Below are 57,517 nucleotides of genomic sequence, written 5' to 3'. Positions count from 1 at the left end.
TCGGCGCCACTCGGCTCCGACGGGGTCGCGGGCATGCTCGGTTGGGCCACCGGTCCTCCACAGCTTGAGACAAGCTAACGATCGCTCCAAGCGTCGCATGAACCGCCTGCCGTGCGCGCCCGGGCACCCGTACCGGTCTACGCGGGTGTGCGGTAGGGCACCGCCGGCCGCCGACGGCGGAAAGTGAAGGAGAGCCCGTTTCTCGATACGGGATCAGGTGAAAACCATCGATCGCCCGATGGGAACCGTCCATCGGGCAGATGACACGGGTAGACACCTGGGGGGCATTCGAGGGTACGATTCACCCGTCGCCGGGCGGCTTCCCCCGTGGTCGCCCGGCGCCCAATCTCTCCGAGGTGGCTCCCGGAGCCCTCTCCGAGGCTGGCAGACTTCGCATCGTGCCACCGGAGACAGCCCCCTCGAACCCGACCGAACCCTTGATCTGCTCGGCCAAGGGGTGTCGCGAGCCGGCCCGCTGGGCGCTGCGGTGGAACAACCCGAAGATCCACCCAGACGAGCGACGCAAGACGTGGCTCGCCTGCGGCGAGCACCGGCCCCGGCTCACGGAGTTCCTGTCGGTCAGAGGGTTTCTTCGCGAGGTTGAGCCCCTGCCGTGAGCAACCGGCCGTCGACGGTGTCGCTCCGGACGCCGCTGCCGGCGGCGTCGGCGTCGCTCCCCGCGGCGAGGGCTCGATCGGCGGCGGCACGCTCGGCCCGGGCCCGGGACAACGGCCCCCACCGGCGCTCGAAGAGCCTGGCTGCGACGCAGACCAGCCCGACGTAGAGCCACCCCATGAAGACGTCGATCATGTAGTGCTCACCGCTGTACACCAGCGTGAACGTCATCGCCAGCGGGTACGCCAGCAGCAGCGGCCACCAGCGGTGGCGCACCCGCGGCAGGAAGAACACGACGACGAGCAGCGCGAACGCGGTGTGCAGCGAGGGCATCGCGGCGACCGGGTTGGACGAGTACTGACCGGCGTTGATCAGGTTGCCCGCGCCGTGCAGCCCGATCGCGTCCCAGGCCCGCGTGGAGCCCCGCTCGACCGGGTCGAGGAGCCCGTACCTGGCCGCCCACCACGGCGGTGCCGCCGGGTACAGGAAGTAGGTCACCAGGCCGGCGGCGGACAGCATGATCCACCGGAGGACGAAGGCGAGCCACCGCGCCCGGTCCCGCAGCCACAGCACCACGGCCACCGCCGGGGTCACCACGAAGTGCGAGAAGTACACCCAACTGGCGAACACGTCCCACCAGTGGATGCCGTCCGGGTCGAACAGGTGCTCCTGCAACCACAGCGTCGGCACCCGACCGTCGGTGAGCCACCCGAACATGCCCCGGTCGGCCACGATCATCTCCAGCGCGTGCGGCACCACGCCCTGGTCGGCCAGGCCGCGCGACAGGTTGTACACCTGGAGCAGCACCACCACCGCGATCCAGTCCCGGGCGAACCGCAGATGTACCCGCCGGGGGCGGTCGATGCGCCAGGCGATCGTCGCCGCCCACAGCCACCCGAACGTCAGGATCGGGTCGGTGAGCGGCAGCCCGAGAAACAGCCACCAGGCGGCGAACGCGACCGTCCAGATGGACATCGCTCTCAGCCGCCGCCGGGCGGCGGACAGGGACGGGTCGTCGACGGGACCGTCCGGTGGCCGGGCTTCGGAGCGGATCGTGAGCGTCATCGCCCATCAGGCTAGCGGCGCTCCCGACGGCGTTTCCGGGGGCTCCGGAATGAACTCCGCCGGACGCCGAAATCCGCGCCCAGCGTTGCAGAGGGTGATCAGGTGGCTGCTAGGAGCGCCGGCAGTGCCTCACCGATGGGCTCGCGTACGACGGCGTCGGCGATCTCGTCGTACGGCGTGGGGCCGGCGTTCACGATCACGACGCGCGTGCCGAGCCCGTGGGCCACGTCGACCAGTCCGGCGGCCGGGTGCACGGTCAGCGAGGTACCGACGGCCAGCAGCAGGTCGCAGTCGGCGGCCGCGGAGTAGGCGGCGCGCAGGCTGTGCTCGTCCATCGCCTGCCCGAACGAGATCGTCGCGGACTTGAGGACGCCGCCACACGCGCGGCACGCCGGGTCGGCCTCCCCCGCCGCGACCCGTCGCAGGGTCTCCTCCATCGGGCCGCGCGCGCCACAGCCCAGGCACTCCGTCTCGAAGATGGTCCCGTGGATCTCGATGACCCGCTCCGGGCTGGAGCCGGCCCGCTGGTGCAGGCCGTCGATGTTCTGCGTGACGATCGCCCGCAGGCGTCCGGTGCGCTCCAGATCCACCAGGGCCCGGTGGCCGGCGTTCGGCTCGGCCGTCCACGCCGCGTGCCCGAGCCGCTCCCGCCAGGCCCGTTCGCGTACGGCCGGGTCGGCAACGTACGTCTGCAGGGTCACCATCGCCTCCGCGCCCGGGTCGCGGGTCCAGACGCCGTTGGGCCCGCGGAAGTCGGGGATGCCGGAGTCGGTGGAGATCCCCGCCCCGGTCAGCGCCGTGACCTGCCGGGCCGCGTCGATCCACCCCCGCACGCGGGTCAGGTCCGACGGAGAGATCGAGCCGCTCATGGCATCGACCGTATCCGACCGCTTACGCTGCCCGTATGCGGCCAGACGGTGAAGCACTCGACACGACGTCCATGGATGGTCAGGCCGGACCCGCGGTCGGCCGCGCGCACGTCGGCGGCCGCCTGGAGGCCACGGCGAGCTGGGTCGGCGCCGCCGCCCGGGTACAGCTCACGGTCACCGACGCCGACACGGCGCAGGCGGTCGGCTCCGGCGACGTACCCGTCCTGGGCACCCCCCGCGTCCTCGCGCTGGTCGAGGCGGCGACGGTCGGGGCGACGGCCAACCGGCTGCCGCCCGGCGCCACCACCGTGGGTACCAGGGTCGAGCTGGAACACCGGGCCCCGACCCCGGTCGGGCGTACCGTCGTGGCCGAGGCGCAGCTGGCGAAGGCGGACGGCCGACGGCTCACCTTCGAGGTCAGCCTGCGCGACGGCGACGCCGTCGTGGCGGAGGGCCGGGTGGAGCGGATCGTCGTCGACCGCCACCGCTTCGTCGAGAAGGCGTTCGGCGACTCATGACCGGGTTCACGGAGGTCGCGCGCGACGTGTACGTCCTGCGCTACCCGGTCCTCGACGTCAACGCCACCCTGGTCGTCGGGGACGGCGCCGCGCTGCTGGTGGACACGCTCTCCACCGACGCCCAGGCGCGGGAACTGCGCGACGCGGTCCGGGCGGTCACCCCGTACCCACTCACCGTCGTCAACACCCACCACCACTTCGACCACTGCTTCGGCAACGCCGTCGTGGTGGACGCCGACCGGCCGATCTGGGCCCACGAGGAGGCCGCGCGCATCCTGTGCGAGGAGGCGGCCGCGCTCCAGCGCGAGCTGTACCCGAAGTGGGCGCCGATCGACCCTGAGCTGGCCGCGGGGCTGGCCGCGGTCAGGGTGCGTCCGCCCGACCACACGGTGCACCTGGAGGCGACGCTCGACATCGGCGGCCGGCCGGTGGTTCTGCGCCACCTCGGCCGCGGGCACAGCGTGGCCGACCTCGTCGTGCACGTCGCCGACGTGGACGTGCTGATCGCCGGGGACCTGGTCGAGGAGGGCGCGCCACCGAACTTCGACGACGGATACCCCCTCGAATGGCCGGCGACCGTCTTCGCGCTGCTGGAGCTCGCCTCGCCGGCGACGGTGGTGGTACCGGGCCACGGCGCCGTCGTCGACTCCGGGTTCGTCCGGGCCCAGCACGCCGACCTGACCACGCTGGAGTGGCTCATCCGCGACGGGCACACCGACGCCGCCACGGTCGACGAGGTGGCGACGCTCGCGCCGTTCGGGCCGGACGCCGCGCGGGTCGCGGTGCGGCGCGGGTACGCCGAACTCGCCGGCCGGGCCACCTGAATGGCGGACCCGTCGCCGTACCGCCCGTTGCCCGGGCGTGTCATGGTCAGAATGTGCAGCACACGTCGACGGGCGAGGCGATGACGGTCACCCTGCGCGCGCCGCGCAACCGGGTCAGTCGCAGGGCCATCGGGTACTGGACCCTGCGCGCCCTGGGCGGCTGGCTGGTGCTGGGGGCGATCCAGCTCGTCTGGCTGATGAGCGCCGGGCCGACCGGACTCCGCCTGCTCGCGCTGGTGGCGACCGCGGTGCTCGGCACGGTCCACCTGATCGTGATGCCGCGGTGGCGGTACCGGGTCCACCTGTGGGAGGCGACGCCGGAGGCGGTGTACACCCAGTCGGGCTGGCTCAACCAGGAGCGCCGGATCGCCCCGGTGTCCCGCATCCAGACCGTCGACAGCGAGCGCGGCCCGCTGGAACAGCTCTTCGGCCTGGCCAACGTCACCGTGACCACCGCCTCGGCGGCCGGCCCGCTCAAGATCGACGGGCTCGACCACGCCACCGCGCAGCGGCTGGTCGACGACCTGACCACCAACACCCAGGCGACCCCCGGCGACGCGACATGACCGGGCCGCAACCCTGGGTCGGCGAGGCGGCCGGCACCGTCGACGGGGTCGACCCGTCGTGGCGGCGGCTCAGTCCGCGGATGCTGCTGGTGCACCCCGTCCAGGAGCTACCCCGCGCGCTGGTACCGCTGCTGGGCATCTTCGTGGCCGGTACCACCAGCGGCCACGACTGGTGGGCCGTGGTCAGCCTCGCCGGCGTCGTGGTCGCGGCCATGCTGCGCTGGTTCACCACCACGTACCGGATCACCCCGGACTACGTACAGGTCCGCCAGGGGCTGCTGCGCCGCCGCGAGCTGTCCGTACCGCGCGACCGGGTGCGTACCGTCGACGTGACCGCCCACGCCATCCACCGCCTCGTCGGGCTGGCCCGGGTCGAGGTCGGCACCGGCCGGTCCGACCGTTCCGACGAGGGGGTACGCCTCGACGGGCTGAGCGCCGCCGAGGCGTCCCGCCTGCGCGAGGAGCTGCTGCACCGCCGCGCCCGGCCGGCGACCGAAACGGCCGCCGGCACCGCGACCGAAACGGCCGCCGGCACCGCGGCTGAGACGGCCCCGGCGCCGGCCGAGGCGGTCCCGGTCGCCGCCGACGTCGAGGTGGAGCTGGTCAGGCTACGGCCGGGCTGGGTCCGGTACGGGCCGTTCACGCTCTCCGGCTTCGTGACCGTCGGGGTGATCGCGGCGTTCCTGTCCCGGCTGGTCAACGAGGCGCACCTCGACCCCACCCGGTACGGCCCGCTGCGCGCCGTGGCGGGCCACCTGACCCACGCGCCGGTCGGCCTGGCCGTGGCCGAGGTCCTCGCGGCCTGCGTGGCGGTGGTGGCCCTCGCCTCGACGTTCGGGTACGTGCTGGCGTTCTGGGGGTTCCGGATGACCCGGCACAGCGCCGGCACCCTGCACGTCACCCGGGGGCTCCTCACCGCACGGGCGACGACGATCGAGGAGCGGCGGCTGCGCGGGGTGGAGATCAGTCAGCCGCTCCTGCTCCGGGTGGCCGGTGGTGCCCGGTGCATCGCCATCGCCACCGGGCTGCGGGTGGGCCGGGGCGCCGAACGCGGCGGATCGCTACTGCTGCCGCCGGCGCCGCGCGCCGAGGCCGAGCGGGTGGCCGGCGAGGTGCTGCGCTCGCGGGAGCCGGCGACCGCGCCGCTCGTCCCGCACGGTCCGCGGGCCCGGCAGCGCCGGTACACCCGCACCCTCGGTACGGCGGCGCTGATCGTGGGGGTCCTGCTCGCCGGCCGGTGGCTGGCGGACTGGCCGGACTGGGCCTGGCAGGTCGGGCTGGTCACGCTGCCGGTGGCCTGGCTGCTGGCCGAGGACCGGGCACGCGCCCTCGGCCACGCGCTGGTGGGCGGCCGGCTGGTCACCCGGCAGGGCTCGCTGGTACGGCGACGCTGGATGCTCGACACCGACGGGATCATCGGCTGGAACCTGAACCGGTCGTTCTTCCAGCGCCGGGCCGGCCTGTCCACGCTGACCGCGACGACGGCCGCCGGGCACCAGCGGTACGAGGTGCTGGACGTGGACCTGGCCGAGGCGCTACACCTGGCCGACGAGGCGACCCCCGGGCTGCTGACGCCCTTTCTGGAGCGCCACGCGTAACCATGATCACCGAGAGTTGGTGCGGCGACAGCGACACCAACTCTCGGTGATCATGGGAAGTTACGAGACCACCGAGCCGATCGCGGGCTTGGTGAGCAGCGCCGAGTCGTTACGCGTGATGCGGGGGTCGAGCGAACGCTCCACGAAGATCGCGTGCCAGATGCAGAAGATCAGCACGGTCCAGACCTTGCGCGAATTGTCCACGTTGCCCTGCTTGTGCTCGTCGAGCAGGCGCACGGCGTACGGCAGGTCGAGGAGGTGACCGGCGCCCGAGCGGGTCAGGATGTCGCGCGCCCACTCGTACATCTCGCCGCGCAGCCAGACCCGCGTCGGCGTGGGGAAGCCCAGCTTCTTGCGGTTGACGATCGCCGGGGGCACCACGCCCTCCAGGGCCCGCCGCATCGCGTACTTGGTCTCGTTGGTCTTCGGCGGCAACTTCAGGTCGACCGGTACGGTCGCCGCGACGTCGAAGACCTCCTTGTCCAGGAACGGCACCCGCAGTTCCAGGGAGTGGGCCATGGACATCCGGTCGGCCTTCACCAGGATGTCGCCGCGCAGCCAGGTGTACAGGTCGACGTACTGCATCGTGGTCACGTCGTCGAGGTGCGCGGCCTCCGCGTAGATCGGCGCGGTGACATCGGTGTAGCGGACCGAGGGGTCGTAGCGGCGCATCAGCTCCGCCTTCTCCTCCTCGGTGAACATCCGGGCGTTGCCGTAGTAGCGCTCCTCGATCGGCGTGGTACCGCGCTCGAGGAAGCTCTTGCCCTTCACACCCTGCGGGATGACCTTCGACACCGCCCGTAGCCCCTTCTGGAGCGGGTCGGGCAGGCCGTTGACCGCCGCCAGCGAGAGCGGCTCGCGGTAGATCGTGTACCCGCCGAAGAACTCGTCCGCGCCCTCACCGGAGAGCACGACGGTGACGTGCTCGGCCGCCTTCTTCGCCACGAAGTACAGCGGGACCAGGGCCGGGTCGGCCACCGGGTCGTCCAGGTGCCAGACGATCTTCGGCAGGGCGTCCATCATGTCCTGCGGCCCGATGTACGTCGGGATCGTGGTGACGCCGAGGTGGCGGGCGGAGTCCTGGGCCACGTCGACCTCGGAGTACCCCTCGACGTTCGAGCCGACGGTGAAGGTCAGGATGTTCGGGTTGAACTCGCGGGCCAGCGCGACGACCGCGGTGGAGTCGATGCCGCTGGACAGGAACGCGCCGACCGGCACGTCGGAGCGCATGTGCATCCGAACGCTCTCGCGCAGCGTCTCCCGGATCCGCTTGTACAGCTCCTCCGGGTGGTCGGTCGGGGTCGGGCGGAACTCCGGCTGGTAGTAGCGGCTCGTGGTGAGCGGGCCGCCCGGGGTGTAGCTGAAGTACTCGCCGGACCCGATCCGGCCGATCCCCTGGTGCAGGGTGCCGGGCTCGGGCACGTACTGCAGCGTCAGGTAGTGCGACAGGTTGGCCCCGTCGACCCCGGAGTCGCCGGCCGACGCCGACGCGGCGAACGGCAGCAGCGACTTCTTCTCGCTGGCGAAGAAGATCCCCTCGGACGTGACCAGGTGGAAGAAGGGCTTGATGCCGAACGGGTCACGGGCGCCGAACACCTTGCGGGCCGCCCGGTCCCAGATCACGAACGCGAACATGCCGCGTAGCCGGCTCACCGCCGCCGGCCCCCAGTGGTGGTACGCCGCGACGATCACCTCCGTGTCGCCGGTCGTGGCGAACTCGGCGCCGTGCTCGCGGATCAGCTGCTCGCGCAGCTCCACGTAGTTGTAGATCTCGCCGTTGAACGTTATGACGTACCGGTTCGCCTCCGGCCCCGTCGGCGGGTACGCCAGCGGTTGGTGGCTGTGCTCCACGTCGATGATCGACAGCCGCTTGAAGCCGAAGATCATGTCGTCGTCGACGACGTTCACCCCGGTCTCGTCCGGTCCCCGGTGGTGGATGCTCTCGAGCGCCTCGGCGAGGCCATCCCGACAGGCCGAAGCGCGGCCGTGAGCGCTGACAAAGGTGAGCAGTCCGCACATGGCCGTTATCTTGTCACGCTGGCGCCGGACCGCCACGCGAGGCAAGGTGAGTCGCGGAGGTACCGTCAGGACATGAGCGATCAGGGCGAGCAGGGGGCTGAGGGCACCCAGTCACACGATCCCGACTTTCCGGAGCGCCTGCTGGAGTTCATGCGGACCGGCTGGCGGGACAGCACCCTCGAGGTGAAGGCGCGTCCGGAGGCGCCGCAGCACGCGAAGCGCCGGGCCGCGGTGTCCAGCGCGTTCCCTGGTCAGACGCTGGTCGTCCCGTCCGGCCGGGCGAAGGTACGGGCCAACGACACGGAGTACCCGTTCCGCCCCGGCAGCGACCACGTCTGGCTGACCGGTGAGCACGACCCCGACGCGGTCCTGGTCATGCGGCCGGGCGGCGACGACACGCTCTACATCCGGCCCCGCTCCCCCCGCGACACCGACGAGTTCTTCCGCGACCGCATGTACGGCGAGCTGTGGATCGGCCGCCGCCACACGCTCGAGGAGAAGTCGGCCGAGCTGGGCATCGCCACCGCCGACCTGGCCACGCTGCCGGCCGTCCTGGACGACCTGGCACCGGGCCGCACCCGGGTGCTGCGCGGCTACGACCCGGCCGTCGACTCAGGCGTACGGATCACCGACGACGGTACCCGCGATGCCGAGCTGGCCTGGACCCTGTCCGAACTGCGCCTGGTCAAGGACGAGTGGGAGATCGCCCAGCTCCAGGACGCGGTCGACGCCACCGTACGCGGCTTCGAGGACGTGGCCCGGGTCCTGCCGGCCGACCGCCCGGTCAGCGAGCGGCTGCTCGAGGGTGTGTTCGGGCTGCGGGCCCGCCACGACGGCAACGACGTCGGGTACTCCTCGATCGTCGGCGCCGGCTCGCACGGCACGATCCTGCACTGGATCCGCAACGACGGCCGTACCGCCCCCGGTGACCTGCTGCTGATGGACATGGGCGTGGAGAACCGCAACCTCTACACCGCCGACGTCACCCGCACGATCCCGGTCTCCGGCTCCTTCACCCCGCTCCAGCGCCAGGTCTACGACATCGTGTACCGGGCCCAGCAGGCCGGCATCGACGCGGTGAAGCCGGGCGTGAAGTTCGAGGACCTCCACCAGACCTGCATGCGGGCGCTCGCCGAGGGCCTGGCCGACCTGGGCGTGCTGCCGGTCAGCGTGGACGAGGCGACGTCCGCCGACTCCACCGTGTACCGGCGCTGGTCGCTGCACGGCTTCGGCCACATGCTCGGCCTGGACGTGCACGACTGCGCCAAGGCGCGCAGCGAGCACTACCGCAAGGGCACCCTGGCCGAGGGGTACGTGCTGACCGTCGAGCCCGGCCTGTACTTCCAGCCGGAGGACGGCCTGGTCCCGGCCGAGCTGCGCGGCATCGGTATCCGCATCGAGGACGACGTGCTGGTCACCTCGTCCGGCGCCCGGAACCTGTCGGCCGGCCTGCCGCGCACCTCCGACGAGGTCGAGGCGTGGCTGGCGGCCCAGCGTGAGGCCGGCCCCCGCCTGCCCGGCTGACCGCGTCTCGACCAGCGGTTACGGCAGGCGCCGCGACCGCTGGTCGACGCCGAGCTCGCCGTACGGGTAGTCGGACACCTCCGGCCTGCTCGCCTCGTCGAGGGCCCGGATCTCGTCGGCGGTCAGGTGTACGCCGGCAGCAGCCAGGTTGTCGTCGAGCTGTTCGAGGGTCCTCGCCCCGAGGATCACCGACGTGACGGCCGGCCGGTCGACCAGCCAGGCGAGGGCCACGACCGCCGTCGACACCCCGCGCCGGTCGGCAATGGCGTGCAGGGCGTCCAGGACGCGCCAGGTGCGCTCGGTGTTGCGCCGGTCGTACGCCTCCATCCCGCGCCGCGGATTCTCCCCCAGCCGGGTGGCACCCGTCGGCGCCGCGTCGCGCCGGTACTTCCCGGTGAGCCAGCCGCCGGCGAGCGGCGACCACGGCAGCACGCCGATGTTCTCGTTGCGGCAGACCGGGATCAGCTCCCACTCGATGTCGCGGGCCAGCAGGTTGTACTGCGGCTGCAGCGTCACGATGGGCGCCAGCCCCAGGTGCTGGGTGAGCAGGGCGGCCTTCTGCAGTTGCCAGCCGGTGAAGTTGCTGACGCCCCCGTAGCGGACCTTGCCGGCTCGGACGGCGTCGTCGAAGAACCGCAGCGTCTCCTCGATCGGCGTCAACGGGTCCCACGCATGCGCCTGGTAGAGATCTACGTGGTCGGTGCCGAGCCGGCGCAGGCTTGCGTCGAGCGCGCGCGAGAGATGGACCCGCGACAGGCCGGTGTCGTTGGGCCCGTCGCCCATCGGGAAGCGACCCTTGGTCGCGATGACGACCCGGTCGCGTGCGCCCGGACGGTCGCGCAGCCAGCGCCCCACGATCTCCTCGGCGGCACCCCGGGTGTACACGTCGGCGGTGTCGATGAAACTGCCGCCGACCTCGACGTACCGGTCGAGTTGCGCATACGCGTCCTTCTCGGCGGTCTCCGCGCCGAACGTCATCGTGCCCAGACACAGGGTGGACACGATCGTTCCCGTCCCACCGAGCGTGCGGTATTCCATGGTCGCCTCCCAAGCGGTCGCGCGTTCCCTTCGCACGCTATCCGCTGCCGGGGAGGCGGTCGACAGAGACCTATCTCCGCTCTCGTCCTCGCTGATCCGCTCGGCAAGGGTCTACAGGGTGGCCGCAGCCAGGGTGGCCGCAGCCAGGGTCTCCGCCTGCTCCCGGGGCACCCGCGTCAGAACACCACGGTGTTGATGAACACGTCGTACTTCACGATGACGTTCGCTACCCGGAAACGACCGGCGGACGCCGGATGATCCCGACGGATTACGACTGTACGAAGACCGCCACCGTCCGGCCCGGCACGGTCAGCGTGCCGGTCGACGAGTCGAAGCCGGAGCGCTTCACCACCGGGTCACTCCCCGCCGCCTGGATCGGATGCAGCCCGACCTCGGCGCCACGCAGCGACGGTACGGTCTGGGTCGCCGCCGACGGCGTCGCGTTGAACACGACGGTGAGTGACTTCCAGCGCGGGTCGCCGGTCAGCGTCATCGTGATCACACCGGGCGTCTCGCCGGTCCCCGACAGCGGGAACGACACGTGCTGCTGCACGTCGGCGGCGGTGGCGAGGCCGAACGCCGGTGAGCCGGCCCGGATCCGCAGCAGGTCGGCGTAGCCGCGCGCGGTGGCCTCGACCGCGGCGCAGTCCGGCACGAGCGCACGGTCGGCCAGCAGCGGCCTGGCGTACGGCCACTTGTCGGCGTTGTCGGCGGCCGGCGGCAGACCCCGCCCGAACCCGTTGCCGGCGCGGCAGTCCCAGGAGATCGCGTTGAACCAGTCGCCGGAGTTGAACGAGTTGCGATCCAGCGACTTGGAGCGCAGCCGGTCCGAGCCGGCCGTGCTGAACCCGACGCCCTGGCCCAGGATCGTGGTGGACAGTGCGAGCACCTGCATCCGGGACCGGTCCGCCGCCGACATCGACCCCGGCAGCTTGTACGCGAGCGCGTCGTACAGGATCTCGTTGTCGTGCGCGTCGACGTACGTGACCGCCTCGACCGGCGCGGCGGTGTACCCGGCCGGCGAGCCGTTGTAGTCGACCTCCGCGCCGGTCACCGTCCGGCCGCTCGAATCGATGAACCGGTAGGCAGCCAGGTTCCCGGTCAGGCCCACCTTGATCAGGTCCTGCTGGTGCAGCAGCCGGGCCCGCTGCTCGTCGGCTACGCCGTTGACCGGGTCGCCGTTGGGGTCGGTGTACAGCCCGCTGGCGAAGCCCTGGATGCGCGGGTTCGCGTCGAACGGGCCGCCACCCCGGACCCCGTCCCGCAGCCGGTCGTTGAAGGTACCGATGCCGGTACCGGCCATGTTCGCCTGCGTGGCCTGGATGAACCTGGCGTTGTCAGCGACCTCGCCGAAGTTCCAGCCCTCGCCGTACACGTAGATCTTCTTGCCGTCGACCCCGTCCCGGTCGAGGGTCAGCTTGTCCAGCGCCGCCCGGACGGCCAGGATGTTGGCCTTCGGGTGGTGGCCCATCAGGTCGAACCGGAAACCGTCCACCTTGTACTGCCGGGCCCAGGTGACCACCGAGTCGACCACCAGCTTGCCCATCATGGCGTGCTCCGGCGCGGTGTTGGCGCAGCAGGTGGAGTCCGCGACCGTGCCGTCGTCGAGCAGCCGCTGGTAGTAACCGGGCACGATCTGGTCCAGGACGGAGAACCGGTCGACGCCCGCGGCGTGGGTGTGGTTGTAGACGACGTCCATCACCACCCCGAGCCCGGCGCCGTTCAGGCCGGCGACCATCCGGCGGAACTCGGTGACCCGCTGGTCCGGGTCGGCCGCGTACGAGCCCTCCGGCGCGGTGTAGTGCAGCGGGTCGTACCCCCAGTTGTAGGCGTCGCGGTCGGCCACGGCGGCGATGCACGCCTGCTGCTTGTCGCTGTCGGGCGGCAGGCTCGCCAGGTCGCACGCGGGCGTCGCCTGGTCGGCCCTGCGCTCCGGCACCGACGCGAAATCGAAGACCGGGAGCAGGTGTACGTGGGTGAGCCCGGCCTGTGCCTGCGTGCGCAGGTGCGCCATGCCGACCGAGTTCGTGTCGGTGAACGCGAGGTAGGTGCCCCGGTGCTCGGCCGGTACCGTGCCGTCGCCGACCGAGAAGTCGCGTACCGACAGCTCCTGGATCTGGATCTTCGAGCGGTCGAAGCCCGGCTTGCGCAGCGCGGACCAGCCGGCCGGCGCGAGCGCCCGGTCGTTCAGGTCGGTGACGCGGCTGAAGACCGAGTCGACCGACAGGTCGACCGAGTAGGGATCGGTGACGCTCGCCGTCACCACCTTCCGCGCCGCCGGCTGCCAGGCGGTGACCCGGTACCGGTAGTACTTCCCCTTCCATTCGCCGCTGGCGCTCCACACCCCGGTGGCGTCGTCGCGGCGCATGTCCACCACGCGAGGCGTCGACGACGGCGTGTCGGCCAACTCCAGCGCGACGGTCTGCGCGGTCGGCGCCCAGACGCTCAGGGTGGCCCGCTTCCCGTCGAAGGTGGGGCCGAGTTTCGCGCCGGTCGCGCCGGCGTACAGGTCGTCGAGCACGCCCGGCAGCTGCACCGAGGACGCCTCCAGCGGGGTGCCGGCGGCGTCGGTCGCGGTGACGGTCACCTGGCCGCGCAGCGCGTCGCGCACGGTGCCCCGGTCGGCCGGGTCGACCCGAAGCGCCGTGTACTGCCACAGGTGCGGGTACTTCTGCCGCTGGGCCTCGGTCTGCACGTCGGGGTGCAGCCGGATGGTCCGGCCGTTGCCGGTCAGGCTGTACCGGCGACCATCGGTCGGGCCGGTCTTCCACAGGACGGTGTCCCGATCGATCCACTGGGCCTTGGACGTGGTGGTGTCGAGGTCGGGTCCGGCGACAGCTGCCATGGGCAACAGATAGCGCGGTCGGCCGGCCAGCAGCCACCCCTCGTGGCCGCTGGTACGCAGTTCGAGGGACTGGTCGGTGGGCAGGTCCTTGGTGTCACCGTTGTGCACGATGTAGTTGAGGCTCTTCGCGCCGTCGGCGAGCGGTACCCGGAAGACCGCGCCGTAGGCGTCGAAGCTCGTTGGCGTCAACGGCGCCGACCAGTCGGTCGGGGTCGCCGCGCCGGTCCAGACGTGCAGCCCCCAGCCGGGGTAGTCGCCGGCCGGGCGCCGGTAGTGCAGCACCGCGGTGTGTTCGGCGGCGGCCCGGGTCGGGTGGACGGTCGCCTCACCGGAGCGTACCCACGCGTCACCGGCTGCCGCCGGGATCACGGACTGGTTCCCGGCGGGATCCGCGACGTCGCCGTTGTGGACGGCGAGGCTGACCGTCCTGGTCGGGTCGCCGACGGGCACGTTCCAGTACGCGCCGTAGCCGTCGGTACCGTCGGGCTGCCGTTCGGTGGGCGTACCGGGTGCCAGCCCGTCGCCCGACACCCGCAGCGTCCAGCCGGCGTAGCTGCCGTCCGGCCGTCGGTAGTGGACGGTCATGGTCTTCGTCGCGGCGGAGTCGGACGGGTGGACGGCCGGATCGCCCTGCTTGAGCCAGATCTCCCCGGTCGTGCCCGGATCGACGGTGCGGTCGGCCGCGACGTCGGAGACCCCGTTGGAGTCGACGACGACGAACCCGACGTTCCGCGCGCCCGGCTTCAGCGTGAGCCAGGCGAAGCGGCCGTAGGCGTCCTCGCCGGCGAACGGCTGCCCGGCCGGGAAGGTGGTCTGCGACGCCGGGTCGATGTCGCCCCAGGCGTACAGGCCCCAGGAGCCGTAGTCGCCGGCCGGCCGCTGGTAGTGCACCACCAGGTGGTCCCGGTCCACGGTGGCGGGCGGCGTGCCGACGGTCGCGCTCGTGGTGGCCGTGGCCAGCCGGCCGGCGCCGTCGCGGACCACCGCCTTGTACCGCAGCGTGGTACCCCCGGCCAGCCCGGCCAGGTCGTGGAAGACGCGGTACGGGGCGTGCGTGGCGGTGCCGAGCGACCGCCAGGCGCCGCCGCCCACCTGCACCGCGACGCTCACCGTCGCGAGGGGGTCGCCGGTCACGTCGGCGACCACCTCGGTACGGGTCGGCACCGCCGCGCCCGCCGCCGGCTTGCTGATCCGGACGGTCGGCGCGGTCGACGGCTTGGCCACCGGCCTGGTCGCCCGGTAGACCACGGCCGACAGCGCCGGGACGGTGACCGTGAGGTTCTTGTCGGGTGCGCTGGCGACCTGCTGGCCGCCGGCCGGGTAGATCCGGTCGAAGCTGCCGCCGTAGCTGCCGAACGTGGCGGTCTGCGCGGTGGGCGCGTTGTTGACCGCGACCACGTACTCGACGCGCTGTGCCGGGTCGAACCGGGAGAACGCGAAGACCCCGGGGCCGGTGGCCGCGTACCGGGTGACCTGGACGCCGTCGCGCAGCGCGGGGTGGCGTTTGCGCAGGTCGGCCAGCTTGCCGATGGCCCGGTAGACCGGGTGGTCCGGGTCGTAGGAGTCGACGGCGTGGGTGCGGTCGGTGCCGATCAGCGGGTCGTCCAGGTAGTCGGGCGTCTTCGAGGCGAACATGTCCTGGCGGGCGTCCTTGTCCCCGCCCGGCCCGGTGAAGCCCTGCTCGTCACCGGAGTAGATCACCGGCTGGCCGCGGCCGAGGAACATCAGCTCGTGGGCGAGGACGTCCCTGCTCAGCTGGAGCTCCCGGCTGCCACCGGCAGCCCGGATGAACGAGCCGACGTGGCCCATGTCGTGGTTGCCGAGGAAGGTGGGCAGCCGGCGGGCGTCGGTCCCGCTGCTGGTGTACAGGTCGTCGCGGGCGTACACGTCCGCCAGGCCGGCCGCCGAGCCGCCCTGGGCCACGTAGTCCTTGGCCGCAGCCTGGAACGGGAAGTCCAGCGTGGCCGGCAGCCCGCCCCGGCGCACGTACGTGGAGCCGACCTCCGGGTCGTCGCTGTACACCTCGCCGAACATGAAGAAGCCGGGCTTGCCGGCCTTGTTCGCGGCCCGCTCGACGCCGGCCGTGAACTGCGGCCAGAACGGCAGGTCCACATGCTTGACGGTGTCGATGCGGTACCCGTCGACCCCGGCCCGCCCGATCCAGCTCGAGTAGATGTCGGTCATGCCGCGGACCACCTCGGGCCGCTCGGTCCACAGGTCGTCCAGGCCCACGAAGTCGCCGTACTCGGAGCTCTCCCCGACGAAGGTGGAGTCGCCCCGGTTGTGGTACATCGTCGGGTCGTTGAGCCAGTCGGGCTTCTTGACGTTCGCGTCGGCCGGCGTGGCGAACCGCGGGCGGTACGGGAACGAGTCGAGGTTGACCTTCGGGAAGCCGTGTCTGCCGTCGGCGTACCGGCTGTCGTCGAACGGGTGGCCTGCCGCGTCCTTGTAGGGCACCTCGGCCTTGCTGACGTAGGAGTGCCGGTCGGCCGTGATGACGTCCGCGGTGTGGTTGGTGATGATGTCGAGGTAGACCTTCATGCCGCGTTTGTGTGCCGTGTCGACCAGCCTCTTCAGCTCCGCCTCCGTACCGAAGTGCGGGTCGACCGCGGTGAAGTCGGTGATCCAGTAGCCGTGGTAGCCGGCCGAGTCGCCCTGCACCGGGCGGTTGCGGAAGATCGGCGCGAGCCAGATCGCGGTGGTACCGAGCCCCTGGATGTAGTCGAGCCGGTCGGTGACGCCCTTGATGTCGCCGCCGTGGTAGTAGCCCTTGTCGGCCGGGTCGTAGCCGGTACTCGACCGGTCGCCGGTCAGGCCGCCCCGGTCGTTGGCCGGGTCGCCGTTGGCGAAGCGGTCGGGCAGCGCGAAGTAGAACTGCTCGGCGCGGGGCCGCTCCCCGCCGCCGGTCGCGGCCAGGGCGGCGGCCGACGGCTCCCGGTCCCAGGTGAGCGCGCCGTCCCTGACGGTGGCCGGGACGGTCCGACCGGCGGGCAGCGGGATCGCGGCCGCGGCCGACGTGGTGAGCAGGCTCGACCCGAGCACGCAGCCGAGGGCGACCGCCGCGGACCTGGGGAGCTTCATGCGCAGTGGGGGCTTCATGCGCAGCGACCTTCCTCGATGGGGACGGGCTGGCCGCAACGTATCGGCTCCTGCAAATTTCAGCAAGACTTTGCAGGCTGCCATCTCCCGGAAGAGGTGTTCGACGGAGAGTGTGACGATCATCCGGTTACGCGGATGAGGTTGCGCCGTTTAACAAGACGGACGTACGGTTTTCTTAGGGTGGACACGCCGAGGGCTGACCCGCCGTAGCCGGCCGACCCCACCTGCGGGACACTGCTAGCCGACCAACCAGTGACGCGAGGAGTACACGTGGCCAGCCTCGACTCGTTTGGCGCCCGGAGCCAGCTAGGCGTCGGTGACGCCAGTTACGAGATCTACAAGATCAGCACGGTGGAGGGTTCGGCGCGTCTGCCGTACAGCCTGAAGGTCCTCCTGGAGAACCTGCTGCGGACCGAGGACGGCGCGAACATCACCGCCGACCACATCCGGGCGCTCGGCGAGTGGGACCCGACCGCCGACCCGAGCGTGGAGATCCAGTTCACCCCGGCGCGGGTACTGATGCAGGACTTCACCGGCGTCCCCTGCGTCGTCGACCTCGCCACGATGCGGGAGGCCGTCCGCGACCTGGGCGGCGACGCCACCAAGGTGAACCCCCTCGCCCCCGCCGAGCTGGTCATCGACCACTCGGTCATCGCCGACCTGTTCGGCCGCGAGGACGCCTTCGTGCGCAACGTCGACCTGGAATACCAGCGCAACCAGGAGCGCTACCAGTTCCTGCGCTGGGGCCAGACCGCGTTCAACGAGTTCAAGGTCGTCCCGCCGGGCACCGGCATCGTGCACCAGGTCAACATCGAGTACCTCGCGCGTACGATCATGACCCGCAACGGCGTCGCCTACCCCGACACCGTCGTCGGCACCGACTCGCACACCACCATGGTCAACGGCCTCGGCGTGCTGGGCTGGGGCGTGGGCGGCATCGAGGCCGAGGCCGCGATGCTCGGCCAGCCGGTGAGCATGCTCATCCCCAAGGTCGTCGGCTTCAAGCTCAGCGGTGAGCTGCCCGAGGGCACCACCGCCACCGACCTGGTGCTCACCATCACCGAGATGCTGCGCAAGCACGGCGTGGTCGGCAAGTTCGTCGAGTTCTACGGGCCGGGCGTGGGCGCCGTGCCGCTGGCCAACCGGGCCACCATCGGCAACATGAGCCCTGAGTACGGCTCGACCGTCGCCATCTTCCCGATCGACGACGAGACCATCCGCTACCTGCGTCTGACCGGCCGCGACGACTCGCAGCTGGCGCTGGTCGAGGCATACGCCAAGGAGCAGGGCCTCTGGCACGACCCGGCCGCCGAGCCGGTCTACTCCGAGCGCCTGGAGCTGGACCTGTCGACGGTCGAGCCGTCGCTCGCCGGCCCGAAGCGTCCGCAGGACCGGGTGCCGCTGCTGAGCGCGAAGACCCTGTTCCGGGCCGCGCTCAAGGACTACGTCAAGGTGCCGGTGCCGATGACCGTCGAGTCGGCGTCCAACGGCGTCGAGGGCAGGGCCGACGAGGCCAGCGCCGAGTCCTTCCCGGCCAGTGACTCGCCCGCGGTCAACGGCGTCGAAGACCCCGCCGACAAGCCGCGCGACCTGATCTCGGCCGCGGTCGGTGCCGCCGGCCGGCCGTCCAACCCGGTCACGGTGACCATGGAGGACGGCTCGACGTTCGAGCTGGACCACGGCGCGGTCGTGATCGCCGCGATCACGTCCTGCACCAACACGTCCAACCCGCAGGTCATGCTCGGCGCCGCGCTGCTGGCCAAGAAGGCGGTCGACCGGGGCCTGGCCCGCAAGCCGTGGGTGAAGACCACCCTCGCCCCGGGCTCCAAGGTCGTCATGGACTACTACGAGCGGGCCGGCCTGACCCCGTACCTGGAGAAGCTGGGCTTCAACCTGGTCGGATACGGCTGCACCACCTGCATCGGCAACTCCGGCCCGCTGCAGGACGAGATCAGCGCCGCGATCAACGACAACGACCTGACCGCGGTCAGCGTGCTGTCGGGCAACCGGAACTTCGAGGGCCGGATCAACCCGGACGTCAAGATGAACTACCTGGCGTCCCCGCCGCTGGTGGTCGCGTACGCCCTCGCCGGCACGATGGACATCGACCTGGCCAACGAGCCGCTCGGTACGGGCAGCGACGGGGAGCCGGTGTACCTGCGTGACATCTGGCCGACGGCGCTGGAGATCGAGGACGTCGTGGCGTCCGCGATCGCGAGCGAGATGTTCTCCCGCGACTACGCCGACGTGTTCGCCGGTGACGAGCGCTGGCAGTCACTGCCCACCCCGACCGGTGACACGTTCGAATGGGCCTCGGACTCGACGTACGTGCGCAAGCCGCCGTACTTCGAGGGCATGGCCGCGCAGCCGGCGCCGGTGTCGGACATCGCCGACGCCCGGGTGCTCGCCAAGCTGGGCGACTCGGTGACCACCGACCACATCTCGCCGGCCGGCTCGATCAAGGCCGACTCCCCGGCCGGGAAGTACCTGTCCGAGCACGGCGTCGACAAGCGTGACTTCAACTCGTACGGCTCCCGCCGGGGCAACCACGAGGTGATGATCCGGGGCACGTTCGCCAACATCCGGCTGCGCAACCAGCTCGTACCGGGTGTCGAGGGTGGCTTCACGGTCAACCACCTCACCGGCGAGCAGACCAGCATCTTCGAAGCGTCGGAGGCGTACGCCGAGGCCGGCGTGCCGCTGGTGATCCTGGCCGGCAAGGAGTACGGCTCGGGCTCGTCGCGGGACTGGGCGGCCAAGGGCACGATGCTGCTCGGCGTGAGGGCCGTCATCGCGGAGAGCTACGAGCGGATCCACCGGTCCAACCTGATCGGCATGGGCGTCCTGCCGCTCCAGTTCCCGACCGGCGAGAACGCCGAGTCGCTCGGCCTGACCGGCACCGAGACGTTCACGATCTCCGGGATCGAGGAGCTCAACGCCGGTACCACGCCGCGCGCGGTCACGGTCAGCACCGACACCGGGGTCACGTTCGACGCGGTCGTCCGCATCGACACCCCCGGCGAGGCCGACTACTACCGGCACGGCGGCATCCTGCAGTACGTGCTGCGGCGGATGCTCGCGAACTGACGTTTCACCCGGGGCGCCCCGCTCACCGCGATCACGGTGGGCGGGGCGCCCTGCTTCATGGTCCACCTCGCCTAGCATCTATCGGCATGGATGAGCCGATCTCCACGTCCACCGCGGCGCCGCCGACGTTCGTGCCCCGCCTCCTCGCCACGGCCATGCTGGTGGCACCCGTGGGATACCTGGGCGCGCTCTGCCTGTACGGGGTCGCCCGCCTCAGCTGGAGCCACGCGGGTCTTCTCGGCACGCCGGTCGACCCCAAGGACCTGGTACCGGCCCCGCTGATGCTCGGGTACGTCGTGGTGTCCCTCGCCGTCCTGCACGGCCAACTGCCGGCGGCGATGCTGCTGGTGGTCGGCGTACCGCAGCTGGGCCTCCCGGCGGCCAGGGCCGACCGCGCTACCCGGTGGCTGTTGCTGATGGCGGTGCTGGCGACCGGCGCCTACCTGGCCGCCTCGTTCACACCGTTCGGTGCCGACCTGCGCCGGTGGATCGCCGACTGACGGTTGCCGACCGCGCCGGTGGGTAGAGGTCGCGGACATGGACGAGAACCCGATCCTGGGGCACATCAACCAGCTGGTCGACGAGGAGCACAAGCTCCGGTCCCAGGTCATGGCCGGCGAACTGTCGTCCGCCGAGGAGCAGGCCCGGCTGCGCCAGATCGAGCGGTCGCTGGACCAGTGTTGGGACCTGCTGCGACGCCGCCGCAACGCCGCGGAGCGGGGCCGGGATCCGGATTTCGAGGCGCCGCGCCCCGCCGACGAGGTCGAGGACTACCTCCAGTAACCGGCGGTCGACGGGCCCGACCCGGGTCGGGCCCCTTTGTCCATTACCAAATAACCGGTGAAGTCGTGAGGCGATACCTGCCGTCAACGCAACCGGACTACGTGGCGCCCATGAGCACGGCCAGCGCCTCGATGGCAGTGTCGACCGTGCGGGTCGGCGCGAACCTCGACTCCGGCCAGTCCCTCCCCCGGTGCAGCCAGATGCTCGGCACGCCGATCGCGTCGGCGCCGGCGATGTCGGCCTCGGGTACGTCGCCGATCAGCCAGGCGCCCCGCAGGCGGACCCGGGCCCGCTCGGCCGCGATCCCGAAGATGCGCGGGTTGGGCTTGCTGCAGCCCGCCTCCTCCGAGATGACCCAGGCGGCGAGGTAGCGGTCCAGGCCGGTACGCCGGAGCTTCTCCTCCTGCAGCCGGGTCTCCCCGTTGGTGACCACCACCGGTACCCAACCGGCGTCCTCGGCGATCCCGAGCGCGCACGCGACCAGCGGGTCCAACCGCAGCCGCTCCAGCAGCCCCTCCCGGACGATCTCCACCAGGTCGAGCGAGGAGACGTGCAGCCGGTACCGGGTCTGGATCGCGTCGGCCAGGTCCCAGGCCGGGGTCATGCCGTCCGCGTCCACGGAGAGCAGCCAGTCCAGGTCGTACTCGGGCGCCCCGACCCGTTCGAGAAAGTCCTGTCCCCACGCACGAAATGCCCCGTCTCGATCAATCAGCGTGTTGTCGAGGCTGAGTAGCAACAGGGGCACGCGGGCGACCATACGTCACAGTGTCGGTTCCCTGACAGTCCCTTCGGGGAGCGGAAATTTGCAACCGGGCGCCACCACCGGGGCGCCGACCGGGCCTGGTTGCGTGATGATCGTCGGTGAAATTGCACAAGCCGGTACCAGGCTGTCACGATCGTTCCGTGCCCAGGGTCAGCCAGGACCAACTCGACGCGCGCCGACGCGAGATCCTCGCCGGAGCGCGTACCTGTTTTGCCCGCCACGGGTACGAAGGCGCGACCGTACGCCGGCTGGAGGACGAGATCGGCCTGTCCCGGGGCGCGATCTTCCACCACTTCCGGGACAAGGAGTCGCTCTTCCTCGCGGTCGCCGAGGACGACGCCGCCGCGATGGTGGCCACCGTCGCCGAGCACGGACTCGTCCAGGTCATGCGCGACCTGCTAGGCCGGGCCGCCGAACCGCCGGTCGAGGCCACCGGAGAGCCGGAGGTGGCCGGCTGGCTCGGTACCCAGCTCGAGGTGTCCCGCCGGCTGCGTACCGATCCGGAGTTCGCCAAGCGGTGGGCCGCCCGGGCCGAGGCGATCTCGGCCGCCACCCGGGAACGGCTGGTCCGCCAGCGCGAGGCCGGGGTGCTGCGCGCGGACGTACCCGTCGACGTGCTCGCCCAGTTCCTCGAGCTGGCGTACGACGGCCTCGTGCTGCACCTGGCCACCGGCCGGCCCGCCGACGACCTCGAAGCCGTGCTCGACCTGGTCGAGGAGACCGTGCGCCGCCGCTGATCCCCGGGCGGCACGCACGGTCGGGCCTTCCCTAGGATTCGGGAATGGACCTTGGACTTGCCGACCGGGTGTACGTACTGACCGGAGCCTCCCGTGGCCTCGGCTTCGCCACCGCGCAGTGCCTCGTCGCCGACGGCGCGCGCGTGGTCATCTCCTCTCGCGACGAGGAACGGGTGAAGGAGGCGGTGGAGCGCCTCGGCGGCTCCGCCGGCGCCGCCGGGATCGCCGCCGACCTCTCCGACCCCGCCACCCCCGGCCGCCTGGTCGACCTCGCCCAGGAGCGCTTCGGGCGCCTCGACGGCGCGCTGATCTCGGTCGGCGGCCCGCCGCCCGGATCCGCGCTCCAGGTCAGCGACGAGCAGTGGGAGCAGGCCTTCCGGACCGTCTTCCTGGGTGCGATCCGGACCGCGCGTACCGTCGCCGCCCGCCTCGACGCCGGCGGCGCGATCGGGTTCGTCCTGTCGACCTCCGTCCGCCAGCCGATTCCCGGCCTCGGCATCTCCAACGGGCTGCGGCCCGGCCTGGCCGGTGCCGCCAAGGACATGGCCGACGAGCTCGGCCCTCGGGGCATCCGGGTGGTGAGCCTGCTGCCGGGCCGGGTGAAGACCGACCGCATGAAGGAACTGATCGCCGCGAGCGGCGATCCGGACCGGGCCGCGTCCGAGTTCGAGGCGCAGATCCCGCTGCGCCGGATGGCCGAGCCGGAGGAGTTCGGCCGGGTGGCGGCGTTCGCGCTGTCGCCGGCGGCGAGCTACCTGACCGGCCTGACGCTGCCGGTCGACGGCGGGTCGGTGCGCGGCTATTAGCGGCACCTGAGAGCACGAAGCGGCACCCGGGGGCCCGGGCGCCGCTTCGTGACAAAAGCCGGTCAGTCCACGAACTCGTCGTCGGGCACCGTGACGATCGCTCCCGGCGGGAGCTCCTCGGCGAACGGTCGCGGCGAGCCGGCGACCGCGAACTGGGTGCGGTACAGCTCGGCGTACAGGCCGCCGGCGGCGACCAGTTCGTCGTGGGTGCCCCGCTCGACGATCCGCCCGCCGTCGACGACGAGGATCTGGTCGGCGTCGCGCACGGTCGACAGCCGGTGCGCGATGACGAGCGCTGTCCGCCCGGTCAGCGCCGCGGCGAGGGCCTGCTGCACCGCCGCCTCGGACTCCGAGTCCAGGTGGGCGGTCGCCTCGTCCAGGATCACGACCGACGGGGCCTTCAACAGCAGCCGGGCGATCGCGATCCGCTGCTTCTCACCGCCGGAGAAGCGGTACCCCCGCTCCCCCACCACGGTGTCCAGGCCGTCGGGCAGGTCGCGGATCAGGTGACCGACCTGCGCCCGCTCCAGCGCGGTCCACAGCTCCTCGTCGGTGGCGTCGGGTCGGGCGTACCGGAGGTTCTCCGCGATCGTCTCGTGGAACAGGTGGGAGTCCTGCGTGACCACCCCGATCGTGTCGCGCAGGGACTCGAGCGTCGCGCCCCGCACGTCGACGTCCCCGACGAGCACACTGCCGTCGGTCACGTCGTACACCCGGGGCACCAGCATCGCGATGGTGGACTTGCCGGCGCCGGACGGTCCGACCAGCGCCACCATCTGCCCGGGCTCGACGGTGAAGGACACCCCGCGCAGGACCGGCTCGCTCGCGGTGCGGTCCAGCGCGGCGACGTCTTCGAGGGAGGCCAGCGAGACCTCGGCCGCGCTCGGGTACCGGAAGGACACGTCCCGGAACTCGACCCGACCGGCGCCGCGCGGGATCGCCCGGGCGTCCGGCTTCTCGGAGATGCCCGGTTTGAGGTCGAGCACCTCGAAGACCCGCTCGAACGACACCAGCGCGCTCATCACGTCCACCCGCACGTTCGACAGCGCGGTGAGCGGCCCGTACAGCCGCGTGAGCAGCAGCGCGAGGGTCACGACGGTACCGGCGCTGAACGCGCCCCGTACGGCCAGCCAGCCGCCCAGGCCGTAGGTCAGCGCCTGTGCCAGCGAGGCGACCAGCAGCATCGCGACGAAGAAGGTACGGCTGTACATCGCCGACTCGATCCCGATGTCGCGTACCCGGGTGGCCCGCTCGCCGAAGCGCTTCGCCTCGACGTCCGGGCGACCGAACAGCTTGACCAGCAGCGCGCCGGCCACGCCGAACCGCTCGGTCATCGTCGCGTTCATCTTCGCGTCGAGCTGGTACGACTCGCGGGTGATGTCGGCCAGCCGCCGGCCGATACGCCGGGCCGGCAGCACGAACACCGGCAGCAGGACCAGCGACAGCGCGGTGACCTGCCAGGACAGGGTGAACATGACCGCGGCGGTGAGGGCGAGCTGGATGACGTTGCTGACCACGCCGGACAGCGTCGAGGTGAACGCCCGCTGCGCGCCCAGTACGTCGTTGTTGAGCCGGCTGACCAGGGCGCCGGTCTGGGTACGTGTGAAGAACTGCAGCGGCATGCGCTGCACGTGGTCGTAGACCCGGGTGCGCAGGTCGAGGATGATCCCCTCACCGATGCGGGCCGAGTACCACCGCTGGACCAGCGAGAGCAGCGCGTCGGCGACCGCGAGGCCCCCGATGAACAGTGCGGTGCGGATCACCGCCGACGCCGCACCGGGGCCGCCGCCGGTGATCTCGTTGACCACCCGGCCGGCCAGCAGCGGCGTGGCGACCCCGATGCCGGCCGCCACGACGACCGACAGCAGGAAGACGACGATGTCGCGCCGGTACGGCCGCGCGAACGCCATCACGCGCCGCGCGGTCTCCCGGCCGATCTTGCGACCGGCGAGATCGCCCTCGCGCCGCATCGCGCGCAGCGTCTCCCAGCCGCCCATGCCACCCATCGGGCCCACCGACACACCTCCGCGTCGCGCCCGCACACCGATGTCGCGGACGGCATGGACAACCGTGGGTGTGAGCGCTTTCTTCCCGGACTTCTCCTACGGCAGGTTACTCGCCGACTCCGGCAAGATCGCGTAGGCGGCGGATCTGCGCGGCCCGCTCGGCCGCCTCCTGAGCGGCGAAGTCCCGCCCGGCGGCCGCGGCGATGAGGGCCTTGATCTCGACCACCGCGTCGCGCGGACCGGCCAGGACGGCCGCGGTGAGATCGGCTACCGCCCCGTCGAGGTCGGCGCGCCCGACGACCAGGTTGGCCAGGCCGATGCGCTCGGCCTCGGCCGCCGGCACCCGCCGTCCGGTCACGCAGATCTCCAGCGCCCGGGCGTACCCGACCAGCTCCACCAGCCGCTTCGAGCCGGTGAGGTCGGGAACGAGGCCGAGCTTCACCTCGGCCATCGAAAACGACGCGTCGTCGCTGACGATGCGGAAGTCACACGCCAGCGCAAGCTGGAAGCCCGCGCCGATGGCGTGCCCGTGCACCGCGGCGATCGTGATCAGATCGGGGCGGCGCAGCCAGGAGAAGCCCTCCTGGTAGAAGGCGATCCGGTCCTGCGCGCGTTCCGGAGGAAGGCGCACGAGGTCCGCAAAACTGCCGCTGGGCGCCGGTGGTTCACCGGCGCCAGCAGCGCCGTCAACGGTCTCGGCACCGTCCGTGGCCGTGCCCCCCGACGCCCCGCCCCCCGACGTAAGCGCTCCGGCCACCGACAGGTCGAGACCCGCCGAAAATGCTCTTCCCTCACCGCGAACCACCACGACACGAACGTCGCCCGGCAATTCTCGAGCGATATCGCGGAGCGCCGCCCACATGGCGGGGGTCTGCGCGTTGAGGACCTCGGGCCGGCACAACGTGACCGTTGCGACCGGCCCTTCACGATCTAGCCGTACTCCGTGAAAATGAGCCGCGTTCGAGCTCTCGCGCCCGGTCACGCCTTCTTCCGCCGACGTGCGCCGCCGCGCTGACGCAGCTGGACTCCGGACTCCGTGAGCACACGGTGCACGAAGCCGTAGGAACGGCCGGTCGACGAGGCCAGCGCACGGATGCTCTCACCGCTGGTGTAGCGCTTCACGAGATCTTTGGCGAGCGTCTGGCGTTCGGCTCCGACGATCCGGCGACCCTTCTCGGTACTGGTGGTGGTGGCGGTGGCTGCCATGTTGATTCCTCACGTCCCAGACTGAGCGGTTGGTGCGGTCTCACCTATTAGACCGCCTCAGGCGATCATGCGCCAGATATCGACCCCGCGCCAACCGACACGCACACGGCTGTCGGGTACCCGATACCGTGATGGCCCGTGATGAGCAGAGCGGGGGTCGTCGTGACCGAGGGTGTGCCCGGGCAGCCACGGCGCCTCCCGGAACCCGTACCCAGGCCGTGGCGCGACGCCCTCGGCTGGCTGGTCCTCACCGTCGCCGGGCTCGCTCTGACCGCGCTCGCGGTACGCGCCGGTGCGCAATTGGGCACCGCGAGTGCCCCGTTTCTCGGCCGGTACCGGCTGCAACTCGGCCCGGCGAGCCTGCTCGCCCCCGCTGTCGCCGCCGTGGTCCTGGTGCTCGGGGCACGTGGTTGGCTCGACCGGCTGCCGTGGCGGCTCGTGCTGGTCTGGTCGTACCTGACCGCGCTGGCATGGGCCCTCGCGCTCGCCGTCGCGGACGGCGAGTCCGGGCTGACCCGGGCGCTGAGCTCTCCGGACGAGTACTCCGCCGACCTGGCCGCGGTCGGCGACACCCCGGTGGACTTCGTCCGCCACTTCACCGAACGAGCCGGTGAGCTGTCGGTGGCGGCGCGCGGGCACCCACCGGGACCGGTGATCCTGCTCTGGGCGCTGCACCGGATCGGGATCTCGGACAACCTGGCGCTCGGACTGCTGATCACCGCGCTCGGCACGGTCACCGTGCCGCTGGTACTGGCCGCCGTGAGCGGCACCTGTGGTGAGCTGACGGCCCGCCGCTACCTCCCGGTGCTGGTCCTGGCCCCGTACGCGGTGTGGACGGCGGTCAGCCTGGACGGGATCGTCGCGATGCTGGGCGCCGCGATGATCGCCGCCGGCGTACGCGCCAGCGCGCCCGGGCGTACCGGCCGGCGCGCCGCCGCCTGGGCCGGCGTCGCCGGACTGCTGGCCGGGGTGGCCGCGCTGTTCTCGTACTCGGTGCCCTGGCTCGGTCTGGCCCTGATCCTGCTGTACTTCGCCCGGCGGCGGCCGTTCCTCAACCTCGCCAGCGGCATCGGCGTACTGATTCCGGTGCTGGCCACCTCGTACCTGCTCGGCTTCTCCTGGGCCAGCGGGCTCGGGGTCGCCCAGCACGACTGGACCAGCCGGGTGGTACCGCACCGCTCGGCGCTGTGGTGGAGCGGGATCAGCCTGGTGGCGCTGCTGCTCGCGGTCGGGCCGCCGCTGCTGGCCAGCCTGCGCAAGGTACGCAACACGCCGGCCTGGCCGTTCCTGGTCGGCGCGGGCGTGGCGGTGCTGTTCTCGGTCCTCGCCGGGCTGGCCCGGGGCGGCGTGGAGCACGCCTGGCTGCCGTTCTTCCCGTGGCTGACGGTCGCGGCGGTGGCGCCGGAGCGGCAGGCCGGTACGCCGGTGCCCGCCCCGCTCGCGCTCACCGCCCTCGGGGCCGTGGTCGCGGTCGTGATCGAGGCGGTCCTGGCGACGCCCTGGTAGGCGTACTTACGCCAGCTCGACCAGCTCCAGCAGGTCGTCGCTCCAGGCGTCCTCGACGCCGTCGGGCAGCAGGATCGCCCGGTCCGGCTTGAGCGCGGAGACCGCGCCCGGGTCGTGCGTCACCAGAACGATCGCGCCGGGGTAGCGGGCGATCGCGTCGAGCACCTGCTCCCGACTGACCGGGTCGAGGTTGTTGGTCGGTTCGTCGAGCAGCAGCACGTTGGCGCCGGAGCAGACCAGCGTCGCCAGCGCCAGCCGGGTCTTCTCGCCGCCGGAGAGCACCCCGGCCGGCTTGTCGACGTCGTCGCCGCTGAACAGGAAGGCGCCGAGGATCTTGCGTAGCTCGGTGTCGTTCTGGTCGGCCGCGGCCGAGCGCATGTGCTCCAGGATCGTCCGGTCGACGTCGAGGGTTTCGTGCTCCTGCGCGTAGTACCCGATCCGCAGGCCGTGACCGGCCATGACCTCGCCGGTGTCGGGCTCCAGCAGACCGCCGAGCATGCGCAGCAGGGTCGTCTTGCCCGCGCCGTTGAGCCCGAGGATCGCCACCCGGGAGCCGCGGTCGACGGCGACGTCGACGTCGAGGAAGATCTCCAGCGAGCCGTAGGTCTTGGACAGGCCCTTCGCCGTCAGCGGGGTCTTGCCGCACGGGGCCGGCGCCGGGAAGCGGACCTTCGCCACCTTGTCGGAGACCCGCTCGTCCTCCAGACCGGAGAGCAGCTTCTCGGCGCGGCGGGCCATGTTCTGCGCGGCGACCGCCTTCGTCGCCTTGGCCCGCATCTTGTCGGCCTGCGCCTTCAGCGCGCCGGCCTTCTTCTCGGCGTTGGCGCGCTCGCGCCGCCGGCGCCGCTCGTCCGTCTCGCGCGCCTCGAGGTACGCCTTCCAGCCGAGGTTGTACATGTCGATCGTGGACCGGTTGGCGTCGAGGTACCACACCTTGTTGACGACCGCGTCGAGCAGCCCGACGTCGTGGCTGATCACCACGAGGCCGCCCTTGTGCCCGGCGAGGAAGCCGCGCAGCCAGGTGATGGAGTCCGCGTCGAGGTGGTTGGTCGGCTCGTCGAGCAGCAGGATGCCGCCGCCGGTCTCGGTCGCGTCGCGGAACAGGATGCGGGCCAGCTCGATGCGGCGGCGCTGGCCACCGGAGAGGGTGCCCAGCGACTGCTCCAGGACCCGGTCCGGCAGCGCGAGGTTGGCGCAGATCCGGGCCGCTTCCGCCTCCGCGGCGTACCCGCCGAGGCCGGCGAACTGGTCCTCGAGGGCGCCGTAGCGGCGCAGCAGCGCGTCGCGCTGCGGCGGCGACCCGGCCAGCTCGACCTCGATCTTGTGCATCTCCGTCATCAGCGTGTCCAGGCCGCGCGCGGAGAGCACCCGGTCGCGGGCGGACTGCGTCAGGTCGCCGGTGCGGGGGTCCTGCGGCAGGTATCCGACGGGGCCGCGGGCGTCGACCGTACCGCTGTACGGCTGCCCCTCACCGGCGAGCACCTTCAGCGTCGTGGTCTTGCCGGCGCCGTTACGGCCGACGAGACCGATCCTGTCCCCCGGCTGGATACGCAGCGTGGCGTCGGACAGCAGGATCCGGGCGCCGGCGCGCAGTTCCAGGGCGGAAGCGGTAATCATGCGGGAAAGCTCGCTCTCTTTGACGATCGGGCACTGACCGGGGCACACAGCGGCGCCGGCCGCTCGAAGCGGTCGGCGCGGGCGGGTCAGTCTCTGCGGGCGAGCACGCGACCAGTGTACCCGCTCCCCCACCCCGACCAGCGACACGATTATCGATCGAGATCGTAGGGTACGAACCGGGCGCGCGGACCTGGTCCGGCGCAGCGGTGACAGCGGTCATATTCGTGGCAGTGGTCATTTTCATGGACGTGAGCGGCGATCGAGGTCGAGATGGAACTCAACGAGAACGCTGATCTGGACACCAGCCAGGTCGAGGACGCACGGGGAGCCGGTGGCGGAGGCGGCCGCGGCTTCGGCCTGCCGATCCCGATGGGCGGCGGCGGGGGTGGGATGATCATCACGATCGTCGTCGTGGTGATCGGCCTGCTGGTCGGCGGCGGTACGTTCGGCCGCAGCCTGCTCGGCGGCGGCGGCGACGACAGCGGCCAGGGCAACAACACCACGCTCGAGCAGAAGTGCGACAAGAGCAATCCCGACCGGTTCAAGGACGCCGACTGTCGCAACCTGCTCTACGTCAACTCGATCCAGGCGTACTGGCAGACCACGCTGCCGGAGACGTTCGGCAAGCCGTACCAGAAGGCGCCCACCCACTACTTCTCCAGCGCCGTCAGCACCGCCTGTGGGCAGGCCGACTCCGGTGTCGGGCCGTTCTACTGCCCGGCCGACGACAAGGTGTACATCGACCTGGCCTTCTACGACGAGCTGTCCAGCCGGTTCGGCGCGAAGGGCCAGTTCGCCCAGCCGTACGTGCTCGCCCACGAGTACGGCCACCACGTGCAGGACCTGCTCGGTACCGAGGCCCAGATGCGCCGGGCGCAACAGCGCGACCCGAACAACGCCAACCAGTACTCGGTGATGCTGGAGCTGCAGGCCGACTGCTACGCCGGGGTGTGGACCAACCACGCCACCGAGACCAGGAGCGCCCAGGGCCAGGCCCTGTTCACCTCCGTCACGCCGCAGGACGTCCGGGAGGCGCTGGACGCGGCCGCCGCGGTCGGTGACGACGCGATCCAGAAGAAGATGGGCGGCGGGGTCGACGAGTCGAAGTTCACCCACGGCTCGTCCGACGACCGCCAGAAGTGGTTCAACCAGGGCTACAACAGCGGCGACGCCCGTACCTGCGACACGTTCGGCCGCGGCGTCTAGTCGTCACCCGGAAGGTCCGGACCCGGTGTCAGGCAGCCGGATCCGGACCTTCCGCGCGCCGGCCACGGCCGTCTTCAGGACGGCGAGCTTGGGATCGGGTACGTCGAGAAAGCGCTCGGCCCGCAGCTCGCGCAGCGGCGCGAGGCGCGGATCGGCCAGCACCTCGTCGACCAGCCGGCGGTCTCCCCCGGTCACCAGCGCGTCCAGAACCTTCGCCTGCGGTACGAGCAGGCGAAGGACGGTGTCCACGGTCTCGCCGGCCGCGGCGCGGGCCTGGTTGTCGCGGCGGCGGGCGAACCGCTGCTGCGACCAGCCGCCAGCGGCCGTACGGCTCTGCACGTACCGGCTGCCGACCTTGGACTCGACCAGTTCGGTCCCCTGCGCGACGCCGATGCCGTACCCGCCCCGCCGTACCAGCAGCAGCCCCAGCCGGTGCGGGCGCAGCGCCTCGGTCGCCAGGTCGTCGAGGTCGCCCGCCGAACCGAGGAGCAGGTGGCACTCGGCCACCTCGCCGTCCGCGGCGGTGAGTGCGAGCCCGTCCGGGAGCCGTCGCGCGATCACGTCGCCGTGCCGCTCGCGGAAACCGGCCAGCCAGCGGGGCAGCCGCTCGGGGTCGACCTCGACCCACCGTCCTCCGCCCGCCGCGGGCCTGCTCCCCATGTCGACGACGATAACTGGCAGTCGTGGACACCTGACGGCGCTACCGGCCCGTCAGGTGACCAGGATCGCGGAGTGTGGCGTCAGACGTTGAAGCCGAGCGCGCGCAGCTGCTCGCGGCCCTCGTCGGTGATCTTGTCCGGACCCCACGGCGGCATCCAGACCCAGTTGATGCGCATGTCGTTGACCAGCCCGCCACCCGGGCCCTTGCACAGCGCCGAGCGGGCCTGGTCCTCGATCACGTCGGTGAGCGGGCAGGCGGCCGAGGTCAGCGTCATGTCGAGGGTGGCGACGTTCTCGTCGTCGACGTGGATGCCGTACACCAGACCGAGATCAACCACGTTGATACCGAGCTCCGGGTCGACGACGTCCTTCATGGCCTCTTCGACGTCGTCGACAGACGCCTTGGCGGTGACCTCGCTCATGATGTGCCTCCCACGTTCGACTCTGGAACGGCCGCCCGCGCGAGGGCGTCCTTGAACGCCATCCACGACAGCAGCGCGCACTTGACCCGCGCCGGGTAGCGGGCCACCCCGGCGAACGCTACCGCGTCGCCGAGGACATCCTCGTCAGGCTCGACCTGACCCCGGCCGACCATCAGCGCGGCGAACGCGTCGTGGCGCGCCAGGGCCTCGATGACCGGCAGCCCGACCATCGTCTCGTGCAGCACGCTGGCCGACGCCTGGCTGATCGAGCAGCCGACGCCCTCGTACGAGACGTCGGTGATCCGATCGTCGGCCACGTCGACCCGGATCGTCACCTCGTCGCCGCAGGTCGGGTTGACGTGGTGCGCCTCGGCCCGGTACGGCTCGCGCAGCCCCCGCCCGTGCGGGTGCTTGTAGTGATCCAGGATGATCTCCTGGTAGAGGTCGTCCACAGCCCTCACCCGAACACCTTCCGCGCCTTCTCCAAGGCGCGCACCATCGCGTCGATCTCGTCGGTGGTCGTGTACAGGTAGAACGAGGCGCGGGTGGTGGCCGGTACGCCGTACCGGGCGCAGACCGGGCGGGCGCAGTGGTGGCCGGCGCGTACCTCGACACCCTCGTTGTCGAGGATCTGCCCGACGTCGTGCGGGTGGATGTCCCCGAGCGCGAAGGAGATCGTCCCGCCCCGGCCCTCGGTCTTCTGGGGACCGATGACCCGCAGGTCCGGCACTGTCGCCAGGGCGCCGAGCGCGTACCCGGCGAGGTCCACCTCGTGCTGGTGGATGGCCTCCATACCGACCGCCGACAGGTAGTCCACGGCCGCGCCCAGCCCGACCGCCTCGGCGATCGGCGGGGTGCCCGCCTCGAACTTCATCGGCGGCAGCGCGTACGTCGACCGTTGCATCGTGACGGTCTCGATCATCGAGCCGCCGCCCAGGAACGGCGGCATCGCCAGCAGCAGCTCGTACCGGCCCCAGAGCGCGCCGATGCCGGTGGGCCCGCACATCTTGTGCCCGGTGAAGGCGATGAAGTCCACCCCGAGCTCGGACACCGAGACGGGCAGGTGCGGTACGGACTGCGACGCGTCCAGCATCACCAGCGCGCCGACCTGGTGCGCCCGCGCGACGATCCGCGCGGTCTCGTTGACCGTGCCCAGGATGTTGGACACGTGCACCAGCGACACCAGCTTGGTCCGCTCGTTGACCAGCGCGTCGAGGTCGGACTCGTCGAGCCGGCCGTCATCTGTGAGGCCGAACCAGCGCAGGGTCGCGCCGGTACGCTCGCACAGCAGCTGCCACGGCAGGATGTTCGAGTGGTGCTCCATCTCGGAGATCACGATCTCGTCGCCGGGGCCCAGCCGGAACCTCGGGTCGATGCTGCGCTCCGAGAACGCGTGCGCCAGCAGGTTGATCGCCTCGGTGGAGTTCTTCGTGAAGACGACCTCCTCCGCCGTGGCCGCCCCGATGAAGGCGGCCACCCTGGCCCGGGCACCCTCGTACGCCTCGGTGGCCTCCGTGCCCAGCGCGTGCACCGAGCGGGACACGTTGGCGTTGCGCTGCTCGTAGTGCTCACGCAGCGCGTCCAGGACCTGGCGCGGCTTCTGGGACGTGGCCGCCGAGTCCAGGTAGACCAGCGGCGCGCCGTTGACCTGGCGCGCCAGGATCGGGAAGTCGGCGCGCACGGCCTGGACGTCGTACATCGGGAGGGTGGCCGTCATCGAAACTCCGTCCTATGCGTTCGCGGGGCCGGCGCCGGCGAGGTACCGCTCGTAGCCTTCCTCTTCCAGCTTCTCGGCCAGTTCGGGACCGCCTTCCTCGACGATCCGGCCGGCGACGAAGACGTGCACGAAGTCCGGCTTCACGTACCGCAGGATCCGCGTGTAGTGCGTGATCAGGAGCATGCCGGTGTCGCCGGTGTCGCGTACCCGGTTGACGCCCTCGCTAACGATGCGCAGCGCGTCGACGTCGAGGCCGGAGTCGGTCTCGTCCAGGATGGCGATCTTCGGCTTGAGCAGCTCGAGCTGCACGATCTCGTGCCGCTTCTTCTCGCCGCCGGAGAAGCCCTCGTTGACGTTGCGCTGGGCGAACGCCGGGTCCATGTGCAGCCGCTCCATCGCGCCCTTGAGCTCCTTGCTCCAGGTGCGCAGCTTCGGCGCCTCGCCGTCGATGGCGGTCTTCGCGGTACGCAGGAAGTTCGCCACCGACACACCCGGCACCTCGACCGGGTACTGCATCGCCAGGAACAGGCCGGCGCGGGCGCGCTCGTCGACGGTCATCGCGAGGACGTCCTCGCCGTCGAGCGTCACCGAGCCGCCGGTGATCTCGTACTTGGGGTGCCCGGCGATCGAGTACGCGAGCGTCGACTTGCCCGAGCCGTTGGGGCCCATGATCGCGTGCGTCTCGCCGGACCGTACGGTCAGGTTGACCCCGGCCAGGATCGGCTTCAGCTCGCCGTCGGGCAGCTTGACCGAGACCTGCAGGTCGCGGATCTCCAGGGTGCTCACTTGCTCTCCTCGCTCAGGTTCACGTAGATGTCGCCGTCGCGGACCTCGACGGAGTAGACGGGTACGGGCTCGGTCGCCGGTGGCCCGGTCGGCTTGCCGGTGCGCAGGTCGAAGCGCGAGCCGTGCAGCCAGCACTCGAGCGTGCAGCCGTCGACCTCGCCCTCGGACAGCGGGATCGCCGCGTGCGAGCACTCGTCGTGGACGGCGTGGAAGCTGCCGTCCTCGCAGTGCACCACCGCCAGCGGGGTGTCGTCGACCGTCACCGCGATGACCTCGCCCTTGGCGATGTCGTCGACGGAACAGATCCGCACCGACGTCACTGATCCACCTCTGCCAGCCGCGCCTCGATCGTGTCGGCCAGGCGCTCCCGCAGGTCCTCGACCGGGATCTTGCCGAGCAGCTCGTTGAAGAAGCCGCGGACGACCAGCTTGCGCGCCTCCTCGGCCGGGATGCCCCGGGCCATCAGGTAGAACAGCTGCTCGTCGTCGAACCTTCCGGTGGCGCTGGCGTGTCCGGCGCCGGCGACCTCACCGGTCTCGATCTCCAGGTTCGGTACCGAGTCCGCCCGAGCCCCGTCGGTCAGGACCAGGTTGCGGTTGACCTCGTACGTGTCGGTGCCGGTGGCCTCGGCCCGGATCAGCACGTCGCCGACCCAGACCGTGTGCGCCTCCTTGCCCTGCAGCGCGCCGCGGTACGCGACGTAGCTGCGGCAGTCCGGCACCGCGTGGTCGACCAGCAGCCGGTGCTCCAGGTGCTGGCCGGAGTCGGCGAAGTACAGGCCGTACGCCTCGCAGTCGCCGCCCCGGTCGCCGTACTCGACGCTGGTGAACTGGCGGACCAGGTCACCGCCGAGCGTCACCTGGACGTGGGTCACCTTGGCGTCGCGGCCCAGCCGGAACCGGACGTGCTGGGCCTGTACCGCGTCGGGCGCCCAGTCGGCCACGGTCACGAAGACCAGCCGGGCACCGTCGCCGACCGACACCTCGATGTTGTCCGCGAGGGTGGTCGAGCCGGTCTGCTCCAGCACCAGGGTCGCCTCGGCCAGCGGGCCGACCTCGACGAAGGTGTGCCCGAACGACACGCCCTCGCCGCCACCGCCGACCAGGCGGATCACGGCCGCCTGCTCCGGCGTGGCGCCGCGCGCGACGCTGACCAGCAGGGCGGAGTCGGCGGCGCCGTAGGCCAGCGCGCTGATCCGGTCGAACGGGGTCAGCAGCGAACCGACCCGGGGGTCCTCGCGATCCACGGTGGAGACGCTGACGCCGGCAGGCAACTGCCCGTACTCGTGCTTGGGCGCCGGACCGGTGGCGGTGCCGCCGGTCGCGGTCGCGAGGCCGCGCAGCCGCTTGAGCGGCGTGAACCGCCACTCCTCCTCCCGGCCGGTGAGCGCCGGGAAATCGGCAACATCGTAGGAGCGCAACGCCTGGGACTTGGTCTTCGGCGGCGCGACGGACTGGGTCATAGCTTCCTTCTGATCAGGATCGGGTGGGCACCGCGGCAGCGGGGGGCGTTAGCCGACCGCCCCCTCCATCTGCAGTTCGATGAGTCGGTTGAGCTCGAGCGCGTACTCCATCGGGAGCTCCTTGGCGATCGGCTCGATGAAGCCGCGCACGATCATCGCCATGGCCTCGTCCTCGGTCATGCCCCGGCTCATCAGGTAGAAGAGCTGGTCATCACTGATCTTGGAGACGGTCGCCTCGTGGCCCATCGCGACGTCGTCCTCACGCACGTCCACGTACGGGTACGTGTCGGAGCGGGAGATCGTGTCGACCAGCAGCGCGTCGCACTTGACGGTCGACTTCGAGTGGTGCGAGCCCTCCAGGACCTGGACCAGGCCCCGGTAGCTGGTGCGGCCGCCACCCCGGGCGATCGACTTGGAGATGATGCTCGAGGAGGTGTGCGGCGCGGCGTGCACCATCTTGGCGCCGGCGTCCTGGTGCTGGCCCTCGCCGGCCATCGCGACCGACAGGACCTCGCCCTTGGCGTGCTCGCCGTACATGTAGACGGCCGGGTACTTCATGGTCACCTTGGAGCCGAGGTTGCCGTCGATCCACTCCATGGTCGCGCCCTCGGAGCAGACGGCGCGCTTGGTGACCAGGTTGTACACGTTGTTCGACCAGTTCTGGATCGTCGTGTACCGGCACCGGGCGTTCTTCTTGACGATGATCTCGACGACCGCGGAGTGCAGCGAGTCCGACGAGTAGATCGGCGCGGTGCAGCCCTCGACGTAGTGCACGTACGCGCCCTCGTCGACGATGATCAGGGTCCGCTCGAACTGGCCCATGTTCTCGGTGTTGATCCGGAAGTACGCCTGCAGCGGGATCTCCACGTGCACGCCCTTCGGCACGTAGATGAACGAGCCACCCGACCACACCGAGGTGTTGAGCGAGGCGAACTTGTTGTCACCGACCGGGATCACGGTGCCGAAGTACTCCTTGAAGAGCTCCGGGTGCTCCTTGAGCGCCGTGTCGGTGTCGAGGAAGAGGACGCCCTGCCGCTCCAGCTCCTCGTTGATCTTGTGGTAGACGACCTCGGACTCGTACTGCGCCGCGACACCCGCGATCAGCCGCTGCTTCTCGGCCTCCGGGATGCCCAGCTTGTCGTAGGTGTTCTTGATGTCCGCGGGCAGGTCGTCCCAGCTCGCCGCCTGCTTCTCGGTCGAGCGGACGAAGTACTTGATGTTGTCGAAGTCGATCCCGGACAGGTCCGCGCCCCAGGCCGGCATCGGCTTGCGGCCGAACAGCCGCAGGCCCTTGAGCCGCAGGTCGAGCATCCACTCCGGCTCGTTCTTCTTCGCCGAGATGTCGCGAACGACGTCCTCGTCGAGGCCGCGTCGCGCCGAAGCGCCGGCGAGGTCGGAGTCGGCCCAGCCGTACTCGTACGTGCCGAGGCCGGCAAGCTGGTCCATCGGCTCGATCATCTGTTCGGTCATCGGGCGGTCCTCACGATCCGGTTGTCTTGTCGTGATCTGTCTGGTGCTGTGCCGGCTTATCGAGCGGCCGGCGCGTCGGAATGTGTGTGGTACACACGCCGTCGCCGTTGGCGATCGTCGCCAGCCGCTGCACATGCGTGCCGACGAGCCGGGAGATCACCTGGGTCTCGGCCTCGCACAGCTGCGGGAACTCGGCGGCCACGTGCGCCACCGGGCAGTGGTGCTGGCAGAGTTGGCCGCCGGACGCGATCGTCGACGCGCCGGCAGCGTACCCCTCGGCGGTCAGCGCGCTGGCGAGCGCCTTTGCCCGTGCGAGGGTGTCGTCGCCGGCCTCCAGCATGGCGGCGCGGCAACGCTCCTCCAGTGCGGCGAGCTGGGCCGTGGCGAACGCGCTCACCGCGGCCGGGCCGCCGTGCTGGGCGATCCAGCGCAGTGCGGCGGTGGCAAGGCCGTCGTACGCGTGCGGGAACGACTCCCGGGCGCTCTCGGTGAGCGAGAAGACCTTGGCCGGCCTCCCCCGCCCACGCGGGCCGCGCACCGACTGCTCCCGCGCCTCCACCAGCCCGTCGCCGAGCATGGCGTCCAGGTGGCGGCGGATGGCCGCGCAGCTCAGGCCGAGCGCCTCGCTAAGCTCGTTGGTGGTCGCCGACCCGTACTGCAGCAGCAGCTGGGCCACGCGATCGCGGGTACGGCCGTCGGACGGATCCCGGTCAAGGGCTCCGGTCCGCTCGGCGAGTACGGCCGCGTTTTTCACAACACCAGTGTTACGTATTTCCTTCCCCGGACGCAAACGGCACCTCCGGTGACCCGGGCCACTCCGGTTGCGGGCACCACTGTCAGTACGATCGCCAGGTGAGCTCCATCCGCCGGCTTCTCGGTACGCCGTCCCTGCTGCGCCACCTCGCCCTGGCGTCCCTGGTGGCCAACATCGTCCTCGTCGGCACCGGCGGCGCCGTCCGGCTGACCGGCTCCGGCCTCGGCTGCCCGACCTGGCCCCGCTGCACCGCGAACTCGTACGTGACGACTCAGCAGATGGGCCTGCACGGCGTGATCGAGTTCGGCAACCGGTCGCTCACCTTCGTCGTCGGGCTGCTCGCGCTCCTCTGCGTGGTCGCCGCCCTCTGCCAGCGGCCCCGCAACCGCTCGCTGACCCTGTGGTCGGTGCTGGTGCTCGCCCAGATCCCGGCCCAGGCCGTGATCGGCGGCATCGTGGTGCTCAGCAACCTCAACCCGTGGCTGGTCGGGCTGCACTTCCTCGCCTCCATGGCGGTCATCGCGGCGGCCTACCAGCTCTGGGTCCGCGCCGGCGGCGCCCCGGCCGGCGCCGACCTGCCCCGGCCGCTGACCGCGCTGACCCGGCTGACCGTGGTCGTCGCGGCCGCCGTCCTGGCGGTCGGCACCGTGGTCACCGGCAGCGGCCCGCACGCCGGCGACGCGGGCGCCCACCGTACCGGCCTGGACCCGCAGGAGGTCTCGCAGCTCCACGCCGACCTGGTGTTCCTGCTGCTGGGCCTGTCCGTGGCGCTGTGGTACGCGCTGCGCGCCGTCGGCGCCCCGACGAGCGCCCGGCGGGCGGCCGGCTGGCTGATCGCGGTCGAACTGGGGCAAGGCGTGATCGGCTTCGTGCAGTACTTCCTGCACCTGCCGGTCCTCGCCGTCGGGCTGCACATGGTCGGCGCCGCCGTGGTGTGGGTGGCGGTCCTCGCCGTCCTGGAGGCGATCCGCCCGGCGCCCGCCGAGGGGTCGAGCCCCGTGTCACCCGCGGCACAGGCGGCCTCCGACCCCCTACCGGCCGCGCTGGCCCGTCCCCGCGCCTAGCCGCTCCAGGATCATCGAGAGGTCAGAGGCGTTGTGCGATCGCGTCCGCGAGCCGCTCGGGGGCGCCGGGCGCGCGGTCCAGGAACAGCGACGGCTCGGTGAGCTCCAGCTCGATCAGCATCGGGGACCCGTCCGGCCCCGGGATGAGGTCGACGCGGGCGTACAGCAGGCGCTCGGCGCCGCCCGGGATGGCGGCCAGCACCTTCTCCGCCACCTCCATCTCGGCCGGTGACGGCTGCCGCGCCTCGATGCGCTCGGGCCGGAAAAGCCCCGGCGGCCGGTCGCCCGACGCGGGAACGTCCGGCCCTTCCAGCATCGGCCCCTTGCGGATGGCGTGGCTGAACGCGCCGCCGAAGAACAGCAGGCCGGTCTCGCCGTCGGTGTCGACCGCCGCGAGGTACGGCTGCACCATGGTCAGCCGGCCGGCGGCCTGCAGGCGCGCCACGTGGGCGGCGGCCAGTTCCCGGTGGGTCGGGTCGGCCAGGTCGTACCGGCCGGTGTCCCGGCTGCCCGCGCTGACCGCGGGCTTCACCACGTACTCGCCGTCGCCGGCCGGCACCCAGGTCTCACCGGGGCGCACCCAGCCGGTCGGCACCACCGGTACGCCGTCGGCCGCGAGGCGCTCCAGGTATGTCTTCTCGGTGTTCCAGGCGATGACCTCGGCGGGGTTCGCCAGCCTCGGCACGCGGGCGGCCCACGCCACGAACTGCTCGCGCCGGCCGACGTAGTCCCACGGCGAGCGCACCACGACCAGGTCGTAGGCGGCCCAGTCGACCGCCGGGTCGTCCCAGACCACCGGCTCGGCGCGTACCCCCCGGGCCGCGAGGGGCTCGATGACGAGCCGGTCGTCGGGCTCGAGGTCGGGCAGTTCGGCGCACGTAACGAGAGCGACCCGGGGATCAACCCGGGCCGCTCCGAGGGGTGAATTCCTTTCGATCATCGGGCGAGGGACCGTCGCCCCATCGAACGCCACAGGTCCTTGCTCGGCCGCATCTGCTCGATCAGTTCCCGCTCCCACGCATTCTCGATGTCGACACCGGCCGTGGCGCACGCCTGCCGGGCCACGTCCGTACTGGGTGCGAACTGGTCGCCCCAGGCGCCGTCCGTACCGACGAGCACGATGCGCGCGCCGCGCCGCCCGACGTACTCGATGACCGCCTTGGCTCCGCCGTGGTCGCCCGCGAACGACCGCAGCCCGTCAACCAGGGTGCCGGGCACGGACGGCTCAAGAGTCATCGTCGAAACATCTGCCATGAACAACACGGTAACCACAGGCGTCCGGAACCTGGCGTATTCCATGCATCAATTGTGATGACCCTAACGAAGATGTTTCGGGAATTTATTCGCCACAATTTAGGCAAGAAACGGATAAAACAACCCGGCCGCCGGCAGGTCACCGGCGGCCGGAACACAGCGCGCCACCTGCGAAAACTCGCAGGTGGCGCGCCACGAAAAGGACATAAAGGATCAATGAATCAGGGCATCCACCGAAATAGCGATTGACAGAATCGTCAGATAAGTCGTGGACAGGTGGAACAGGCGCATCGGCTTCACCGGCTCGTCGCGGCGGGCGCGCCCGTACACCCGGTGCGCCTCCAGCAGGAAGAGCGCGCCGACGACGATCGCGGTGACCCCGTACCCGACGCTCATGCCCAGCGGCCAGAGCGCCAGCGACGCGGCGATCGTGATCCAGCTGTAGATGACGATCTCCAGCCCGACCCGCCGCATCGAGGCGACGACGGGGAGCATCGGAATGCCGGCCCGCGCGTAGTCGTCCTTGCACGGGATCGCCAGGGCCCAGAAGTGCGGCGGCTGCCAGAAGAACACCACCGCGAACATCGCCCAGGCCGGCCACGCCAGGCTGCCGGTCACCGCGGCCCACCCGATGAGCACCGGCATCGCGCCACAGACGCCGCCCCAGAACGTGTTGGCCGGCGTGGTGCGCTTGAGCCACATCGTGTAGACGAGGTCGTAGTAGGCGATGGCGATCGCGGTCAGCGCCGCGGCGAGCAGGTTGGTGAACGCCGCCATCAGCGCCACCGAGACGACCGCCAGGGTCAGCCCGAACACCAGCGCCGACCGGGGTGCGATCGTGTGCGCCGGCAGCGGGCGCTTGGAGGTACGCCGCATCAGCGGGTCGATGTCGCGGTCGATGTAGCAGTTGAGCGCGTTCGCGGCGCCGGCGGCGAGCGCGCCTCCGACCAGCGTCACCGCCATCAGCCACAGCGACGGGACCCTGCGCTCCGCCAACAGCATCGCCGGCACGGTGGTGACCAGCAGCAGTTCGACGATGCGGGGCTTGGTCAGCGTCAGGTACGCCTTGAACACGGCCTTGGGCCGCGAGCGGGGCGGAACGACCTCCCGGATGACGGTCGGCCGCAGCGGCCGCTCTCCCTGCGTCTGAAGGGTCTCTTCCGTGGCGGAAGGGGTGCGATCGGCGATCGTACTCACCGCTGCCGCCCTCGGAAGACTGACCGCACTGGCGGGAATGTCACGCGGGGTTGCCACCTTCCGGTGTCGCTTGGCGGGCGGGGCTTCCCCAGCTACCGCACAGTATGAGACAACGAATCGTAGAACACGTTTCGTGCTGGTCAGATGCCGACCCGCAGGGGATTGCGCGCCAGCTCACACCTGCGGGGGGTACCGGGCAGTTCACCGACCATGTGCGAGAACTGGCCGACCGGTGCTTTGCGGCTCCGTCCGATGGGTAGGGTGATCTATGACGACATACTCCGCGTGATCTCCACCTCTCGAGTACCAAAAGGAGCAGCACCGACGTGACTCAGCTGAACTGGTCCGACGTCGACCGACGCGCGGTCGACACGGTCCGGGTCCTGGCCATGGACGCGGTCGAAGAGGCCGGCAGTGGCCACCCCGGCACGGCTATGAGCATGGCACCGGCGGCGTACCTGCTCTTTCAGCGGGTGCTGCGGCACGACCCGACCGATCCGCACTGGATCGGTCGCGACCGGTTCGTGCTCTCGATGGGGCACTCCAGCCTCACCCTCTACATCCAGCTCTTCCTCTCCGGGTACGGGCTGAGCGTCCAGGACCTGCAGCAGCTGCGCCAGTGGGGCTCCCTCACCCCCGGTCACCCGGAGTACGGCCACACCGTCGGCGTCGAGACCACGACCGGTCCGCTGGGCCAGGGCCTGGGCAACGCGGTCGGCATGGCGATGGCGTCGCGCCGCGAGCGCGGGCTGTTCGACCCGGACGCGCCGGCCGGGGAGAGCCCGTTCGACCACTTCATCTACGCGTTCTGCTCCGACGGCGACCTGGAGGAGGGGATCAGCCACGAGGTGGGGTCCCTCGCCGGCCACCTCGAGCTGGGCAACCTGGTCGTCGTCTACGACAACAACCAGATCTCCATCGAGGACAACACCGACATCGCCCTCTCCGAGAACGTGACGGAGCGCTTCAAGGCGTACGGCTGGCATGTCCAGGAGGTCAACTGGCGCGGCGAGGACGGGTACGCCGAGGACGTCGACGCGCTGTACCGGGCGTTCGAGGCCGCGAAGGCGGAGACCGGCCGCCCGTCGTTCATCAGCCTGCGTACGATCATCGCCTGGCCTGCGCCGAAGGCGCAGAACACCGGCAAGGCGCACGGCGCCGCCCTCGGCGGTGACGAGATCGCCGCGACCAAGAAGATCCTGGGCTTCGACGTCAACCGGCAGTTCCAGGTCGACGACGCCGTCCTCGAGCACGCCCGCGAGGTGATCGAGCGCGGCCGGCAGCTCCACGCCGAGTGGGAGAAGAGCTTCCAGGCCTGGCGCGAGACCAACCCGGACCGCGCGGCGCTGTTCGACCGGGTGTCGCAGCGGAAGCTGCCGCCGAACTGGACCGAGGCGCTGCCGGAGTTCGAGCCGGACCCGAAGGGGATGTCGACCCGGGCGGCGTCGGGCAAGGTCCTCAACGCCATCGGGCCGGTGCTGCCCGAGCTGTGGGGCGGCTCGGCGGACCTGGCCGAGAGCAACAACACGACCATCGAGGGGCCCTCGTTCGTACCGCCGAACCGGGCGACCGACATGTTCCCCGGCAGCTGGTACGGCCGTACCCTGCACTTCGGCGTCCGCGAGCACGGCATGGGGTCGATCCTCAACGGCATCGTGCTACACGGCCCGACCCGGCCGTACGGCGGCACCTTCCTGGTCTTCAGCGACTACATGCGCCCGGCGGTACGGCTGGCGGCGCTGATGAAGCTGCCGGTGACGTACGTGTGGACGCACGACTCGATCGGCCTCGGCGAGGACGGCCCGACCCACCAGCCGATCGAGCACCTGGCCGCGCTGCGCGCGATCCCGGGCCTCGACGTGGTACGCCCGGCCGACGCCAACGAGACCGCGCAGGCCTGGCGGACGGCGCTCGGGCACACCGACCGCCCGACCGCGCTCTCCCTGACGCGCCAGAACGTACCGATCTTCGACCGGACCAAGGTCGCCTCGGCCGAGGGCCTGGCCCGCGGCGGGTACACCCTCATCGACGCCTCGAACGGGCAGCCGCGCGTCATCCTGATGGGCAGCGGCTCGGAGGTGGCGCTGTGCGTGGAGGCCCGGGAGCGGCTGGAGGCCGACGGCGTGCCGACCCGCGTGGTGTCGATGCCCTGCCAGGAGTGGTTCCGCGCCCAGGACCGCGCCTACCAGCAGGAGGTTCTGCCCTCCGGGGTGCCGGCGCGGGTGAGCGTCGAGGCCGGCATCGCGATGCCGTGGCGCGACCTCGTCGGCAACGGCGGCGAGTGCGTGAGTATTGAACACTACGGCGCCAGTGCGCCGTACAAGGTCTTGTACGAGCAGTTCGGCTTCACCCCGGACCGGGTCGTGGCGGCGGCGCACGCCGCGCTGGCACGCTGCGGATCCATCAAGGGCGAGACGACCGGCAACTGAGGCAACTGAACATAGGGAGCGACGATGACCGACAGGCTGGCGCAACTGGCCGCCGCCGGGGTGGCGATCTGGCTGGACGATCTTTCCCGCGAGCGGCTCGTCACCGGTGGGCTGGACAAGCTGCGACGCGAATGCCACGTGTCCGGGGTCACGACCAACCCCACCATCTTCGCCAAGGCGCTCAGTGACGCCGACGTCTACGCCGAGCAGATCAAGGACCTGGCCACGCGGGGCGTCGACGTCGAGGAGGCGACCCGCATGCTCACCACGTACGACGTGCGCTGGGCCTGCGACGTCATGCACCCGTCGTACGAGGTCTCCCGCGGCCTCGACGGCCGGGTCTCGATCGAGGTGGACCCGAGGCTGGCCAAGGACACCGAACGCACCGCGGCCGAGGCCAAGGCGCTGTGGTGGCTGGTCGACCGGCCGAACCTGTTCATCAAGATCCCGGCCACCTTGGAGGGCCTGCCGGCGATCACCGCGGTGCTCGGTCAGGGGATCAGCGTGAACGTCACGCTGATCTTCAGCCTGGAGCGGTACCAGCAGGTCATGGAGGCGTTCCTGGCCGGGATGGAGCAGGCGAAGGCGAACGGCCACGACCTGTCCAAGATCGGCTCGGTGGCGTCGTTCTTCGTGTCCCGGGTCGACAGCGAGTTCGACAAGCGCCTCGACAAGATCGGCACCCCCGAGGCCCGGGCGCTCAAGGGCAAGGCGGCGATCGCGAACGCGCGGCTGGCCTACCAGCGGTACGAGAAGGTCTTCGGTACCGACCGTTGGCAGGCCCTGGCCGACGCGGGCGCCCGCCCGCAGCGCCCGCTCTGGGCGTCGACCTCGACCAAGAACCCGGAGTACCGCGACGTGATGTACGTCGAGGAGCTCATCGCACCGGGCGTGGTCAACACCATGCCGGAGCCGACGATCCACGCCTTCGCCGACCACGGCGAGGTCCGCGGCGACACCATCACCCCGTACTACGACGAGGCCAAGAAGGTCCTCGACGACATCGCCGCGCTGGGGATCGACTACGACGACGTGGTCGACGTGCTCGAGCGCGAGGGCGTGGAGAAGTTCGCGGCGAGCTGGAACGAGCTGCTCGACGGCGTGACCAAGTCGCTCCGGGCCGCGAAGTCGGGCGCCGACAACCCCGGGAAGGCCGCCGCCGGCTGCGCGAAGACCGAGGCACAGCAGTAGGGGCGGAAGAGACCTACGCATGAGTGGACTGCTCGAGGTCGAGGCGGCGGGCGGGCTCGCCGTCTACGGCGCGAGGGCCGTACCGGGCGCCGCCGAGACCCGGGCCCAGCTCGTCGCCGACAACGTACCGGCCCGGCTCGCCGCCAAGGACCCGACGCTGTGGGGCCCGGAGGCGGCGGCCGACGCGAAGATCCGGCTGGGCTGGCTGGACACCTTCCGGCGCGGCCGGGAACTGCTGCCCAGGCTGGCCGAGCTTCGCGACGAGTTGCAGAACACCGGCCTCGACAACGTGGTGCTCACCGGGGTGGGCGGCTCCTCGCCCGCCCCGGAGGTCATCGCCCGTACCCTCGGCGTCGACCTGACCGTCCTGGACTCGACCGACCCGTACCAGGTCCGCGCGGCCCTGAACAACCGCCTCGCGAGCAGCGTGGTGGTGGTGTCCGGCAAATCGGGCGGCACGATCGAGACCGACAGCCACCGCCGCGCGTGCCTGAAGGCGTTCGAGGACGCCGACCTGCCGGACCTCCCGTCGCGGTTCGTGATCGTCACCGACCCCGGCTCGCCGCTCGAGGCGGTGGCCGAGGAGATGTACGCGAACCTGATCCTGGCCGACCCGGAGGTGGACGGCCGGTACAGCGCGCTCACCGCCTTCGGCATCGTGCCCACCGCGCTGGCCGGCGTCGACGTGGCCGAACTGCTCGACGAGGCCGAGGAGTTCGCCCCCTCGCTGGCCGACGCCGTGACCAACCCGGCGCTGACGCTGGGCGCCGCCCTCGCCGCGGCGACGCTGTCCGGGCGCGACAAGATCGCGCTGATCTCCGACGGTACCGGCCTCGTCGGCACGGGCGACTGGATCGAGCAGCTCATCGCCGAGTCGACCGGCAAGCAGGGGCGGGGCATCCTGCCGGTCGTGATCGAGTCGCCCGACGCGCCGGGCGCGGTCCGCCACGACGTGCTGACCGTCACCGTGGGCGGCTCGCTGCCGCCGGAGTCCGTACCCGGTGGCGGCATCACCCCGCACATCGCGGTCAACGGGCCGCTCGGCGCGCAGTTCCTGGCCTGGGAGTACGCCACGGCGGTCGCCGCGCGGCTGCTGCGGGTCAACCCGTTCGACCAGCCCGACGTGGCCGAGAGCAAGGAGAACACCCAGCGCATCCTCGCCGCGGGGCTGCCCACCGAGACACCGGCGTTCGTCGACGGACCGATCGAGGTTTACGGCGCGGATCTCGGGCATGCCCGGACTGTGGACCAGGCGCTGGGCTGGCTGCTCAGCCGGGTGCCCCCGGACGGGTACCTTGCGGTGCTGGCCTTCCTCGACCGGTTCGGGCAGGCGGAGGCGGCGCAGGCGCGCGCCGGACTCGCCGACCACACCTCGCGCGCCGTGACCTTCGGCTGGGGTCCGCGGTACCTGCACGCATCCGGCCAGTACCACAAGGGTGGCCCGCCGACCGGCGCGTTCCTCCAGATCACCGGCACGGTGACCGAGGACCTGCCGGTGCCCGGCCGGCCGTACACGTTCGGGATACTGGAAGCCGCCCAGGCCGCCGGTGACCGCGAGGCGCTGACCAGGCGGGGACGGCCGCTGGTACGGCTGCACCTGACCGACCGGGCGGCTGGCGTGTCGCGACTGCTCGCCGCCGTCGACGAACTGCCCTGGGTTTCGTGAGGAGCCGACGAGAGATGAGCGACGATGTCCGACGAGTCGGCGGGCTCAGGCGCGCGACGAGCCGTGAGGTGGCACCATGAACAATCCGCTGCGTGATCCTCAGGACCGGCGACTGCCGAGGATCCCGGAGCCGTGTGCCCTGGTGATCTTCGGGGTCACCGGGGACCTGTCCCGCAAGAAGCTGATCCCGGCGCTGTACGACCTGGCCAACCGCGGACTGCTGCCACCCGGGTTCGTGGTGCTCGGATTCGCCCGCCGCGACTGGGGCGACGAGGACTTCGCGAGCCTGGCCCGCAAGGCGGCCCAGGCCCACGCCCGTACCCCGTGGCGCGACGAGGTCTGGGACCGGCTCGGCGAGAACATCAAGTTCGTGCCGGGCTCGTTCGACGACGACGAGGCGTTCGACCGGCTGGCCGAGACGCTCGACGAGCTGCGCGCCACCCACGGCATCGAGGGCAATGCCGCGTTCTACCTGTCCATCCCCCCGTCGGCGTTCCCGGTCGTGCTCAAGCAGCTCGAACGCACCGGCATGAGCGACAACCAGAAGTCGGGCGGCTGGCGCCGGGTCGTGGTGGAGAAGCCGTTCGGCAACGACCTGCCCTCGGCGAAGCAGCTCAACGATCTCGTCGACCACGCGTTCACGCCCGAGGACGTCTTCCGGATCGACCACTACCTCGGCAAGGAGACGGTCCAGAACATCCTTGCCCTGCGCTTCGCGAACACACTGTTCGAGCCGGTGTGGAACTCGCTCTACGTCGACCACGTACAGATCACGATGGCCGAGGACGTGGGCATCGGCACCCGGGCGGCGTTCTACGACAAGGTCGGCACCACGCGCGACGTCGTACAGAACCACCTCATGCAGCTGCTGGCACTGGTCACGATGGAGGAGCCGACCGGCTTCTCTGCCACGGAGATCCGCACCGAGAAGCTCAAGGTGATGCGAGCGATCAAGCTGCCCGGCGACATCTCCCGCGACACGGTACGCGGGCAGTACCAGGCCGGCTGGGTCGCCGGTGAGCGGGTACCCGGCTACCTCGACGAGCCGGGCGTGCCACCGGACTCGACGACCGAGACGTACGTCGCCCTCACGCTCGGCGTGCAGAACCGCCGGTGGGCCCGGGTGCCGTTCTACATCCGGGCCGGCAAGCGGCTGCCACGCCGGGTGACCGAGATCGCCGTACTGTTCAAGAGGGCCCCGCACCTGCCGTTCGCCCCGTCCGACGTGGAGATGCTGGGCGCCAACCAGCTGGTGATCCGGGTGCAGCCCGACGAGGGCGTGACGCTGAAGTTCGGCTCCAAGGTGCCGGGCACCACCATGGAGGTACGCGACATCACCATGGACGTCCAGTACGGCGAGGCGTTCACCGAGACCAGCCCCGAGGCGTACGAGCGCCTCATCCTCGACGTGCTCCTCGGGGACAAGACGCTGTTCCCGGACGCCGAGGAGGTCGAGGCGGGTTGGCGGGTCGTCGACCCCCTCGAAGAAGCATGGGCGGGCACCAGGCCCGAACCGTACCGGGCCGGCGAGTGGGGGCCTCGCGCCGCTGACGCGATGCTGGCCCGCACCGGTCGGGCCTGGCGGCGGGCATAGCGCGGTGGGCATGAAGGAGCGGAATAACTCATGATCGGGCTCTGGGACACCACCGGAAGCGCGGTGGTCAAGGCGCTCGCCGCCGAACGGCGCACCGCCGGCGGCGTGACGAGCGGACTGGCCCTGACCCTCATCGTCGTCACCGAGGAGGCCGAGGTCCGCGCCGCGGAGGCGGCGGCGACCGTCGCGGCCGCCGCACACCCGTGCCGGCTGCTCATCGTCGTACGCGACGAGGTCACCCACCCCCGGTCCCGGCTGGACGCCGAGGTCGTCGTCGGCGGACGGCTGGGGCCGTGCGAGGCCGTCGTGACGCGCATGCGCGGCCGGCTGGCGCTGCACGCCGAGTCGGTGGTCATGCCGCTGCTCGCCCCCGACGTGCCGGTGGTCACGTGGTGGCGGTGCGGACCGCCGGACCGCATCGCGTACGACCCGCTGGGCGTCGTGGCGGAGCGGCGGATCACCGACACCATGCAGTGCGACGATCCGCTCGAAGCGCTGCGGGTGCGGGCGGACGACTACGCCCCCGGCGACACCGACCTGGCGTGGACGCGCATCACGCCGTGGCGCACGCTCGTCGCCAGCGTCTTCGACGCCTCGCACAGCCTGCCGACCAAGATCACCATCGAGGCACCGCCGAAGGACCCGAGCGCGCTGCTGATGGGCGGCTGGCTGACCGCCCGGCTGGGCGTGACCCCCGAGATGCGCCCGGTCTCCGGTAACCGCATGCATGGCGTGGCGATGCAGATGACCGACGGCGGCACGGTCACGATCCGGCGTGACGACGGCAGGGTGGTCGTCCAGCGCACCGGCCTGCCCGACCGTACGCTGCCCTTGACCGATCGTTCGCTGGGCGAGGACCTCGCCGAGGAGCTGCGCCGGCTCGACGCCGACCAGACGTACGCGGCCGCACTGGCGAAGGCCACCGGCCGGGACGGCTTCCAGGACCGCGCCCCCATCCGGGTACACGTCTGGCACGACCCGGCCCTGGCCGAGCGGCCCGACACCGCCGACGACGCGGGCCGCGACACCGGTCCCAGCGGCGAAACCGCCATGGTCAGCGTGAGCGGCGCCGCCGACGTCGCGAAGGTCCCCGATACCGCCGACGTCGCCAGGCCCGCCGGCCCCGGCGTGGCCGACGGCGACATCGAGGCGGCCGGCGACACCAGGGCACCCGGCGGCGAGCCCGCGAAGTAATCATGTGATCGTGGACACGCGGGTCGAACGGCCCGCGTGTCCATGGTTGTCAGACGAGGAGCTCCGTTGAGCGAAGTCAGCGTGATCGTGCACGCGGACGCGAACCTGCTGGCCCAGGCGGTGGCGGCCCGCCTGGCCGTCCGGCTGATCGACGCGCAGGCCGAGCGCGGCGAGGCGAGCGTGGTCCTGACCGGCGGCCGGATCGCGTTTGCCGTGTACCGGGCGCTGCGCGACAGCCCGGCCCGTGACGCCGTCGACTGGCCGCGGGTGGACGTGTGGTGGGGCGACGAACGCTTCGTGCCGCACGACGATCCGCAGCGCAACGAGCGCCAGGCCCGGGAGGCCCTGCTCGACGCGGTACCGCTGGACCCGGCGCGGGTACACCCGATGCCACCCTCGGACGGGCCCGACGGCCCCGACCCCGAGGCCGCGGCCGCCCGGTACGCCGAGGAGCTGGCGCGGGCCGCCAAGCCCGGTACGGCCCCGCTGCCGCACTTCGACGTGCTGCTGCTCGGCGTCGGCGAGGACGGCCACGTCGCGTCGGTGTTCCCGGAGCACCCGGTGGCCTACGAGACGCGGCCGGTGGCGGCAGTGCGCGGGGCGCCGAAGCCGCCGCCGGTACGGCTGACGCTGACGTTGCCTGCGATCAACACCGCCGAGGAGGTGTGGCTGATCGCGTCCGGCCCGGACAAGGCCAGCGCGGTCCGGCTGGCACTGTCGGGCGCCGGCCCGGTGCAGGTGCCCGCGGCGGGGGTACGCGGCGTCGACCGTACCGTCTGGCTGCTGGACCGGGCCGCGGCCGCCGAGATCGGCCCACGCTTCCGGTCCCTGCGCTGACCGGCGTTCCGGCGCTGACCGGCGTTCCGGCGCTGACCGGCGTTCCGGCGCTGGCCGGCGTACCCGTCAGCGCCGGGGGGCCGGCTACCGGCCGCGGCGCTGCTGGAGACGGGCCAGGGCCTCGGCGAGGATCGCGGCGCCGTCGGCGTCGCTGCGACGCTCCTTGACGTACGCCAGATGGGTCTTGTACGGCTCGGCGCGGGGGGATGCCGGCGGGTTGTGCTCGTCCTGTCCGGCGGGGAGCCCGCAGCGCGGGCAGTCCCAATGCGGGGGCGGTGTGACGTCGGCGGCGAACGAGGGCGTCGTCGCGTGCCCGTGGGCGCACCAGTACGTCACGGAGCGGCGAGGGGCCTCATCACCCCGCTCCGTCCAGCGCATCGGTCCGGAGCCGATGCGGCTGCCGCGGATGGCGTAACCACTTGCCACTGCTGTTTTCTCCTGTCGTCCGGGGGCGGCGCGAGTGCAGGAGTAGCTGCGCAAACACGCGCGCGGCCCAGCTTGCGGGCCGCGCGCATGAGTTTAGAACGACTTGGTTGTTCAGGAAGCCCCGTTCTGGGCGAGCTTCATCCACAGGCCCAGGCCGACAATGCAGGCGAACCAGATGATCCCAACGAGAACCGTGTAACGGTCGAGGTTCTTCTCCGCCACCGAGGAGCCGGCGAGGGTCGAGGAGACACCGCCGCCGAACATGCTGGACAGACCGCCGCCCTTGCCGCGGTGCAGCAGGATCAGCATGGTCAACAGGATGCTGGTCAGCACGAGCAGCACGATCAGGGTATAAGCGAACGCCATCATGGCGGTGCGGTTCCTCTCAGTAGTGCGGCGTGAAACAGGATAGCCGTACCGGACCGCCGCCGTGCACCACGCCTCACCGTGACGGGTCTGCGGGCCCCAGCGCGCACGGGCCGGGCTGGCCCGAACCAGGGGTGGATGAAACCGCCGCGGAGGTTCGTACCGGACGGCCCGAGCGCCTTGATGTAGATCACCGGTACCGTCACGGCCCCGTTGAGGTTGTTGGTGGCGCCGGGGGCATGAAAAAGGACGTGGCGCGGTCCGTGCGGACCGCGCCACGTTCCGTCGGCACCGGCTCAGTGCTCCTGGTACCGGCAGATGCGTACGAACTCCTCGGCGTTGATGCTCGCCCCGCCGACCAGCGCACCGTCCACATCGGGCTGTGCCATGATCGCCGCGATGTTGTTGGCCTTGACCGACCCGCCGTACAGGATCCGTACCCGGTCGGCGGTGTTGCCGTGGCGCTCGGCGAGGCGGCCGCGCAGGGCGCCGATCACCTCCTGAGCGTCCTCGGGGGTCGCGGTCTTGCCGGTCCCGATCGCCCAGATCGGCTCGTAGGCCACCACGACCTTCTCGACCTGGTCGGACTTGAGGCCCTTCAGCGCTGCGTCCAGCTGGCCCACGGTGTGGGCCACGTGGTTGCCCGCCTCGCGGACCTCCAGGCCCTCCCCCACGCACAGGATCGGGGTGATGTCGTTGGTCAGCGCCGCCTTCACCTTCGCGGCGACCAGGGCATCGTCCTCGTGGTGGTACGCCCGCCGCTCCGAGTGCCCGACCACGACGTACTGGCAGCCCAGCTTCGCCAGCATGCCGCCGGAGACGTCGCCGGTGTACGCGCCGGAGACGTGCGGCGAGAGGTCCTGCGCGCCGTACCCGAGAAGCAGCTTGTCCCCGTCGATGAGGGTCTGCACGCTGCGGAGGTCGACGAAGGGCGGCAGCACGACCACCTCGACGTCGGACAGCTGCTTCTCGGTGAGGCTGAACGCCAGCTTCTGCGTCAGCGCGATCGCCTCGAGGTGGTTGAGGTTCATCTTCCAGTTGCCGGCCATCAGGGGCCGGCGGCCGGTTGGCTGCGTCATGCTTCAAGCACCTCGATGCCGGGTAGGGTCTTTCCCTCCAGGTACTCCAGCGACGCCCCGCCGCCGGTGGAGATGTGGCTGAAGGCGTCCTCGGGGATGCCGAGCTTGCGGACCGCGGCCGCCGAGTCACCGCCACCGACGACGGTGAACCCGTCGACCTTGGTGATCGCCTCGGCCACGCCCCGGGTACCGGCGGCGAACGGCTCCAGCTCGAACACGCCCATCGGGCCGTTCCAGAACACCGTCTTCGCGCCGTGCAGCGCGTCGGCGAAGATCGCCACCGACTGCGGGCCGATGTCGAGGCCGAGCCAGCCCTGCGGGATCGAGTCCGCGGGTACGGTCCGGGTCTGCGCGTCGGCGGCGAACCGGTCCGCCACCACGATGTCCACCGGGAGCACGATCTTGCCGCCGGCCTGCGCGAGCAGCTCCCGGCAGGTGTCGACCATGCCCTCTTCCAGCAGCGACGCGCCGACGCCGTGGCCCTGCGCCTGCAGGAACGTGAAGCACATCCCGCCACCGATGAGCAGCCGGTCCACCTTGGGCAGCAGGGCCCGGATCACGGCGAGCTTGTCGGAGACCTTCGAGCCACCCAGTACCACCACGTACGGCCGGGCGACGTCGTCGCTGGTGAGGCGCTGCAGCACCTCCAGTTCGCGCAGCACCAGCCGGCCGGCGTAGTGCGGCAGCAGCTTCGCCACGTCGTACACGCTGGCGTGCTTGCGGTGCACCGCGCCGAACGCGTCGTCCACGTAGGACTCGGCCAGGGCGGCGAGCTGGCGGGCGAACGCCAGCCGCTCGTTGTCGTCCTTGCTGGTCTCCCCCGGGTTGAACCGGAGGTTCTCGAGCAGGGCCACGTCGCCGTCGCCCAGGCCGTTGACGGTCGACCGGGCGCTGTCGCCGACCGTGTCGGTCGCGAACGCCACCGGCGAGCCGAGCAGCTCGGCCATCCGGTCGGCGACCGGCTCCAGGGAGTACTTCGGGTCGGGTGCGCCCTTGGGCCGGCCCAGGTGCGAGCAGACCACGACCCGGGCGCCGGAGTCCCGCAGGGCGGTCAGCGTCGGCAGCACCGCGCGGATCCGGCCGTCGTCGCTGATCCGCCCGTCGGCGAGCGGCACATTGAGGTCGGCGCGTACCAGGACGCGCCGACCCCGTACGCCCTCAGCGATCAGGTCGTCGAGGGTCTTCACAGCTGCGAACCCACCAGCTTCACCAGGTCGACGAGGCGGTTCGAGTAGCCCCACTCGTTGTCGTACCAGCCGACGACCTTGGCCTGGTTGCCCGTCACCATGGTCAGCTCCGAGTCGAAGGTGCAGCTCGGCGGGGTGTTGGCGATGTCGCTGGAGACGATCGGGTCCTCGGTGTAGAGCAGGTACCCCTTCAGCGGGCCCTCCGCCGCGGCCTTGAAGGCGGCGTTGATCTCTTCCTTGGTGGTCTCCCGGCCGAGCTCCACGACGAGGTCGGTGACCGAGCCGGTCGGCACCGGTACGCGCATCGCGATGCCGTCGAGCTTGCCCTTGAGCTCGGGGATGACCAGGCTGGTGGCCTTGGCCGCACCGGTCGTGGTCGGGATGATGTTGATCGCCGCGGCGCGGGCCCGACGCAGGTCCTTGTGCGGGAAGTCCAGGATGACCTGGTCGTTGGTGTACGCGTGGATCGTGGTCATCAGGCCCTTGTTGATGCCGAAGTTCTCCAGCAGGACCTTGGCCATCGGCGCGACGCAGTTCGTCGTGCAGGACGCGTTCGAGATGATGTTGTGGCTGGCGCCGTCGTACTTGTCGTCGTTGACGCCCATCACGATCGTGATGTCCTCGCCCTTGGCGGGCGCGGAGATGATGACCTTCTTGGCGCCGGCCTCGGTGTGCTTGCGGGCGTCGTCGGCCTTGGTGAAGTGACCGGTCGACTCGATGACGATGTCGGCGCCCAGGTCGCCCCAGCCCAGGGCGGCAGGGTCCCGCTGGGCCTGCGTCTTGATCCGCTTGCCGTCGATCGAGATGGACTCGTCGTCGTAGGTGACCTCGGCGTCGAGCTTGCCCAGCAGCGAGTCGTACTTGAGCAGGTGCGCCAGGGTCTTGTTGTCGGTCAGGTCGTTGACGCCCACGATCTCGACGTCGGCGCGTTGGTCGAGAACCGCGCGGAAGAAGTTACGGCCGATGCGGCCAAACCCGTTGATACCAACCCGGATGGTCACAGGACACATCTCCTCGCCGTTTCGCCGGCGCCCTTGGCAGCCGGCCGCCAGAGTGATCTGGCCGCTCCGCCGCTCCTGCCACCGCGACAAAACCACCGACCACGCGACGGCGACGCCGGTGAGCGACCCGAGTCGGCCCCATCGCCGAACAACGTGACGATATCGCCAGTCGGAAAGTTCCGCCGCGCGGGGGCCAAAATTCGATCATGACACCGGTGGGCCGGCAGCCATCGACCGGCAGGCCTGCGGTCGAGACAAGGGCGCCCCGCTCACCGGCAGTCGGTGAGCGGGGCGCCCTTGTCACGGTCGGATCGGAGCGGTCAGCTCACCATCATCTCGGGGGTGACCGCCGACTCTGTGTCTGGGATGCCGAGGTCGCGGGCGCGCTTGTCGGCCAGCGCCAGCAGCCGGCGGATCCGGCCGGCGATCGCGTCCTTGGTCATCGGCGGGTCGGCGAGCGCACCCAACTCCTCCAGCGAGGCCTGCCGGTGCTCCAGCCGCAGGTGGCCGGCGCTGGACAGGTGCTGGGGCGCCGTCTCCCCGAGGATCTCCAACGCCCTGGCGACCCGGGCGGCCGCGGCGACCGCGGCCCGCGCGGAGCGGCGCAGGTTGGCGTCGTCGAAGTTGGCCAGCCGGTTGGCGGTGGCGCGCACCTCGCGCCGTACCCGCCGCTCTTCCCAGGCCAGCACGCTGCTGTGCGCGCCGATCCGGGTGAGCAGCGCACCGATGGCGTCGCCGTCCTTGACCACGACGCGATCGACGCCACGCACCTCCCGCGCCTTGGCGGTGATGCCGACCCGCCGGGCCGCACCCACCAGGGCGAGCGCCGACTCCGGGCCGGGGCAGGTGACCTCCAGGGCGCAGGAGCGGCCGGGCTCGGTCAGCGAGCCGTGGGCCAGGAACGCGCCCCGCCACGCGGCCACCGCGCAGCACATGTTGGCCGAGACGACGTGCGACGGGAGTCCGCGGACCGGACGGCCGCGCACGTCGAGCAGGCCCGTCTGGCGGGCGAGCGCCTCGCCGTCCTTGACCACCCGCAAGATGAAGTGGGTGGCCCTGCGCAGCCCCCCGGAGGCGAGCAGGTGCACCTCACTGGCGTACCCGTACACCTCGGCGATCTCGGTACGCAGCCGCCGCGCCACCGAGTTGGTGTCCAGCTCGGCCTCCACCACCACGCGCCCGGAGACAATGTGCAGCCCGCCCGCGAACCGCAGGAGGGCCGCCATCTCCGCCCGGCGGCAGCAGGGCTTGGCCACGCTAACCCGGCTGAGCTCGTCTTTGACCGCGCCGGTCATCGCCATTGTGTCGTCACCTCATGGGCCGATCCGTCGTCTGTGCGTCAGTATCCATCGCCGGTCCTGGCCGGCCGACTCGATCACGGAGGACCCAGTACAGCCTCCAGGGCTGCCGCCAGCGCGGCCGGGTCATGTCGCGGAGACCCGTCGGGTACCGCGACGGGCGCGAGGGAGAGTCGCGCACCCAGCGATTCTGCCGCACGGTGTACCGGCTCGGGGTCTCCAACCGCTTTCCCGTCGGCAAGTACTACATCGAACCGGAGGCCGGGGAGGTAACGGGCAAGCGCCGCCAAATGGTCCGGCAGCGACAACCCGGACGTCTCTTTCTCGGCCGCGAGATTGAGCGTGACCAGGCGTTTTGCCCGGCTGTTCGACACCGCGGCGGCCAGGTCCGGCACCAGGAGGTGGGGTATGACACTCGTGAACCACGAGCCCGGACCGAAGATCAACCAGTCGGCCGCCTCGACCGCCGCCAACGCCTCGGCGCAGGCGACCGGCCGTTCGGGCAGCAGCCGCACCCTCCGGACCTCACCGCGGGTGACCGCGACCGCGTGCTGACCGCGCACCGCGACCACGTCGTCGGGGCGGGCCGGGTCGCCGCCCAGGACGTCGGCCTCGAGGCTCACCGCGTGCCGCGACATCGGCAGTACCCGGCCGCAGCAGCCCAGCAGCCGGGCGGCGTGGTCGAGCGCGTCGACCGGATCGCCCATCAGCTCCATGAGGCCCAGCAGCGTCAGGTTGCCGACCGGGTGGCCGGACAGCTGCCCGTTGCCGTCGAAACGGTGCTGGAAGAGACGGGCGGTCAGGTCGGCCGTCGGATCGTCGGCGTCGGCCAGTGCGACGAGGGCCTGCCGCAGGTCGCCGGGGGGCAGCCCGCCCCGCTCGGCCCGAAGCCGGCCGCTGGAGCCGCCGTCGTCGCCAACGGTGACAACGGCGGTGACCTCCAGCTCACGGCGCTGCCGGCCCGCACTCCACTGGCCGCGCAGCAGCCGCAGCGCACGCAGGGACGCGGAGAGGCCGTGGCCACCACCGAACGCGACGACCCGCAGCGGCCCGGCGGCGTCGTGCGGCCCGCTCATTCCCGCCCCAGGTCACGGTGCTGTGCCGAGGCCGACATCCGCGCCTCGCGCAGCCGGCGCGCCAGTTCCTCGGCGATCGCCACACTGCGGTGCTTGCCGCCGGTACAGCCGACGGCCACCGTGACATAGCGCTTCCCCTCCCGCTCGAAGCCGGGAGAGGTGGCATTGAGCAGCCGGGCGAGCGTCTCCACGAACGTGACCGCGCCGTGCTGACCCAGCACGTACCGGCTGACCTCCGGCTCGCGGCCGGTGTGGTCACGCAGCTCGGAGACCCAGTACGGGTTGGGCAGGAACCGGGCGTCCACCACGAAGTCGGCGTCGGGCGGCAGCCCGTACTTGAAGCCGAACGACAGCACCGTGACGCGCAGCCGCCGGGCGTCCTCCGTGGCGAACATCTCCTCGACGCGCGCCCGGAGCTGGTTGACGTTGAGGTGACTGGTGTCGATGAAGACGTCGGCCTGCTCACGCGCCTCGCTCAGCAGCTCCCGCTCGGCGGCGATGCCGTCGGACAGGCGCCCCTCCCCCTGCATCGGGTGTGGGCGGCGCACGCTCTCGAAGCGTCGGATCAGCACGTCGGTGTCGGCGTCGACGAAGACCACCTGCGGGTGGAAACCGCGCTCCCGCAGCGCCTTGATGGCGCCGCCCAGGTCGGTGGAGAAGGCGCGGCTGCGCACGTCCAGGACCATCGCGGTACGCCGGGCCGTGCCGCCCGCGGCGAAGGCCAGCTCAGCCATGTCGAGCATGAGCGCCTGCGGCAGGTTGTCCACGACGTAGTAGCCGACGTTCTCCAGCGCCCGGGCCACTGTGCTGCGGCCACCGCCGGACATCCCGGTCACGATCACCAGGTCGGTCTCCGAGCGCTCCGGCTCGGACGCCTCGGCGGTAACGGCGGTACGTTCTGTCACGCTTCCCCCTAGCCCGTCGCGCCTCACGCGACGGCTCACCCGGCACCGATCCTAGGGGGACTGCGGTGCGCCATTGGCGCCGGCCGCGTTTCCCGCAGGGAGATTTGTACCTCTTTCTCCGGTATTGGCGAGGTCGGAGGCTGCCTCCGGCTGGGCGGCGGACACGTCCGCCGGCTGGGCGGGCT

At 71.2% G+C, this 57,517-nt stretch carries 49 protein-coding genes and 1 pseudogene (1 of these 50 cut by a window edge); 19 read left to right on the top strand and 31 right to left on the bottom strand.

The window, feature by feature from the left end; genetic code table 11:
* From Pme01_RS06655 to Pme01_RS06645, 3 genes are all read right to left on the bottom strand, one after another.
* Positions 1-35: the start of an AAA family ATPase gene (locus Pme01_RS06655; protein WP_205863984.1), read on the bottom strand. It extends 1,087 nt beyond the left edge of the window; 35 of the gene's 1,122 nt are visible here — the first part of the coding sequence; its start codon is at positions 33-35; its stop codon lies off the left edge, out of view.
* Between the two features lie 544 nt (positions 36-579).
* Positions 580-1,680: a phosphatase PAP2 family protein gene (locus Pme01_RS06650; protein WP_168114810.1), complete on the bottom strand. Its 1,101-nt coding sequence runs from the start codon at positions 1,678-1,680 to the stop codon at positions 580-582.
* Positions 1,681-1,778: 98 nt separating this feature from the next.
* Positions 1,779-2,549 carry an SIR2 family NAD-dependent protein deacylase gene (locus Pme01_RS06645; RefSeq protein WP_168114809.1) on the bottom strand — a complete coding sequence of 257 codons (771 nt, stop codon included), beginning with the start codon at positions 2,547-2,549 and terminating at the stop codon, positions 1,779-1,781.
* 35 nt (positions 2,550-2,584) lie between these two features.
* Here Pme01_RS06645 and Pme01_RS06640 point away from each other — a divergent pair, with 35 nt between their 5' ends.
* The 4 genes from Pme01_RS06640 to Pme01_RS06625 are packed head-to-tail and all read left to right on the top strand — an operon-like array spanning position 2,585 to position 6,055.
* A complete protein-coding gene (locus Pme01_RS06640; RefSeq protein ID WP_239088052.1) occupies positions 2,585-3,067 on the top strand; it encodes a thioesterase family protein in 483 nt (160 codons plus the stop codon).
* Complete coding sequence (locus tag Pme01_RS06635; RefSeq protein WP_168114808.1) at positions 3,064-3,891, top strand: MBL fold metallo-hydrolase; 828 nt, start codon at positions 3,064-3,066, stop codon at positions 3,889-3,891. The genes Pme01_RS06640 and Pme01_RS06635 overlap by 4 nt, the downstream gene beginning before the upstream one ends.
* Positions 3,892-3,944: 53 nt before the next feature.
* The gene (locus Pme01_RS06630; protein WP_239088051.1) at positions 3,945-4,457 is read left to right on the top strand and encodes a PH domain-containing protein; all 513 of its coding nucleotides are present in this window, start codon (positions 3,945-3,947) and stop codon (positions 4,455-4,457) included.
* Complete coding sequence (locus Pme01_RS06625) at positions 4,454-6,055, top strand: PH domain-containing protein (protein ID WP_168114807.1); 1,602 nt, start codon at positions 4,454-4,456, stop codon at positions 6,053-6,055. Before Pme01_RS06630 ends, Pme01_RS06625 begins: the two co-directional genes overlap by 4 nt.
* Before the next feature lie 60 nt (positions 6,056-6,115).
* Here Pme01_RS06625 and asnB read toward each other — a convergent pair whose 3' ends face one another.
* On the bottom strand, positions 6,116-8,074 hold the full coding sequence (asnB, locus tag Pme01_RS06620; RefSeq protein ID WP_168114874.1) for an asparagine synthase (glutamine-hydrolyzing): 1,959 nt from the start codon (positions 8,072-8,074) through the stop codon (positions 6,116-6,118).
* Positions 8,075-8,146: 72 nt separating this feature from the next.
* On the opposite strand from asnB, the gene Pme01_RS06615 reads away from it, so the two are divergent.
* Positions 8,147-9,598, top strand: a complete 1,452-nt coding sequence (locus tag Pme01_RS06615) for an aminopeptidase P family protein (protein ID WP_168114805.1) — start codon at positions 8,147-8,149, stop codon at positions 9,596-9,598.
* Between the two features lie 18 nt (positions 9,599-9,616).
* On the opposite strand, the gene Pme01_RS06610 is transcribed toward Pme01_RS06615, so the two are convergent.
* Positions 9,617-10,636: an aldo/keto reductase gene (locus Pme01_RS06610; RefSeq protein ID WP_168114804.1), complete on the bottom strand. Its 1,020-nt coding sequence runs from the start codon at positions 10,634-10,636 to the stop codon at positions 9,617-9,619.
* A gap of 268 nt (positions 10,637-10,904) precedes the next feature.
* The gene (pulA, locus tag Pme01_RS06605) at positions 10,905-16,580 is read right to left on the bottom strand and encodes a pullulanase-type alpha-1,6-glucosidase (RefSeq protein ID WP_239088050.1); all 5,676 of its coding nucleotides are present in this window, start codon (positions 16,578-16,580) and stop codon (positions 10,905-10,907) included.
* A 270-nt stretch (positions 16,581-16,850) separates the two neighbouring features.
* Here pulA and Pme01_RS06600 point away from each other — a divergent pair, with 270 nt between their 5' ends.
* The 3 genes from Pme01_RS06600 to Pme01_RS06590 all read left to right on the top strand — a co-directional run bounded on the left by Pme01_RS06600 (position 16,851) and on the right by Pme01_RS06590 (position 20,450).
* The gene (locus Pme01_RS06600) at positions 16,851-19,667 is read left to right on the top strand and encodes an aconitate hydratase (protein ID WP_168114803.1); all 2,817 of its coding nucleotides are present in this window, start codon (positions 16,851-16,853) and stop codon (positions 19,665-19,667) included.
* Positions 19,668-19,753: 86 nt separating this feature from the next.
* Positions 19,754-20,167, top strand: a complete 414-nt coding sequence (locus Pme01_RS06595) for a hypothetical protein (protein ID WP_168114802.1) — start codon at positions 19,754-19,756, stop codon at positions 20,165-20,167.
* 37 nt (positions 20,168-20,204) lie between these two features.
* Positions 20,205-20,450 carry a DUF2630 family protein gene (locus Pme01_RS06590; RefSeq protein WP_168114801.1) on the top strand — a complete coding sequence of 82 codons (246 nt, stop codon included), beginning with the start codon at positions 20,205-20,207 and terminating at the stop codon, positions 20,448-20,450.
* A gap of 97 nt (positions 20,451-20,547) precedes the next feature.
* Here the strand turns inward: Pme01_RS06590 and Pme01_RS06585 are convergent, their stop codons facing one another.
* Positions 20,548-21,195: an HAD family hydrolase gene (locus Pme01_RS06585; protein ID WP_168114800.1), complete on the bottom strand. Its 648-nt coding sequence runs from the start codon at positions 21,193-21,195 to the stop codon at positions 20,548-20,550.
* A gap of 158 nt (positions 21,196-21,353) precedes the next feature.
* Between Pme01_RS06585 and Pme01_RS06580 the strand changes: the two genes are divergently transcribed.
* Together Pme01_RS06580 and Pme01_RS06575 are read left to right on the top strand one after the other, a co-directional pair.
* Entirely contained in the window at positions 21,354-21,950 is a 597-nt protein-coding gene (locus Pme01_RS06580) for a TetR/AcrR family transcriptional regulator (RefSeq protein ID WP_168114799.1), read from the top strand.
* Between the two features lie 44 nt (positions 21,951-21,994).
* Positions 21,995-22,756 (top strand): SDR family oxidoreductase, encoded by a 762-nt coding sequence (locus Pme01_RS06575; protein WP_168114798.1) that lies wholly within the window; start codon positions 21,995-21,997, stop codon positions 22,754-22,756.
* 62 nt (positions 22,757-22,818) lie between these two features.
* Here Pme01_RS06575 and Pme01_RS06570 read toward each other — a convergent pair whose 3' ends face one another.
* From Pme01_RS06570 to Pme01_RS06560, 3 genes are all read right to left on the bottom strand, one after another.
* Positions 22,819-24,762, bottom strand: coding sequence for an ABC transporter ATP-binding protein (locus Pme01_RS06570; RefSeq protein ID WP_308441033.1), 1,944 nt, complete (start codon positions 24,760-24,762; stop codon positions 22,819-22,821).
* Positions 24,763-24,868: 106 nt separating this feature from the next.
* Positions 24,869-25,744 carry an enoyl-CoA hydratase/isomerase family protein gene (locus Pme01_RS06565; protein WP_168114797.1) on the bottom strand — a complete coding sequence of 292 codons (876 nt, stop codon included), beginning with the start codon at positions 25,742-25,744 and terminating at the stop codon, positions 24,869-24,871.
* Complete coding sequence (locus Pme01_RS06560; RefSeq protein WP_167925291.1) at positions 25,741-25,968, bottom strand: helix-turn-helix domain-containing protein; 228 nt, start codon at positions 25,966-25,968, stop codon at positions 25,741-25,743. Before Pme01_RS06560 ends, Pme01_RS06565 begins: the two co-directional genes overlap by 4 nt.
* Positions 25,969-26,109: 141 nt before the next feature.
* On the opposite strand from Pme01_RS06560, the gene Pme01_RS06555 reads away from it, so the two are divergent.
* The gene (locus Pme01_RS06555; RefSeq protein WP_239088055.1) at positions 26,110-27,474 is read left to right on the top strand and encodes a hypothetical protein; all 1,365 of its coding nucleotides are present in this window, start codon (positions 26,110-26,112) and stop codon (positions 27,472-27,474) included.
* 6 nt (positions 27,475-27,480) lie between these two features.
* On the opposite strand, the gene Pme01_RS06550 is transcribed toward Pme01_RS06555, so the two are convergent.
* Positions 27,481-29,091: an ABC-F family ATP-binding cassette domain-containing protein gene (locus Pme01_RS06550; protein ID WP_168114796.1), complete on the bottom strand. Its 1,611-nt coding sequence runs from the start codon at positions 29,089-29,091 to the stop codon at positions 27,481-27,483.
* A gap of 270 nt (positions 29,092-29,361) precedes the next feature.
* On the opposite strand from Pme01_RS06550, the gene ypfJ reads away from it, so the two are divergent.
* A complete protein-coding gene (gene ypfJ, locus Pme01_RS06545; RefSeq protein WP_168114795.1) occupies positions 29,362-30,297 on the top strand; it encodes a KPN_02809 family neutral zinc metallopeptidase in 936 nt (311 codons plus the stop codon).
* Between the two features lie 3 nt (positions 30,298-30,300).
* Here the strand turns inward: ypfJ and Pme01_RS06540 are convergent, their stop codons facing one another.
* From Pme01_RS06540 to Pme01_RS06500, 9 genes are all read right to left on the bottom strand, one after another.
* The gene (locus tag Pme01_RS06540) at positions 30,301-30,957 is read right to left on the bottom strand and encodes an acVLRF1 family peptidyl-tRNA hydrolase (RefSeq protein ID WP_168114794.1); all 657 of its coding nucleotides are present in this window, start codon (positions 30,955-30,957) and stop codon (positions 30,301-30,303) included.
* A gap of 80 nt (positions 30,958-31,037) precedes the next feature.
* Positions 31,038-31,460, bottom strand: coding sequence for a metal-sulfur cluster assembly factor (locus tag Pme01_RS06535; protein ID WP_373315462.1), 423 nt, complete (start codon positions 31,458-31,460; stop codon positions 31,038-31,040).
* Positions 31,376-31,840 carry a Fe-S cluster assembly sulfur transfer protein SufU gene (gene sufU, locus Pme01_RS06530; RefSeq protein ID WP_168114793.1) on the bottom strand — a complete coding sequence of 155 codons (465 nt, stop codon included), beginning with the start codon at positions 31,838-31,840 and terminating at the stop codon, positions 31,376-31,378. The genes Pme01_RS06535 and sufU overlap by 85 nt, the downstream gene beginning before the upstream one ends.
* Complete coding sequence (locus Pme01_RS06525) at positions 31,837-33,096, bottom strand: cysteine desulfurase (protein WP_168114792.1); 1,260 nt, start codon at positions 33,094-33,096, stop codon at positions 31,837-31,839. The genes sufU and Pme01_RS06525 overlap by 4 nt, the downstream gene beginning before the upstream one ends.
* A gap of 12 nt (positions 33,097-33,108) precedes the next feature.
* A complete protein-coding gene (gene sufC / locus Pme01_RS06520) occupies positions 33,109-33,882 on the bottom strand; it encodes a Fe-S cluster assembly ATPase SufC (protein ID WP_168114791.1) in 774 nt (257 codons plus the stop codon).
* On the bottom strand, positions 33,879-34,202 hold the full coding sequence (locus Pme01_RS06515; protein ID WP_373315461.1) for a non-heme iron oxygenase ferredoxin subunit: 324 nt from the start codon (positions 34,200-34,202) through the stop codon (positions 33,879-33,881). Before Pme01_RS06515 ends, sufC begins: the two co-directional genes overlap by 4 nt.
* A complete protein-coding gene (gene sufD / locus Pme01_RS06510) occupies positions 34,199-35,344 on the bottom strand; it encodes a Fe-S cluster assembly protein SufD (protein WP_168114790.1) in 1,146 nt (381 codons plus the stop codon). Before sufD ends, Pme01_RS06515 begins: the two co-directional genes overlap by 4 nt.
* A 48-nt stretch (positions 35,345-35,392) precedes the next feature.
* Positions 35,393-36,814, bottom strand: a complete 1,422-nt coding sequence (gene sufB, locus Pme01_RS06505; RefSeq protein WP_168114789.1) for a Fe-S cluster assembly protein SufB — start codon at positions 36,812-36,814, stop codon at positions 35,393-35,395.
* A 10-nt stretch (positions 36,815-36,824) separates the two neighbouring features.
* On the bottom strand, positions 36,825-37,568 hold the full coding sequence (locus tag Pme01_RS06500) for a helix-turn-helix transcriptional regulator (protein ID WP_168114788.1): 744 nt from the start codon (positions 37,566-37,568) through the stop codon (positions 36,825-36,827).
* A 107-nt stretch (positions 37,569-37,675) separates the two neighbouring features.
* Here Pme01_RS06500 and Pme01_RS06495 point away from each other — a divergent pair, with 107 nt between their 5' ends.
* Positions 37,676-38,632: a COX15/CtaA family protein gene (locus Pme01_RS06495; protein ID WP_373315464.1), complete on the top strand. Its 957-nt coding sequence runs from the start codon at positions 37,676-37,678 to the stop codon at positions 38,630-38,632.
* A gap of 22 nt (positions 38,633-38,654) precedes the next feature.
* Here the strand turns inward: Pme01_RS06495 and Pme01_RS06490 are convergent, their stop codons facing one another.
* The 3 genes from Pme01_RS06490 to Pme01_RS06480 all read right to left on the bottom strand — a co-directional run bounded on the left by Pme01_RS06490 (position 38,655) and on the right by Pme01_RS06480 (position 41,083).
* The gene (locus tag Pme01_RS06490) at positions 38,655-39,572 is read right to left on the bottom strand and encodes an ATP-grasp domain-containing protein (protein WP_168114787.1); all 918 of its coding nucleotides are present in this window, start codon (positions 39,570-39,572) and stop codon (positions 38,655-38,657) included.
* Positions 39,569-39,886, bottom strand: a complete 318-nt coding sequence (locus Pme01_RS06485) for a hypothetical protein (protein ID WP_168114786.1) — start codon at positions 39,884-39,886, stop codon at positions 39,569-39,571. The genes Pme01_RS06490 and Pme01_RS06485 overlap by 4 nt, the downstream gene beginning before the upstream one ends.
* A gap of 213 nt (positions 39,887-40,099) precedes the next feature.
* Entirely contained in the window at positions 40,100-41,083 is a 984-nt protein-coding gene (locus Pme01_RS06480) for a heme o synthase (RefSeq protein ID WP_168114785.1), read from the bottom strand.
* A gap of 389 nt (positions 41,084-41,472) precedes the next feature.
* Here Pme01_RS06480 and tkt point away from each other — a divergent pair, with 389 nt between their 5' ends.
* The 6 genes and pseudogenes from tkt (at position 41,473) to pgl (ending at position 49,994) form a co-directional block, all read left to right on the top strand.
* Complete coding sequence (gene tkt / locus Pme01_RS06475; protein ID WP_239088054.1) at positions 41,473-43,512, top strand: transketolase; 2,040 nt, start codon at positions 41,473-41,475, stop codon at positions 43,510-43,512.
* 24 nt (positions 43,513-43,536) lie between these two features.
* Complete coding sequence (tal, locus tag Pme01_RS06470) at positions 43,537-44,703, top strand: transaldolase (protein WP_168114783.1); 1,167 nt, start codon at positions 43,537-43,539, stop codon at positions 44,701-44,703.
* Positions 44,704-44,722: 19 nt separating this feature from the next.
* The gene (locus Pme01_RS06465; protein ID WP_168114782.1) at positions 44,723-46,369 is read left to right on the top strand and encodes a glucose-6-phosphate isomerase; all 1,647 of its coding nucleotides are present in this window, start codon (positions 44,723-44,725) and stop codon (positions 46,367-46,369) included.
* A gap of 76 nt (positions 46,370-46,445) precedes the next feature.
* A complete protein-coding gene (gene zwf, locus Pme01_RS06460; RefSeq protein ID WP_168114781.1) occupies positions 46,446-47,963 on the top strand; it encodes a glucose-6-phosphate dehydrogenase in 1,518 nt (505 codons plus the stop codon).
* 30 nt (positions 47,964-47,993) lie between these two features.
* A pseudogene (locus Pme01_RS06455) lies at positions 47,994-48,965 on the top strand (glucose-6-phosphate dehydrogenase assembly protein OpcA); the annotation flags it as partial.
* Between the two features lie 258 nt (positions 48,966-49,223).
* Complete coding sequence (gene pgl, locus Pme01_RS06450; protein WP_168114780.1) at positions 49,224-49,994, top strand: 6-phosphogluconolactonase; 771 nt, start codon at positions 49,224-49,226, stop codon at positions 49,992-49,994.
* 84 nt (positions 49,995-50,078) lie between these two features.
* On the opposite strand, the gene Pme01_RS06445 is transcribed toward pgl, so the two are convergent.
* The 8 genes from Pme01_RS06445 to rapZ all read right to left on the bottom strand — a co-directional run bounded on the left by Pme01_RS06445 (position 50,079) and on the right by rapZ (position 57,332).
* The gene (locus tag Pme01_RS06445; RefSeq protein WP_168114779.1) at positions 50,079-50,420 is read right to left on the bottom strand and encodes an RNA polymerase-binding protein RbpA; all 342 of its coding nucleotides are present in this window, start codon (positions 50,418-50,420) and stop codon (positions 50,079-50,081) included.
* A gap of 111 nt (positions 50,421-50,531) precedes the next feature.
* The gene (secG, locus tag Pme01_RS06440) at positions 50,532-50,789 is read right to left on the bottom strand and encodes a preprotein translocase subunit SecG (RefSeq protein ID WP_168114778.1); all 258 of its coding nucleotides are present in this window, start codon (positions 50,787-50,789) and stop codon (positions 50,532-50,534) included.
* A 293-nt stretch (positions 50,790-51,082) separates the two neighbouring features.
* The gene (gene tpiA, locus Pme01_RS06435; protein ID WP_168114777.1) at positions 51,083-51,865 is read right to left on the bottom strand and encodes a triose-phosphate isomerase; all 783 of its coding nucleotides are present in this window, start codon (positions 51,863-51,865) and stop codon (positions 51,083-51,085) included.
* Positions 51,862-53,052: a phosphoglycerate kinase gene (locus Pme01_RS06430; protein WP_168114776.1), complete on the bottom strand. Its 1,191-nt coding sequence runs from the start codon at positions 53,050-53,052 to the stop codon at positions 51,862-51,864. Before Pme01_RS06430 ends, tpiA begins: the two co-directional genes overlap by 4 nt.
* Positions 53,049-54,053, bottom strand: coding sequence for a type I glyceraldehyde-3-phosphate dehydrogenase (gene gap / locus Pme01_RS06425; protein WP_168114775.1), 1,005 nt, complete (start codon positions 54,051-54,053; stop codon positions 53,049-53,051). The genes Pme01_RS06430 and gap overlap by 4 nt, the downstream gene beginning before the upstream one ends.
* Positions 54,054-54,373: 320 nt before the next feature.
* On the bottom strand, positions 54,374-55,354 hold the full coding sequence (whiA, locus tag Pme01_RS06420) for a DNA-binding protein WhiA (RefSeq protein ID WP_168114774.1): 981 nt from the start codon (positions 55,352-55,354) through the stop codon (positions 54,374-54,376).
* Positions 55,355-55,428: 74 nt separating this feature from the next.
* Positions 55,429-56,427, bottom strand: a complete 999-nt coding sequence (locus Pme01_RS06415; RefSeq protein WP_168114773.1) for a gluconeogenesis factor YvcK family protein — start codon at positions 56,425-56,427, stop codon at positions 55,429-55,431.
* Positions 56,424-57,332, bottom strand: a complete 909-nt coding sequence (gene rapZ / locus Pme01_RS06410) for an RNase adapter RapZ (protein WP_168114772.1) — start codon at positions 57,330-57,332, stop codon at positions 56,424-56,426. The genes Pme01_RS06415 and rapZ overlap by 4 nt, the downstream gene beginning before the upstream one ends.
* Positions 57,333-57,517 lie beyond the last annotated feature (185 nt).

It is taken from the genome of Planosporangium mesophilum (genome assembly GCF_016863255.1).
Taxonomy (GTDB): Bacteria; Actinomycetota; Actinomycetes; order Mycobacteriales; family Micromonosporaceae; genus Planosporangium; species Planosporangium mesophilum.
This window is presented reverse-complemented; position numbering and strand designations above follow the sequence as displayed.

What these genes read in the sequence shown, in the direction of transcription:
- Pme01_RS06650 (WP_168114810.1), bottom strand. Translation starts at nt 1,680, where the DNA reads ATGACGCTCACGATCCGCTCCGAAGCCCGGCCACCGGACGGTCCCGTC.
- Pme01_RS06645 (WP_168114809.1), bottom strand. Translation starts at nt 2,549, where the DNA reads ATGAGCGGCTCGATCTCTCCGTCGGACCTGACCCGCGTGCGGGGGTGG.
- Pme01_RS06640 (WP_239088052.1), top strand. Translation starts at nt 2,585, where the DNA reads ATGCGGCCAGACGGTGAAGCACTCGACACGACGTCCATGGATGGTCAG.
- Pme01_RS06635 (WP_168114808.1), top strand. Translation starts at nt 3,064, where the DNA reads ATGACCGGGTTCACGGAGGTCGCGCGCGACGTGTACGTCCTGCGCTAC.
- Pme01_RS06625 (WP_168114807.1), top strand. Translation starts at nt 4,454, where the DNA reads ATGACCGGGCCGCAACCCTGGGTCGGCGAGGCGGCCGGCACCGTCGAC.
- asnB (WP_168114874.1), bottom strand. Translation starts at nt 8,074, where the DNA reads ATGTGCGGACTGCTCACCTTTGTCAGCGCTCACGGCCGCGCTTCGGCC.
- Pme01_RS06615 (WP_168114805.1), top strand. Translation starts at nt 8,147, where the DNA reads ATGAGCGATCAGGGCGAGCAGGGGGCTGAGGGCACCCAGTCACACGAT.
- Pme01_RS06610 (WP_168114804.1), bottom strand. Translation starts at nt 10,636, where the DNA reads ATGGAATACCGCACGCTCGGTGGGACGGGAACGATCGTGTCCACCCTG.
- pulA (WP_239088050.1), bottom strand. Translation starts at nt 16,580, where the DNA reads ATGAAGCCCCCACTGCGCATGAAGCTCCCCAGGTCCGCGGCGGTCGCC.
- Pme01_RS06595 (WP_168114802.1), top strand. Translation starts at nt 19,754, where the DNA reads ATGGATGAGCCGATCTCCACGTCCACCGCGGCGCCGCCGACGTTCGTG.
- Pme01_RS06590 (WP_168114801.1), top strand. Translation starts at nt 20,205, where the DNA reads ATGGACGAGAACCCGATCCTGGGGCACATCAACCAGCTGGTCGACGAG.
- Pme01_RS06575 (WP_168114798.1), top strand. Translation starts at nt 21,995, where the DNA reads ATGGACCTTGGACTTGCCGACCGGGTGTACGTACTGACCGGAGCCTCC.
- Pme01_RS06570 (WP_308441033.1), bottom strand. Translation starts at nt 24,762, where the DNA reads ATGGGTGGCATGGGCGGCTGGGAGACGCTGCGCGCGATGCGGCGCGAG.
- Pme01_RS06560 (WP_167925291.1), bottom strand. Translation starts at nt 25,968, where the DNA reads ATGGCAGCCACCGCCACCACCACCAGTACCGAGAAGGGTCGCCGGATC.
- Pme01_RS06555 (WP_239088055.1), top strand. Translation starts at nt 26,110, where the DNA reads ATGAGCAGAGCGGGGGTCGTCGTGACCGAGGGTGTGCCCGGGCAGCCA.
- Pme01_RS06550 (WP_168114796.1), bottom strand. Translation starts at nt 29,091, where the DNA reads ATGATTACCGCTTCCGCCCTGGAACTGCGCGCCGGCGCCCGGATCCTG.
- ypfJ (WP_168114795.1), top strand. Translation starts at nt 29,362, where the DNA reads ATGGAACTCAACGAGAACGCTGATCTGGACACCAGCCAGGTCGAGGAC.
- Pme01_RS06540 (WP_168114794.1), bottom strand. Translation starts at nt 30,957, where the DNA reads ATGGGGAGCAGGCCCGCGGCGGGCGGAGGACGGTGGGTCGAGGTCGAC.
- Pme01_RS06525 (WP_168114792.1), bottom strand. Translation starts at nt 33,096, where the DNA reads ATGACGGCCACCCTCCCGATGTACGACGTCCAGGCCGTGCGCGCCGAC.
- sufD (WP_168114790.1), bottom strand. Translation starts at nt 35,344, where the DNA reads ATGACCCAGTCCGTCGCGCCGCCGAAGACCAAGTCCCAGGCGTTGCGC.
- sufB (WP_168114789.1), bottom strand. Translation starts at nt 36,814, where the DNA reads ATGACCGAACAGATGATCGAGCCGATGGACCAGCTTGCCGGCCTCGGC.
- Pme01_RS06490 (WP_168114787.1), bottom strand. Translation starts at nt 39,572, where the DNA reads ATGATCGAAAGGAATTCACCCCTCGGAGCGGCCCGGGTTGATCCCCGG.
- Pme01_RS06485 (WP_168114786.1), bottom strand. Translation starts at nt 39,886, where the DNA reads ATGGCAGATGTTTCGACGATGACTCTTGAGCCGTCCGTGCCCGGCACC.
- tkt (WP_239088054.1), top strand. Translation starts at nt 41,473, where the DNA reads ATGGACGCGGTCGAAGAGGCCGGCAGTGGCCACCCCGGCACGGCTATG.
- tal (WP_168114783.1), top strand. Translation starts at nt 43,537, where the DNA reads ATGACCGACAGGCTGGCGCAACTGGCCGCCGCCGGGGTGGCGATCTGG.
- Pme01_RS06465 (WP_168114782.1), top strand. Translation starts at nt 44,723, where the DNA reads ATGAGTGGACTGCTCGAGGTCGAGGCGGCGGGCGGGCTCGCCGTCTAC.
- zwf (WP_168114781.1), top strand. Translation starts at nt 46,446, where the DNA reads ATGAACAATCCGCTGCGTGATCCTCAGGACCGGCGACTGCCGAGGATC.
- secG (WP_168114778.1), bottom strand. Translation starts at nt 50,789, where the DNA reads ATGATGGCGTTCGCTTATACCCTGATCGTGCTGCTCGTGCTGACCAGC.
- tpiA (WP_168114777.1), bottom strand. Translation starts at nt 51,865, where the DNA reads ATGACGCAGCCAACCGGCCGCCGGCCCCTGATGGCCGGCAACTGGAAG.
- whiA (WP_168114774.1), bottom strand. Translation starts at nt 55,354, where the DNA reads ATGGCGATGACCGGCGCGGTCAAAGACGAGCTCAGCCGGGTTAGCGTG.
- Pme01_RS06415 (WP_168114773.1), bottom strand. Translation starts at nt 56,427, where the DNA reads ATGAGCGGGCCGCACGACGCCGCCGGGCCGCTGCGGGTCGTCGCGTTC.